General features: G+C 68.5%; 52 protein-coding genes and 1 pseudogene (2 of these 53 only partly in view). 18 read left to right on the forward strand and 35 right to left on the reverse strand.

All coding sequences use genetic code 11. The features are described from left to right. From WT24_RS28170 to WT24_RS28190, 5 genes are all read right to left on the reverse strand, one after another. Nucleotides 1–266, reverse strand: partial view of an Lrp/AsnC family transcriptional regulator gene (locus WT24_RS28170; RefSeq protein WP_257127574.1) — the 5' portion only. 223 nt of this gene lie to the left of the window's left edge; 266 of the gene's 489 nt are visible here — the first part of the coding sequence; its start codon is at nt 264–266; the stop codon falls past the left edge of the window. 27 nt (nt 267–293) lie between these two features. Next, nucleotides 294–3,095 (reverse strand): Hsp70 family protein, encoded by a 2,802-nt coding sequence (locus tag WT24_RS28175; RefSeq protein ID WP_060036478.1) that lies wholly within the window; start codon nt 3,093–3,095, stop codon nt 294–296. 5 nt (nt 3,096–3,100) lie between these two features. Beyond that, nucleotides 3,101–4,942: an Hsp70 family protein gene (locus WT24_RS28180; protein ID WP_059504282.1), complete on the reverse strand. Its 1,842-nt coding sequence runs from the start codon at nt 4,940–4,942 to the stop codon at nt 3,101–3,103. Then, complete coding sequence (locus WT24_RS28185) at nt 4,939–5,541, reverse strand: DUF2760 domain-containing protein (protein WP_059794747.1); 603 nt, start codon at nt 5,539–5,541, stop codon at nt 4,939–4,941. The genes WT24_RS28180 and WT24_RS28185 overlap by 4 nt, the downstream gene beginning before the upstream one ends. Nucleotides 5,542–5,791: 250 nt before the next feature. Further along, nucleotides 5,792–6,232 (reverse strand): Rrf2 family transcriptional regulator, encoded by a 441-nt coding sequence (locus tag WT24_RS28190; protein ID WP_059504286.1) that lies wholly within the window; start codon nt 6,230–6,232, stop codon nt 5,792–5,794. A 139-nt stretch (nt 6,233–6,371) separates the two neighbouring features. On the opposite strand from WT24_RS28190, the gene WT24_RS28195 reads away from it, so the two are divergent. The 5 genes from WT24_RS28195 (at nt 6,372) to WT24_RS28215 (ending at nt 11,549) form a co-directional block, all read left to right on the forward strand. Next, complete coding sequence (locus WT24_RS28195) at nt 6,372–7,286, forward strand: NAD(P)/FAD-dependent oxidoreductase (protein ID WP_059794750.1); 915 nt, start codon at nt 6,372–6,374, stop codon at nt 7,284–7,286. 205 nt (nt 7,287–7,491) lie between these two features. Then, nucleotides 7,492–8,451, forward strand: a complete 960-nt coding sequence (locus tag WT24_RS28200) for a LysR substrate-binding domain-containing protein (RefSeq protein ID WP_060036480.1) — start codon at nt 7,492–7,494, stop codon at nt 8,449–8,451. A 129-nt stretch (nt 8,452–8,580) separates the two neighbouring features. Then, nucleotides 8,581–9,717 (forward strand): DSD1 family PLP-dependent enzyme, encoded by a 1,137-nt coding sequence (locus tag WT24_RS28205; protein ID WP_060036482.1) that lies wholly within the window; start codon nt 8,581–8,583, stop codon nt 9,715–9,717. 107 nt (nt 9,718–9,824) lie between these two features. Then, nucleotides 9,825–10,796 (forward strand): ornithine cyclodeaminase family protein, encoded by a 972-nt coding sequence (locus WT24_RS28210; RefSeq protein WP_060036484.1) that lies wholly within the window; start codon nt 9,825–9,827, stop codon nt 10,794–10,796. Nucleotides 10,797–10,820: 24 nt separating this feature from the next. Continuing rightward, on the forward strand, nt 10,821–11,549 hold the full coding sequence (locus WT24_RS28215) for an HAD family hydrolase (protein WP_060036486.1): 729 nt from the start codon (nt 10,821–10,823) through the stop codon (nt 11,547–11,549). A 48-nt stretch (nt 11,550–11,597) separates the two neighbouring features. Here WT24_RS28215 and WT24_RS28220 read toward each other — a convergent pair whose 3' ends face one another. Both WT24_RS28220 and WT24_RS28225 read right to left on the reverse strand, forming a co-directional pair. Further along, nucleotides 11,598–12,215, reverse strand: a complete 618-nt coding sequence (locus WT24_RS28220; protein ID WP_059504298.1) for a glutathione S-transferase family protein — start codon at nt 12,213–12,215, stop codon at nt 11,598–11,600. 93 nt (nt 12,216–12,308) lie between these two features. Beyond that, entirely contained in the window at nt 12,309–12,677 is a 369-nt protein-coding gene (locus WT24_RS28225; RefSeq protein WP_059504300.1) for a YciI family protein, read from the reverse strand. An 81-nt stretch (nt 12,678–12,758) separates the two neighbouring features. Here WT24_RS28225 and WT24_RS28230 point away from each other — a divergent pair, with 81 nt between their 5' ends. The 3 genes and pseudogenes from WT24_RS28230 to WT24_RS28240 form a co-directional block, all read left to right on the forward strand. Then, nucleotides 12,759–13,226: a MarR family winged helix-turn-helix transcriptional regulator gene (locus WT24_RS28230; RefSeq protein ID WP_060036488.1), complete on the forward strand. Its 468-nt coding sequence runs from the start codon at nt 12,759–12,761 to the stop codon at nt 13,224–13,226. Between the two features lie 144 nt (nt 13,227–13,370). Further along, nucleotides 13,371–14,132 carry an isocitrate lyase/phosphoenolpyruvate mutase family protein gene (locus WT24_RS28235; RefSeq protein WP_060036490.1) on the forward strand — a complete coding sequence of 254 codons (762 nt, stop codon included), beginning with the start codon at nt 13,371–13,373 and terminating at the stop codon, nt 14,130–14,132. 126 nt (nt 14,133–14,258) lie between these two features. Further along, nucleotides 14,259–14,518, forward strand: a pseudogene (locus WT24_RS28240) (transcriptional regulator); the annotation flags it as partial. A 6-nt stretch (nt 14,519–14,524) separates the two neighbouring features. Here WT24_RS28240 and WT24_RS28245 read toward each other — a convergent pair. Beyond that, nucleotides 14,525–15,424: a LysR family transcriptional regulator gene (locus WT24_RS28245; protein ID WP_060036494.1), complete on the reverse strand. Its 900-nt coding sequence runs from the start codon at nt 15,422–15,424 to the stop codon at nt 14,525–14,527. 101 nt (nt 15,425–15,525) lie between these two features. On the opposite strand from WT24_RS28245, the gene WT24_RS28250 reads away from it, so the two are divergent. Further along, on the forward strand, nt 15,526–16,404 hold the full coding sequence (locus WT24_RS28250) for an aldo/keto reductase family oxidoreductase (protein ID WP_060036496.1): 879 nt from the start codon (nt 15,526–15,528) through the stop codon (nt 16,402–16,404). Nucleotides 16,405–16,483: 79 nt separating this feature from the next. Here the strand turns inward: WT24_RS28250 and WT24_RS28255 are convergent, their stop codons facing one another. Continuing rightward, a complete protein-coding gene (locus tag WT24_RS28255; protein WP_059504308.1) occupies nt 16,484–17,686 on the reverse strand; it encodes an MFS transporter in 1,203 nt (400 codons plus the stop codon). A 70-nt stretch (nt 17,687–17,756) separates the two neighbouring features. On the opposite strand from WT24_RS28255, the gene WT24_RS28260 reads away from it, so the two are divergent. Next, nucleotides 17,757–18,806 carry an AraC family transcriptional regulator gene (locus tag WT24_RS28260; RefSeq protein ID WP_059504310.1) on the forward strand — a complete coding sequence of 350 codons (1,050 nt, stop codon included), beginning with the start codon at nt 17,757–17,759 and terminating at the stop codon, nt 18,804–18,806. 43 nt (nt 18,807–18,849) lie between these two features. On the opposite strand, the gene WT24_RS35025 is transcribed toward WT24_RS28260, so the two are convergent. The 4 genes from WT24_RS35025 to WT24_RS28275 form a co-directional block, all read right to left on the reverse strand. Continuing rightward, on the reverse strand, nt 18,850–19,014 hold the full coding sequence (locus WT24_RS35025) for a hypothetical protein (RefSeq protein ID WP_179949402.1): 165 nt from the start codon (nt 19,012–19,014) through the stop codon (nt 18,850–18,852). Between the two features lie 68 nt (nt 19,015–19,082). Further along, nucleotides 19,083–20,990, reverse strand: coding sequence for a DUF3857 and transglutaminase domain-containing protein (locus WT24_RS28265; protein WP_060036498.1), 1,908 nt, complete (start codon nt 20,988–20,990; stop codon nt 19,083–19,085). Between the two features lie 182 nt (nt 20,991–21,172). Beyond that, the gene (locus tag WT24_RS28270; RefSeq protein WP_060036500.1) at nt 21,173–21,604 is read right to left on the reverse strand and encodes a DUF3617 family protein; all 432 of its coding nucleotides are present in this window, start codon (nt 21,602–21,604) and stop codon (nt 21,173–21,175) included. A gap of 63 nt (nt 21,605–21,667) precedes the next feature. After that, nucleotides 21,668–22,669 (reverse strand): OmpA family protein, encoded by a 1,002-nt coding sequence (locus tag WT24_RS28275; RefSeq protein WP_059504315.1) that lies wholly within the window; start codon nt 22,667–22,669, stop codon nt 21,668–21,670. Between the two features lie 422 nt (nt 22,670–23,091). On the opposite strand from WT24_RS28275, the gene WT24_RS28280 reads away from it, so the two are divergent. Then, complete coding sequence (locus WT24_RS28280; protein ID WP_059504317.1) at nt 23,092–23,955, forward strand: crotonase/enoyl-CoA hydratase family protein; 864 nt, start codon at nt 23,092–23,094, stop codon at nt 23,953–23,955. 49 nt (nt 23,956–24,004) lie between these two features. On the opposite strand, the gene pdeR is transcribed toward WT24_RS28280, so the two are convergent. From pdeR to WT24_RS28300, 4 genes are all read right to left on the reverse strand, one after another. After that, complete coding sequence (pdeR, locus tag WT24_RS28285; protein WP_059504319.1) at nt 24,005–26,008, reverse strand: cyclic di-GMP phosphodiesterase; 2,004 nt, start codon at nt 26,006–26,008, stop codon at nt 24,005–24,007. A 572-nt stretch (nt 26,009–26,580) separates the two neighbouring features. After that, nucleotides 26,581–30,219: a hydantoinase B/oxoprolinase family protein gene (locus WT24_RS28290; protein ID WP_060036502.1), complete on the reverse strand. Its 3,639-nt coding sequence runs from the start codon at nt 30,217–30,219 to the stop codon at nt 26,581–26,583. A gap of 126 nt (nt 30,220–30,345) precedes the next feature. Then, on the reverse strand, nt 30,346–31,644 hold the full coding sequence (locus WT24_RS28295; protein WP_059504322.1) for an MFS transporter: 1,299 nt from the start codon (nt 31,642–31,644) through the stop codon (nt 30,346–30,348). Nucleotides 31,645–31,723: 79 nt separating this feature from the next. Further along, the gene (locus WT24_RS28300) at nt 31,724–32,497 is read right to left on the reverse strand and encodes a putative hydro-lyase (protein ID WP_059828016.1); all 774 of its coding nucleotides are present in this window, start codon (nt 32,495–32,497) and stop codon (nt 31,724–31,726) included. Nucleotides 32,498–32,703: 206 nt separating this feature from the next. On the opposite strand from WT24_RS28300, the gene WT24_RS28305 reads away from it, so the two are divergent. Beyond that, nucleotides 32,704–33,636: a LysR family transcriptional regulator gene (locus tag WT24_RS28305; protein WP_034205491.1), complete on the forward strand. Its 933-nt coding sequence runs from the start codon at nt 32,704–32,706 to the stop codon at nt 33,634–33,636. 155 nt (nt 33,637–33,791) lie between these two features. Next, a complete protein-coding gene (locus WT24_RS28310) occupies nt 33,792–34,700 on the forward strand; it encodes a hypothetical protein (RefSeq protein WP_060036504.1) in 909 nt (302 codons plus the stop codon). 11 nt (nt 34,701–34,711) lie between these two features. On the opposite strand, the gene WT24_RS28315 is transcribed toward WT24_RS28310, so the two are convergent. The 8 genes from WT24_RS28315 to WT24_RS28350 all read right to left on the reverse strand — a co-directional run bounded on the left by WT24_RS28315 (nt 34,712) and on the right by WT24_RS28350 (nt 42,092). Then, a complete protein-coding gene (locus WT24_RS28315) occupies nt 34,712–35,038 on the reverse strand; it encodes an antibiotic biosynthesis monooxygenase (protein WP_059504328.1) in 327 nt (108 codons plus the stop codon). Between the two features lie 65 nt (nt 35,039–35,103). Then, the gene (locus tag WT24_RS28320; RefSeq protein WP_060036506.1) at nt 35,104–36,105 is read right to left on the reverse strand and encodes a YkgJ family cysteine cluster protein; all 1,002 of its coding nucleotides are present in this window, start codon (nt 36,103–36,105) and stop codon (nt 35,104–35,106) included. Then, entirely contained in the window at nt 36,099–36,899 is an 801-nt protein-coding gene (locus tag WT24_RS28325; protein ID WP_373557247.1) for a MetQ/NlpA family lipoprotein, read from the reverse strand. Before WT24_RS28325 ends, WT24_RS28320 begins: the two co-directional genes overlap by 7 nt. A gap of 8 nt (nt 36,900–36,907) precedes the next feature. Further along, nucleotides 36,908–37,957, reverse strand: coding sequence for a formylglycine-generating enzyme family protein (locus tag WT24_RS28330; protein WP_060036510.1), 1,050 nt, complete (start codon nt 37,955–37,957; stop codon nt 36,908–36,910). A 16-nt stretch (nt 37,958–37,973) separates the two neighbouring features. Continuing rightward, nucleotides 37,974–39,923 carry an arylsulfatase gene (locus WT24_RS28335; RefSeq protein ID WP_059504336.1) on the reverse strand — a complete coding sequence of 650 codons (1,950 nt, stop codon included), beginning with the start codon at nt 39,921–39,923 and terminating at the stop codon, nt 37,974–37,976. A gap of 137 nt (nt 39,924–40,060) precedes the next feature. Further along, nucleotides 40,061–40,780 (reverse strand): SDR family oxidoreductase, encoded by a 720-nt coding sequence (locus WT24_RS28340; RefSeq protein WP_060036659.1) that lies wholly within the window; start codon nt 40,778–40,780, stop codon nt 40,061–40,063. 84 nt (nt 40,781–40,864) lie between these two features. Further along, the gene (locus WT24_RS35510) at nt 40,865–41,074 is read right to left on the reverse strand and encodes a hypothetical protein (RefSeq protein ID WP_060036512.1); all 210 of its coding nucleotides are present in this window, start codon (nt 41,072–41,074) and stop codon (nt 40,865–40,867) included. A gap of 43 nt (nt 41,075–41,117) precedes the next feature. After that, on the reverse strand, nt 41,118–42,092 hold the full coding sequence (locus WT24_RS28350) for a LysR substrate-binding domain-containing protein (RefSeq protein ID WP_060036514.1): 975 nt from the start codon (nt 42,090–42,092) through the stop codon (nt 41,118–41,120). A 128-nt stretch (nt 42,093–42,220) separates the two neighbouring features. On the opposite strand from WT24_RS28350, the gene WT24_RS28355 reads away from it, so the two are divergent. Beyond that, nucleotides 42,221–43,240 carry an NAD(P)-dependent alcohol dehydrogenase gene (locus WT24_RS28355; RefSeq protein ID WP_060036516.1) on the forward strand — a complete coding sequence of 340 codons (1,020 nt, stop codon included), beginning with the start codon at nt 42,221–42,223 and terminating at the stop codon, nt 43,238–43,240. A gap of 97 nt (nt 43,241–43,337) precedes the next feature. On the opposite strand, the gene WT24_RS28360 is transcribed toward WT24_RS28355, so the two are convergent. From WT24_RS28360 to WT24_RS28370, 3 genes are all read right to left on the reverse strand, one after another. Further along, nucleotides 43,338–44,522 (reverse strand): porin, encoded by a 1,185-nt coding sequence (locus WT24_RS28360; protein WP_060036518.1) that lies wholly within the window; start codon nt 44,520–44,522, stop codon nt 43,338–43,340. Nucleotides 44,523–44,670: 148 nt separating this feature from the next. After that, nucleotides 44,671–45,453 (reverse strand): ABC transporter substrate-binding protein, encoded by a 783-nt coding sequence (locus WT24_RS28365; protein ID WP_059794808.1) that lies wholly within the window; start codon nt 45,451–45,453, stop codon nt 44,671–44,673. A 73-nt stretch (nt 45,454–45,526) separates the two neighbouring features. Continuing rightward, nucleotides 45,527–46,681, reverse strand: coding sequence for a M20 aminoacylase family protein (locus WT24_RS28370; protein ID WP_373557248.1), 1,155 nt, complete (start codon nt 46,679–46,681; stop codon nt 45,527–45,529). 163 nt (nt 46,682–46,844) lie between these two features. Between WT24_RS28370 and WT24_RS28375 the strand changes: the two genes are divergently transcribed. The 4 genes from WT24_RS28375 (at nt 46,845) to WT24_RS28390 (ending at nt 50,283) form a co-directional block, all read left to right on the forward strand. Next, entirely contained in the window at nt 46,845–47,795 is a 951-nt protein-coding gene (locus WT24_RS28375; protein WP_060036520.1) for a LysR substrate-binding domain-containing protein, read from the forward strand. A 191-nt stretch (nt 47,796–47,986) separates the two neighbouring features. Further along, nucleotides 47,987–48,277, forward strand: a complete 291-nt coding sequence (locus WT24_RS28380; protein ID WP_011356207.1) for a co-chaperone GroES — start codon at nt 47,987–47,989, stop codon at nt 48,275–48,277. 12 nt (nt 48,278–48,289) lie between these two features. Next, entirely contained in the window at nt 48,290–49,930 is a 1,641-nt protein-coding gene (groL, locus tag WT24_RS28385; protein ID WP_060036522.1) for a chaperonin GroEL, read from the forward strand. 98 nt (nt 49,931–50,028) lie between these two features. Next, nucleotides 50,029–50,283, forward strand: coding sequence for a hypothetical protein (locus WT24_RS28390; RefSeq protein WP_060036524.1), 255 nt, complete (start codon nt 50,029–50,031; stop codon nt 50,281–50,283). Nucleotides 50,284–50,390: 107 nt separating this feature from the next. Here WT24_RS28390 and WT24_RS28395 read toward each other — a convergent pair whose 3' ends face one another. From WT24_RS28395 to WT24_RS28425, 7 genes are all read right to left on the reverse strand, one after another. Continuing rightward, complete coding sequence (locus WT24_RS28395; RefSeq protein ID WP_060036526.1) at nt 50,391–52,391, reverse strand: family 2A encapsulin nanocompartment cargo protein cysteine desulfurase; 2,001 nt, start codon at nt 52,389–52,391, stop codon at nt 50,391–50,393. Then, entirely contained in the window at nt 52,366–53,298 is a 933-nt protein-coding gene (locus tag WT24_RS28400; protein WP_034205507.1) for a family 2A encapsulin nanocompartment shell protein, read from the reverse strand. The genes WT24_RS28395 and WT24_RS28400 overlap by 26 nt, the downstream gene beginning before the upstream one ends. A 137-nt stretch (nt 53,299–53,435) precedes the next feature. Continuing rightward, a complete protein-coding gene (locus tag WT24_RS28405; protein ID WP_034205508.1) occupies nt 53,436–53,657 on the reverse strand; it encodes a helix-turn-helix domain-containing protein in 222 nt (73 codons plus the stop codon). A gap of 8 nt (nt 53,658–53,665) precedes the next feature. Further along, nucleotides 53,666–54,607: a serine O-acetyltransferase EpsC gene (epsC, locus tag WT24_RS28410; protein ID WP_059830396.1), complete on the reverse strand. Its 942-nt coding sequence runs from the start codon at nt 54,605–54,607 to the stop codon at nt 53,666–53,668. A 28-nt stretch (nt 54,608–54,635) separates the two neighbouring features. Continuing rightward, a complete protein-coding gene (locus WT24_RS28415) occupies nt 54,636–55,106 on the reverse strand; it encodes a rhodanese-like domain-containing protein (RefSeq protein WP_060036528.1) in 471 nt (156 codons plus the stop codon). Nucleotides 55,107–55,573: 467 nt separating this feature from the next. Continuing rightward, complete coding sequence (locus tag WT24_RS28420; RefSeq protein WP_082742315.1) at nt 55,574–55,876, reverse strand: hypothetical protein; 303 nt, start codon at nt 55,874–55,876, stop codon at nt 55,574–55,576. Nucleotides 55,877–56,015: 139 nt separating this feature from the next. Further along, nucleotides 56,016–57,025 carry the 3' portion of a ShlB/FhaC/HecB family hemolysin secretion/activation protein gene (locus WT24_RS28425; protein WP_373557250.1) on the reverse strand. 745 nt of this gene lie beyond the right edge of the window, so 1,010 of the gene's 1,755 nt are visible here — the last part of the coding sequence; its start codon lies beyond the right edge, outside the window; the stop codon is at nt 56,016–56,018.

The following is a 57,025-nucleotide window of genomic DNA, read 5'->3' on the forward strand; positions in this document are numbered from 1 at the left end:
ATCAGCGCGCGGATCCGGTGCCGTTCGGCCGCCGGCTTGAGCCGCACCGTATAGCCGACGATCACGCCGTTCTTCTCCAGCCGCGTCAGCCGGCTCTGCACGGTCGCACGCGCCACGCGCAATGCCTTCGCCAACGCGACGACGGGCAGTCGCGCGTTGTCGCGCAGCAGCGCGATGAGCTCGCGGTCGACGCTCGACGCTCGACGCTCGACGCTCGACGCTCGACGCTCGACGCTCGACGCTCGGCAGGATACTTCGATCTCCAAACGAGATCGAAGCATCCTGTCCTGTTTTCAATCGGCCAGCAGCTTCAACCCCGCCGGCAGCGTCTCGCCGAACACGCGCACCGTATCGGCTTCGTCGAACGCGATCGCTTCACGAACCATGTCGATCCACGCCGCCGACGCATTCGCGGCCGACAGGCGCTTGATGACGGCTTCGCGCGTGTCGTCCGGCAGGTCGCGCGAGCGGTCGCCCGTCATCCGCGCAATCTGTGCCGCTGCGAACGCCGCGGGCTCGACCTGCTTCCAGTCGAGCGCGAACAGCGCATCGAGCCAGCCAATGACGATTTCCGGCGGCACGACGCCATGCGCGCTGCCGTAGAACGGCCGCCTTGCTCCGATCCGCCCGAGCGCCCACGCACACAACGCCCGTTCGGCCGGCTTCTGCAATTGCGCGATCAGGCGCTCGGCGAGCTCGACCTTGCGCTCGACGGGCAGCCGTTCGAGCGACGCGGACAGCCGCGTCATGTCGGCCGGCCCGACTTTGGCCGGATCGAACGGCAGCTTGCGCCGCTTGTCGTCGGACGGTTCGAGGAACGCGATCGCGTCGCGCACCTGCGCTTGCGCATCGTCGTCGAGGCCGCCGGCCACGCGCCGCCACAGCGTCCACCACTCGGACCACACCTGGGCGTCGGTCACGTATTGAATGCCGTCGTCGAACAGCGGCCATAGCTGCTCGATGCGCCACGCATCGAGCGGATGGCCGAAACCCGGACGCAGGCAATACCCGGCAAGATTCAGCCAGGCGCGCTCGTGATCGGCCGAGCGACGCCGCCGCCGCGCCCGCGCAAGCAAAGCGTCGAACAGTTCGCGTGCGAGCGCGACGTCCCAGTCTTCGCGCGCGCCGAGCACCTGTTCGAGTTGCGTGCGCAACCGGCGCGTGTCCTTCGGCGTCACGCCTGCGGCCTTGCTGCCGAACGAGCGCTCGATCAGCGCGATCGCCTGGTCGAGACGCGGATGCCGCGTGGCCGCGGCATCGTCGCCGTGAACCGGCGCATCGCCGCGCAACTGGAATTCGAGCCGCCAGCGGCGCGCCGCGTCGTCAGTCGCGATGCAATGCATTTCGAGCGTGCCGACCTCGGTCAGCGACGCGGTGAGCTTCACCGGCGTCTCGCGCGCGTCGCTGCCCGCCTTCGCATCGACGACCGTCGCGATCGGCGGTAGCCGCACGAAATCGCCGCCGTCGAGATCGACGAGATCGCCGGGTCGATATTGCATGTCGGCCACCGTCGACACGAGGTGAAAACGCACCGGCTGCCCGAGTTGCAGCGCGAACGTGCGATCGTCGAGCCGGATCTCGCGGCCCTCCTCCGCGCCGCGCGGCAACAGGCAGACGCCGCGTGCGGCCGAATCGTCCGCACCATCGTCGAGCACGAGGAAATAGCTGCGCGCGGAGCCGCCGCCGATACGCGGCGCATGGCCGGCACGCGCGAGTCCGTAGGCCACCGCGCCGCGCGCGACGGCCACATCGGGATGCGCGTTGTGCAGTACGTCGAGCGGCGCGCCGCGCCACGTGCCGAGTGTCTGCGCGAGACGGCCGGCGAGCGCGCGCGCACGGAACACGCCGCCGTTGAGCAGCAGCGTGTCCGGCAGCGGGCCTTGCGCATGACGCTTCAGGAACGCGGCGACGTGGCGCGTGACGGCCGCGTCGCTCGCATACGGCAAGCCGAATTCGACGATCGCCGCGCGCGCACGGCGCGGCAGTTCGCCGGCATCGACCTGCGGAAAGAACCCGTCGACGACGATCTGCTCGACTTCCTGCCGTGTCAGCTCGGCCGAGCGCGCGCCGCCGACGAGCTTGCTGCCCGCGCCGAGCAGCGTGACGGTGACGGACGCCGGCGCGTCGTCGCCGAGCAGCCGCTCCTTGGCCGCGCGGCAGCGCTCGACGAGTTGCGACAGGCTCGCGGCCGACAGCCGCGTACCGGGTTCGGTCAGCCGCGTCTCGACCAGGCGCGCGAGCGCGAGGTCCATGTTGTCGCCGCCGAGCATCAGGTGATTACCGACGCCGACGCGCGTGAAGGTCGGCTCTCCGTCGCCGCCCGGCGCGACGTCGACGAGCGTGAGGTCGGTCGTGCCGCCGCCGACGTCACAGATCAGCACGCGCCGCGCGGCGGCGAACGTCTCGCGCAACGTGTCGCGCTGACCGTACAGCCAGTCGTAGAACGCGGCCTGCGGCTCTTCCAGCAATCGCAGCGCCGGCAGCTTCGCGCGTCGCGCGGCCTCGACGGTCAACGCGCGCGCGCCGTCGTCGAACGACGCGGGCACCGTCAGGATCACGTCCTGCTCCGCGAGCGGCGCATCGGGAAAGTGCGCGTCCCACGCGTCGCGCACATGCGCGAGATAGCTCGCGCTCGCATCGACCGGCGACACCTTGTCGACGCCGTCGGCCGCGCCCCACGGCAGGATCGCCGCGAGCCGGTCGACCGCCGCGTGCGACAGCCAGCTCTTCGCGCTCGACACGAGCCGGCCCGGCACCTGCGCGCCGAGCGTGCGCGCGTAGCGGCCGATCACGGCCGGCGGCGCGTCGTCCGCCCCGCCGTCACGGCCAGCCGCCCCGCCGTCACGGCCGCCGCCCGAATGGGCGAGCGCGCCGCGCGCGCCAGCCGCGTGCCACGGCAAACGCAGCGCGTCCGGCGGCAACTCGCCCGCCGCCGGGTGATAGCGCACCGACGGCAACAGCGGCTGCGCGGCCACAGCGCCCGGCCCGACCAGTTGCTCGACGTCGAACACGCGGATCGCGTCGGAACCGGCCTCGACGTATGCGACGACGGTGTTGCTCGTGCCGAGGTCGATGCCGACCGTATAACGCTTCATCGCGCTCAGGCGGCGCCGCGCACGTCGAACTCGACCTTCCAGCGCTCGTTCGTGCCGCTCGGGATCGCCTCGAGTTCGAGCGTGCCGGCTTCGGTCACGCGCGCATGCAGCTTCACCGGCACGACTTCGCCAACCGTACGCCCTTCGGCGGGCAGCGTCGCCTGGATTTCTTCCAGTTCCTGCAGTTCTTCCGGCGACCAGTAGTCGAGCAGCGTGCCGACCTGATCCTGGCGGCGCACCGACGAACCGAAGAAGCGGAACTGCACCGGTTCGCCGACGACGAGGCCGAACTCCTGCGGCGGCAGCGCCGCGTCCGAGCCTTCCTCCATCCCGAACGGCGCGACGCACAGCGCCTGCACCGGCGGTTCGAGCCCCGGCACCGCGGGCATCGCCGATTCGATCGCGACGTAGTACGCGCGCGCCGTGCCGCCGCGAATGCGCACGCCGCGGCCGCGCTTCACGTAGCCGTAATACGCCGCGCCGCGCGCAACCGCGAGATCGAGATCGGCGCCTTCGAGCAGGCGCGCGGGCGGCGCGCCTTCGGCGGCGAGCCAGCCGTTGAGCGTGTCGAGCACGCGCTGCGTGAGCAGCGTCGACTTGAACACGCCGCCGTTGAACAGCACGGCGGTCGGATGCAGGAACGTCGCGCCGGGCGGCAGCGTGCGCTGCACGCCTTCGAGCGTGTCGAGCGCCGCGACCTGGCGGCCGAGGAACGCCGCGAGATGGCGCGTGATGCCGGCGTCCTGCGCATACGGCAGGCCGAGCTGCGTCAGGCCGACGCGCGCGCGGCTCACCGGGCGCGCCGCGGCATCGACTTGCGGGAAGAAGCCTTCGAGGATCGTCTGCGTGAGTTCCGCACGCGTCAGCTCGGTGCGGATCGAGCCGCCGATCAGCTTCGAGCCGCGGCTCGGCACGACGAGCGGCACCGCATCGGTGGTCGGGTCGGACAGCAGCGTTTCCTTGGCCGAGCGGCACGCGTAGGTCAGCGCGCGCAGTTGCCACGGATCGGCCTGCGTGCCCTGCTGCGCGAGCTTGCGCGCGACCACGTGCGCGAGCGCGAGGTCCATGTTGTCGCCGCCGAGCAGGATGTGCTCACCGACGGCCACGCGATGCAGTTCGAGGTTGCCGTCGCGCTCGACTACCGCGATCAGCGACAGGTCGGTCGTGCCGCCGCCGACGTCGACGCACAGGATCAGGTCGCCGACCTGCACCTGCTTGCGCCAGCCGCCCTCGCTCTTCTGGATCCAGCTGTAGAGCGCCGCTTGCGGCTCTTCCAGCAGCGTCATCCGCGAATAGCCGGCGGCCCGCGCGGCTTCCGCCGTCAGTTCGCGCGCGGCCGGATCGAACGATGCGGGGATCGTGACCGTCACGTCCTGGTCGGCGAACGGCGCGTCGGGGTGTGCGTGGTCCCACGCCTCGCGCAGGTGCGTCAGGTAGCGGATCGAGCTTTCCAGCGGCGACACGCGCGCGACTTCCGGCGGCGCATCGCTCGGCAGAATCGCCGCGCGGCGGTCGACGCCCGGGTGGCACAGCCAGCTCTTCGCGCTCGACACGAGGCGGATCGGCGTGCCGGCGCCGCGCGTGCGCGCCATTTCGCCGACCGCGAAGCCGCGCGAGGCCGTCCACGGCAGCGTCAGGTCGCCCTGCGTCAGTTCGCTTTCATGCGGCAGGTAGAGAAACGACGGCAGCAGGTCGCGCGATTCCAGCGCGCCGGGCGCGGTGAGCTGCGCGATCGGCAGCACCTGCTGCACGATCTTTTCGCCGTCGCTCGTGCTGCTGTCGACGTACGACAGCGCGCAATGGGTCGTCCCGAGGTCGATACCGATCGAATAGCGCGGATCGCTCACAGTTCCACCTCCGCCGGTGCGATCACCGATGCGTCGTGGCTGCCCGTCAGCTTCGGCAGGCGCACGTCGGACACGCGCCAGCCGCGATGGCTGACGGTGCCGGTGAACGGCGCGGAGCCGACCACGTTGCCGGTCACGCGTACGGCCGTCGCGTCGAAGCCGGCCGGCAGCGTCACACGGCTGCCTTCGGCTTCGTCGCGCACCGGCACGATCGTGAAGTGTTCGCGCAGCGCGGCGCGGCAGCCGTCGTGCACGAGGCGCGCGGCGGCGCCGATGTCGGCGTCCGCGTAGCCAGCGATGTCTTCCTCGACGAAATCGATGAAGCGTGCATCGCGTTGCAGCAGGCCGAGCAGTTGCAGGGCAGCCTGCGGGCTCGCTTCGCGCAGCTCGGGGGCCGGCGCCTTCACGGGCGCCGCGGCCGGTGCCGGCGCAGCAGCGGGTGCCGGTGCTGCCGGGGCCGGGGCAACCGGCGCCGCCGCCGGAACGCCGTCGCGCACGCGCAGCACTTCGGCCGCGAACTCGCGGTTGCCGAGCACGGAGAAGAACGTGCCGACGGCCAGCGACAGCCGGCCGAAGAAGGACAGGTTGGATTCGGGCATGGGGTCTGGACTCCTGTGGGCTCGCAGCACGGCGAGCGATCTTGCCTGGGCGCCCGGCCGCAGCGTGCGGAATGCGCACTGCCGCCGCCCGGCGCGTGATTCGAACGCGCCCTCGCGGGTGCGGAAAACCCGTATTTTGCCCTGTGGCGGGCGAACCGGGCAGAAGTCGGGGGACAGAACACCGCGGCGCGGCGGTTTCGGTCGCGCCGGATCGCCGGTCGGGTGCGCCCGAGCGCGATGCTGCGACGCGTCAGCGCGGCTTGCGCCGCCGGGCCGCCTTCGCTTCGAAATCGCGCGACAGCATGCCGAGCGTGACTTCGCCGAAGCGCGCGAGCAGCGAGGCTTCGGCCTCCTTCAGCGTCGCCGACAGATGCGCGTTGACGGCCTGTTCGACCAGGCACTCGGGCGCATCCTCGGACACCAGGTCGGAAAACAGCGGCGGTTCGCCCACCGCGCGATAGACGTCGAGCAGCGTGATGTCGTCGAGCGCGACGCTCAGCGCCCAGCCGCCGCCGTGCCCCTTCTCCGACTGCACGTACCCGCAATCGCGCAGCCCGCCGAGCAGCCGCCGCACGACGACCGGGTTCGTGCACAGCATCGTCGCGATCGTCTCCGACGTCAGCGGGCCGTCGGCCTGGTCCATGTGGATCAGCGCATGCAGCATGCGCGACAAACGGCTGTCGGTTCTCACGGGCGGGACTCCCTTTTCTCGAAACTTCTGAAGTTGCATGAATGATACCATCGCCCTATCATGCAACTTCTCGTGTTTCATGAGTTGTCCGCCAGCGAAGCACGTGGTCATTCAAGCAGGTTCAGAAAGGAGTCGATGCATGCATTCCCATCATGAAGTGATCGTGATCGGCGGCAGCTTTGCCGGGTTGTCGGCCGCGATGCAACTGGCGCGGGCACGCCGCCGCGTGCTCGTGATCGACGCCGGCCGGCCGCGCAACCGCTTTGCCGAACACGCGCATGGCTTCTTCGGGCAGGACGGCAAGCCGCCCGCGCAGATCGTCGCCGAAGCGAGCGCGCAACTCGCCGCGTATCCAACCGTGCAGCGTATCGACGGCGAGGTCCGCACCGCCGAACGCAACACGGACGGGCGCTTCGACGTGACGCTGGCCGACGGCCGCCACGCGAGCGCCGACCGGCTGATTCTCGCGACCGGCATCCGCGACGAATTGCCGGCGCTGCCCGGGCTCGCCGAACGCTGGGGCATCAGCGTGCTGCACTGTCCGTACTGCCACGGGTACGAGGTCGGCGGCCAGCGGCTCGGCGTGCTCGCCTCGCATCCGCTGTCGGTCCATCAGGCGATCCTGATTCCGGACTGGGGCCCGACGACATGGTTCACGCAGGGCGTGGTCGAAGCGAATGAAGCAGAAGCCGCGTTGCTCGCTGCGCGCGGCGTGCGCATCGAGCGCTCGCCGGTCGTCGAGATCCTCGGCGATGCGCCGCGTATCGACGCGCTGCGGCTCGCCGACGGTCAGGTCGTGCCGATCGACGCGCTGTTCATCGGCGCGCGCACAACCATGGCGAGCGACCTCGCACAGCAGCTCGGCTGCGCGTTCGACGAAGGGCCGCTCGGCCCCGCGATCCGCGTCGATACGTGGAAGCAGACGAGCGTCGCCGGCGTGTATGCGGCCGGCGACGCGTCGAGCCTGATGACCAATGCGACCTTCGCATCGGCATCCGGCGTGGCGGCCGGCGTGGGCGTACACCGGTCGCTGATTTTCGGGCTGGACGCGTAGATGGGTGGGCAGCAGGCGTCACGCCGCGCGCGGCGCGGCGTCCGCAGCCGGCTGCGCATCTCCCTCCACACTGCACTCCTCCAGCGAGATCCGCCGCGTCTCGCACCCGTTGAGCCACCACAGGCTGGCAGCGACGCGCTCCCGCCATCCTCGTAGGCTCCGCCCGGCGCCACGTCGATGGCTTCGCCGCGCGATGTGCGGTTTAATGCTCGCCATCATCCGCATCAAGAGCCATGAAATGCTCGACCTCGACGACCTTCGACTCGTCCGCGCGATCGGCATGTCGCGCTCCCTCGCCGCCGCCGCCCGGTTGCTCGATCTCACGCCGCCCGCGGTCACGATTCGCCTGCAGCGGATGGAGGCACGCCTGTCCGCCAGGCTCGCCGTGCGGCAGCCGAAAGGCATCGCACTGACCGACGAAGGGCAGCGGCTGTATCAGGAAGCCGTCGGCATTCTCGAGCGCGTGGAGGCGCTGCCGGTCAGTATCGCGGGCGACCACGGCGACGTGCAGGGCACGCTGCGCGTCGTCGCCCCGCTCGGCTTCGGCCGCAAGTACGTCGCCCGGATCGTGCGCGACCTGCACCGTGCGCATCCGAAACTCGACATCTCGCTCCACCTGTCGGAAAGCCCGTTGACCAGCGCGGCGGGGGCCGACGTGGTCGTTCATGTCGGCAGCCTCAAGTCGTCGTCGTGGATCGGCTATCCGCTCGCGCCCAACGAGCGCTTTCTGTGTGCGAGCCCCGCGTACGCGCGCCGCATCGAGGACCTGAACCATCCGTCCGACCTGGCACGATACGACTGCCTGTGCCTGCGCGAGAACGACGAAGACATCCCGCGCTGGCGCTTCTCGCCCGGCAGCAGCGTCAAGGGCGAATCGCGGCGGTCCGCCGTCATCCGCGTCACCGGCGCGCTGTCGTCGAACGACGGCACCGTCATCACCGAATGGGCGCTCGCCGGGCTCGGCATCGTCGAACGCTCCGAGTGGGACGTCGCCCCGCTGCTCGCGAACGGCAAGCTCGTCCGGTTGCTGCCCGGCTGGCGCTTGCCGCCCGCGCCGGTGACGGCGCTGTTGCCGTCGCGCACCGGCCGCTCCGCGCGGCAGCGCGTGTTTCTCGACGCCGCGCGGCGGTTTCTCGATCCGCCGCCGTGGCGCGGCAAGGCGTGAGCCGGGGGCGCGATCCGCGAGATTCGATCCATTAAATCCGGCTTAATGACGGATTAGTCCTGCATTAAGCACGATGCGAGCCAACTGCCCTACAGTGTCCGCTTCGGCAACCTCGCAATCGGACCCACCGTGGACCTTCACACGCTCAATACCCCGGCCGCATTGATCGATGTCGGCCGCATGCGTCGCAACATCGCGCGCATGCAGGCGCATCTGGACGCACTCGGCGTCCGGTTCCGACCGCACGTCAAGACCACCAAATGCCGGCACGTCGTCGACGCGCAGCTCGCGGCGGGCGCGCAAGGCATCACGGTGTCGACGCTCAAGGAAGCCGAGCAGTTCTTCGCCGACGGCATCCGCGACATCGTCTATGCGGTCGGCATGGTGCCCGCCAGGCTCGGCCAGGCGCTTGCGCTGCGCCGGCAGGGCTGCGACCTGAAGATCGTCGCCGACAGCCTGCCGGCCGCGCACGCAATCGCCGCCTTCGGGCGCGAGCACGGCGAACGTTTCGACGTGTGGATCGAGGTCGACGTCGACGGCCACCGCTCGGGCATCCCGCCCGAAGCCGACCTGCTGATCGACGTCGGCCGCGCGCTGACCGACGGCGGCATGCTGCTCGGCGGCGTGCTCGCGCACGCGGGCTCCAGCTACGAATACGACACGCACGAGGCGCTGGTCGCGATCGCCGAGCAGGAGCGCAGCCGCACCGTGCGGGCCGCGGAGCGCCTGAGGGCGGCCGGCTTGCCGTGCCCGGTCGTGAGTATCGGATCGACGCCCACCGCGCTGGCGGCGCAACGGCTCGACGGCGTGACCGAAGTGCGCGCCGGCGTGTACGTGATGTTCGACCTCGTGATGCACAACATCGGCGTGTGCGAACTGTCGGACATCGCGCTGTCGGTGCTGACCACCGTCATCGGCCACCAGGAAGAGAAAGGCTGGGCGATCGTCGACGCGGGCTGGATGGCGATGAGCCGCGACCGAGGCACGCAACGCCAGGCGCGCGATTTCGGCTACGGGCAGATCTGCACCGAAGCCGGCGAAGTGCTCGGCGACTACCTGATGAGCGCCGCCAACCAGGAACACGGGATCGTGTCGCGCGCGGGCGCGCCGGATACCGGTATCGCGCAGCGGTTTCCGATCGGCACGCGCCTGCGCATCCTGCCGAATCACGCGTGCGCCACCGGCGCGCAACATCCCGAATACCAGGCAATCGGCGACGACGGCGACGGCGAAGTGCAGACGTGGCCGCGCTTCTACGGCTGGTGAGCGAAGTCCGGCGTCCATGCCGCGTCATCCACGCATTGACTATTCGTCCAACTCTGGACAGAATTTAAACATTCTCGATTCGTCTCGTGCCGAACAGCTCCGCGACCATGCCGACCGACGCCCGCCTCCTTCTCCTCGACCGCGACGCCGTCGAGCCCGCCCTGCAGGCGGAGCAAGTGCTGGCGGCCGTCCGCGAAGCCTTCGTGCTGCACAGTCAAAGGGCCGGACGCGTATTCCCGGTGGTGCGCGAGAAGCTGCATACCGGCGGCGTGTTCGGCATCAAGTCGGGCGACGTCGCCGGTCAGGATCTGCTCGGCTTCAAGGCCGCCGGGTTCTGGCCGGGCAACCGGGCACGCGGGGGGGAGCCGCATCAGGCCACCGTCGCGCTGTTCGATCCCGCGACGGGCAGGCCGCTGTGCATCATGGACGGCAACGCGATCACCACCGCGCGGACCGGCGCCGCGGGCGGCCTCGGGCTGCAGTTGCTCGCGCGCCGCGACAGCACGCGGATCTGCGTGTTCGGCACCGGCGTGCAGGCGCGCGTGCAGCTCGACTACGCGCTCAGGCTGCTGCCGCAGCGGTGCACGGTGCAGTACGTGAACGTCAGTGGCGAGCCGGATCCGGCGTTCGAATCGCACTTCGTCGAACGGTGCGAGATCGGCGTCGCTGGCGACCGGAACGAGGCGGTCGCCAATAGCGACGTGGTGATCACGGCCACGCCCGGCGGCGGCGCGTTGTTCGACGCGGATGCGGTTCAGCCGGGCACCCACCTGACCTGCGTGGGCGCCGATACCGCGGGCAAGCGCGAACTTCCGGCAGGCGTGCTGGAGCGCGCACGCATCGTCGTGGACGATCACGACCAGGCGCGCAGCATCGGCGAGTGCCAGTGGGCGCCCGATTTGCCGCGTACGGAGATCGGTGACATCCTCGCGGGTGCGACATCGGTCGACCGTGCCGCGCACGAGATCACCGTCTTCGACATGACCGGGCTCGCGCTTCAGGACCTGACCGTCGCGCGCCTCCTGTACCGGCACGCCCTCGACAACGGCACCGGAACCTCCGTTCCGTGGCCCTGGTAAAACGACTTCCCGCTTTCCGCCGCCATGCGTCTCGCCAAAGTTTCCGCCCTCTCGTTCGACCTCGACGACACCCTGTGGCCGTTCGGGCCGTCCATCGTCCGGGCCGAGGCGACGCTTCGCGCATGGCTGATCGAGCACGCGCCCAATACCGCGAGCGTGCTGCCGACGCAACAGGCACTCAGTGCGCTACGTGAGGAATACGAACGTTCATGTCCGGAGCTCGCCAGCGACTATCGTGCGATGAGAATCGGGTCGATCCGGCTCGCGCTGGAACGCGCGAACGAAGACGTCTCGCTGACCGACCGTGCTTACGACGTCTTCTACGCAGCGCGCAACCGCGTCGAATTCTACGAAGACGCGCTGCCGGCGCTGGCATGGTTGAGCGCCCGCTTTCCGTTGATCGCGGTCACCAACGGCAACGCGGATCTCCGGCTGACCGGCGGCGGCGAGTTCTTCCGCACGACGCTCAGCGCGCGTGCCTTCGGCTTCGCCAAGCCGGCACCCGAGATCTTCCATGCGGCGGCGGACGCACTCGACGTACGTCCGGCCGAATTGCTGCATGTCGGCGACGACTTCCACCTCGATATCGTCGGCGCGTTGAATGCGGGGCTTCAGGCCGCATGGGTCGTGCGCGAGCCTCGGGCCGAAGGAGAACGGGCGCCTCGGCATCCGGCGACGCCGCATCTCACGCTGCGCGACCTGGCGATGCTGTGCCGTGCGCTTGGCGGGCCCGATACGGTGTCGCGATCGTAGGCGAACGCGGCAGGTCATGCCGATACGGCGCATGACCCGCCACCCGTTTCACGCCGCCTTCCTCGCCTCCGCGATCCGCTGCGGCGCCTTCGGCCGCGCATACAGCCGTTCGAGATACGCGCGCAATTGCGGAAACGGTTCGATCAGGTGGCATTCGTTCGCCCAGTCGATCAGGTAGGCCGTCACGCAATCGGCCACCGTCAGCGCATCGCCGACGATGAACTCGCGCCCTTCGAGATGCTTGTCGAGAATGACGGCCATCGTGGCGAAATCCTCGCGCGCCAGTTCGATATCGGCCGGCGAGCGCTTCTCCGGCGGATAGAGGAACGTATGCCGCGTGATCCGCCACAGCGGCTGCTCGAGCTCCGTCACCGCGAACATGATCCACCGATAGGCCTGCGCCCGCAGCACCGGATCGACGGGCAGCAGCGCCTTCTCCGGGTATTTGTCCGCGAGATACAGCACGATCGCGGCCGATTCGGGAATCACGAGGTCGCCGTCCACCAGCACGGGCACCTTGCCGGCCGGATTGAGGCGCAGGAATTCGGGCCGCTTGTGCTCGCCCTCGAGCAGGTTGACCGACACGAATTCGAAATCCGCATCCAGTTCCTTCAGCCCCCACAGCGCCCGTTGCGAGCGGGTGCCGGCAAATCCGTAAAGCTTCATCGCCAATCTCCATCCAGAACGTCGGAAAAAAGCCCGTATCCGGGCCACGCGCATCGAACCGGGCGACACGCAGCGCCCGGCATCACGCGTCGCTCACGCGCCGGGAATCGCCAGCACCGGCATCACGTCGACCGACACGCCCGGGAACAGCGTGAAATGCGGATGACCTTCGAACAGCGCGGCGGCCGCGTCGTGCGACGCGGCCCGCACGACGGTAAAGCCGGTCAGCGCATTGGCCGTGTCGCGGATGCCGCCTGCGTCGATGGTCTTGGTCTTGCCGAGCGGCCCGCCCAGCTCGACGATCGCGTCGCGATGGCGCTCGACCCACGCATGCCATGCGGCGATGCCGTCGCGCTCGCGCGTGCGCCGCTCTTCCTCGGGCAGCGCGAGCCATGCCTTCATCGCCGGGCTATCCTGGCTCCCGAGAAATACGGCGAGATACACCTGTTGTTGCGCACTCATGCCTTCTCCTCCGATGACGGACGCAGCGGGTTGCCGCGCCTCGACCTTGACAAGATAGGTTGATATCAACACAATTGCAACATGGCACGAAAAGAAAAGCTTCCCTTCGAAACGACGCTGATGGTGCGCGATTGCTGCCTGTGCCTGCACATGCAGCGCGCGGCGCGCAATCTGGCGCGCATCTTCGACGATGTGCTGCGCCCGCTGGATCTCACCAACGGCCAGTTTTCGCTGCTGATGTCGTTGAACCGGCCGCAACCGGCCCCGATGAAATCGGTCGCGTCGCTGCTCGCGATGGATCGCACCACGCTCACCGCGGCGCTCAAGCCGCTCGAGCGGCGCGGCCTCGTCGCGATCGCGCAGGATCCGGACGACCGGCGCAGCCGCCTGCTCGAACTGACCCCGGCCGGGCACGACCTGCTGGCCGAAGCGTTTCCGCTGTGGCAGCGCACGCATGCCGAGATCGAGCGGGCGTTCGCGCCGGGCGAAGTCGACCAGTTGCGCGGCCAGTTGCGCACGCTGTCGATCGATCCGGGTTCGCGCGACTGAGCCGGCACACGGAGCGGGCCGCGGCGGTCGCGCGCACTTCCTGCCACGCGCTGTCAGCAGACATTGCCGGCCCCCGTCGCACCGCCCGATTCGGTGGCAATATCGCTCGGCACGACAACCGATCCGTTATCCAAGGAGACGAGCATGAGCAACAACGAGAAAGGCGCGACTTTCCGGTCGCTTCACCGTGCGGGCCAACCGCTGGCGCTGTTCAACGTATGGGACGCCGGCAGTGCGCGCGCGGTGGCCGACGCCGGCGCCGCCGCGCTGGCCACCGGTAGCTGGTCCGTCGCAGCCGCCAACGGTTTCGGCGACGGCGAGCAGATGCCGCGCGCACTGATGATGGAGGTGCTGGAGCGGATCGTGCGCGCGACGGACCTGCCCGTCACCGTCGATCTCGAAAGTGGCTACGGCGAGCGGCTGGAGGAAGTCGGCGAGACGATCGCGCTGAGCATCCGGGCCGGCGCAATCGGCTGCAATCTCGAAGACAGCGTGCCGTCGACGGGCGAACTGCGCGACGTCGACGCCGCGGCGGCCCGTCTCGCGGCAGCGCGGCAGGCGGCCGATCGCGCGGGCGCCGACTACTTCATCAACGCGCGCACCGACGTGTTCTTCCTGGCGGCGGCCGATACGCACGACGAACGGTTGCTCGAGGCGACGCTGGCGCGCGCCCGCGCTTATGCGGCGGCCGGCGCCGACGGCCTGTTCGTGCCGGGCCTGCGCGCGCCGACGCTCATTCGTGCGCTGACGGCCGCGTCGCCGCTGCCGGTGAACGTGATGCGCGTCGCGGAAACGCCGACGCTCGCCGAACTCGCCGAGTACGGCGTGGCGCGCATCAGCCACGGGCCGTATCCGTATCTGCAGGCGATGAAGGCGCTGGCGGCGCTGGTCAGGCAGGGCGGCTGACGGATTCGCGAAACGGCGGGCGCCACCGCGCGTCGAACGATGACATCGCATGTCATTGGCGCACGACACGCCCGCTTCTACGCTTCGGGGAGCGCGCCGCCATTCCGGCAGCGCCCGTCGCCCGCAGACATCATGTGCGCCCATCCGCTTCCGCGCGACTGGAACACGCCGCCGGCGCCGGCCGCTGCGCCGTCGCTGCCGGTCATCCCGATCGGCTTCATCCACGAAGGCGTCGTGCTGCGTTACTTCTCGCTGATCACGACGGTCGGCACGCCGCAAAGCGCGGCCGCGCAGGAATTACGCATGGAATGCATGTTTCCCGCCGACGATGCGACCGACACGCGCGCCACCGGCAGTTGCTCGACGCGCACGCGCCGGCGCGCTGACGACGCTCAGGAGGCCTTGATGAAATCGATGAACGCACGTAGCGCCGGCGGCACGAGACGCCGCCCGGGATAATACAAGAAGGGGCCGGAGAACGGCCGCCACCACGGTTCGAGCACGGGTTCGAGCGCGCCGCTGTCGAAATGCGGGCGCACCCAGTCTTCGAACAGATACAGGATGCCGGTACCGGCGATCGCCGCATCGACCAGCAGGTCCGTCGCGCCGCCGATCTGCACCAGCAGCGGGCCGACGGCCGGCTCGACCCGCACGACCTCGCCGTCGCGCTCGTACTCCCACGGCGGCATCGCGCCGCTGGCGAAGCGCCCGCGCAGGCACCGATGGTCGAGCAGATCGCGCGGATGCCGCGGCCGGCCGTGCCGGGCGAGATAGCCGGGCGCCGCTGCGGTCGCGAAGCGCTGGATGCGCGGGCCGATCGGCACCGCGATCATGTCCTGTTCGAGCCGTTCGTCATAGCGGATACCCGCGTCGCATCCGGCCGCCAGCACGTCGACGAAATTTTCGTCGGCGATCACTTCCAGCCGGATATCCGGATACGCATCGAGAAAGCGCGGCACGATCGCAGGCAGCACGAGCCGCGATGCGCTGACCGGCACGTTGAGCTTCAGCGTGCCGGCCGGCCGGCTCCGGAATTCGCCGATATCGTCGAGCGCCGCCGCCACTTCGGTCAGTGCGGGCCCGAGGCGCGCGAGCAGGCGCTCGCCGGCTTCGGTAGGCACGACGCTGCGCGTCGTGCGGTGCAGCAGCCGCACGCCGAGTTGCGCTTCCAGCCGGCGCACGGCCTCGCTCAGCCCCGACGCGCTGAGGCCCGTCATGCGTGCGGCGTCGCGGAATCCGCTGGCGCGTGCCACGGCCATGAACGCGTTCAGATCGCCCAGATCGGTTTGCATTGTTCGCCTTTTCGTACAACCCGTGCGAATTATGACGGCTTATCGCGCAGACGACTCATCCCTATGCTGAACGCATTCATCCCATCGACAGGAGCACGGTCATGCCCGACATTCGTCCCACCGCCACCTTCAAGCTCGGCGATCGCCACGTCAAACGAATCGGCTACGGCGCGATGCAGCTTGCAGGCCCCGGCGTATTCGGCCCGCCGAAAGATCGCGATGCTGCATTGCGCGTCTTGCGCGAAGCCGTCGAATCCGGCGTTGACCATCTCGACACCAGCGACTTCTACGGCCCGCACGTCACGAACCAACTGATTCGCGACGCGTTGCATCCGTTTCGCGACGATCTCGTGATCGTCACCAAGATCGGCGCGCGACGCGGCGACGATGCGTCGTGGCTGCCCGCGTTCGCGCCCGACGAACTCGAACGGGCCGTGCACGACAACCTGCGCAACCTGCGGCTCGACGTGCTCGACGTCGTCAACCTGCGCATCATGTTCGACACGCACGGGCCGGCAGAAGGATCGATCGAAGCGCCACTGGCCACGCTCGCCGAACTGCAGCGGCGCGGGCTCGTCCGGCATATCGGCCTGAGCAACGTCACGCCAGCGCAGGTCGCGGAAGGCCGGCGGATCTGCGACATCGTCTGCGTGCAGAACCACTACAACATCGCGCATCGCGGCGACGATGCGCTGATCGACGCGCTTGCTCGCGACGGCATCGCATACGTGCCGTACTTTCCGCTCGGCGGCTTCTCGCCGCTGCAGTCGTCGACGCTGTCCAGCGTCGCCACCCGTACCGGCGCGACGCCGATGCAGGTCGCCCTTGCGTGGCTGCTGCACCGCGCGCCGAATGTCCTGCTGATTCCCGGCACGTCGTCGGTCGCGCACCTGCACGAGAATCTCGCGGCAGCCGACGTCGATCTGCCGGCAGACGCGCTCGCGGAACTCGACCGCATCGCAGGCGCCGACGCCGCCTGACGCGCGGACGATCGCCCGGCAGCCCGTGCAACACGGGCCGCCGGGCCACCGGCCGCCGGATCGCCGGATCGCCGGCCGGTCAGGACGCGGCCACGCCAACCCGCTTCGGCACGCCGGTCACGATCGTCGCGACCGCCACCGCCAGCACAATGGCCGCGCCGACGAACACGCCCGCCGCGCCGTTCGCGTCGAATACGACGCCGCCGGCGGCTGCGCCCGTCGCGATCGCGAGCTGGATCGCCGCGACGATCAGCCCGCCCGCGCTCTCGGCCTCGTCGGGCACGGTGCGAGTGACCCACGTCGACCACGCGACCGGCACGCCGCCGAATGCCATCCCCCACAACGCGACGAGCACCGCGTCGATCATCGGCGCGCGGCCGAGCACGACGAGCGCGATGCCGAGCACGACCATCAGCGCGGGCATGCCGATCAGCATCGGCCGCAGCCGGTGTTCGAGCACGCGGCCCGCGAGCGACGTGCCGACGAAGTTCGCGATGCCGTAGCCGAGCAGGATCGCCGACAGCCCGTTCACGCCGACGCCCGCCACCTGTTCGAGGAACGGCCGCAGATACGTGAAGAACGCGAAATGCCCGGTGAACACGAGGATCGTCGCGAACATCCCGAGGCCGACGGTCGGCCGGCGCAGCACGTCGATCAGCGTGCGCAGCCGCGTGGTGCCGCTCGGCGGCATCGATGGCAGCGTGACCATCTGCGACACGAACGCGATGCCGCCCAGCACGGCCGCGATCAGGAACACGTTGCGCCAGCCGATCAGGTGACCGAAATAGCTGCCCATCGGCGCGGACGCGATGGTCGCGACCGCCACGCCGCTGAAGATGATCGACAGCGCGCGCGGCACCATCGCCGTCGGGACGAGCCGCATCGCGGTGGCCGTCGCCATCGTCCAGAAACCGCCGAGCGCGACGCCGAGCACGACGCGGCCGAACAGCAGCATCGCAAGGTTCGGCGCGAACGCCACGGCGAGGTTCGATGCGACGAGCAGCACCGAAAACACGAGCAGCACGCGGCGCCGGTCGATCGTGCGCGTGAGCGCCGAGATCAGCAGGCTCGTGACGAGCGCGACCGTGGCAGTGGCCGTGACGGCCTGCCCGGCCACGCCTTCGGTCACACCGAGGCTCTCGGCCATCGGCGTGAGCAGGCTCGCCGGCAGGAATTCGGCCGTGACGAGCCCGAACACGCCGAGCGCCATCGCGAATACCGCGCCCCAGGCCGGTTCGCGGGGAGCCGCCGTCGAGGCGGCCGAGGAGATTCCGGGATTCATGCGTGGTTCCGTGTCGGTTAGGGAAAGTACTGATGAGGGCGTATCGTAAGGAACAGCAGCAGGACGGTCTATGACATACAATCCGTTCTTGTTGATCGAACGTCCGTATCTCGATATGCCCGAACCCCTTCTGCCCCCGATTCCCGATGTGCACGACCTCGTCAGCGAGCTGCTGCTGGGGATGCGCCTGAGCGGCGTCCAGTACCGCCGCATCCAGGTCGCACGGCCGTTCGGGCTGAACTTCGGCCATGCGCCGGGCCGCGCGCAGTTCCATTTCGTCGTGCGCGGGCCCGTGCTGCTGCGCGACGCGTCGGGCGACACGATGCGGCTCGAGGCCGGCGACGCGATCCTGTTGCCGCACGGCGGCATGCACGCGCTGGTGTCCGATCCGGATGTGCCGTGCCGCGAGATCAACGGCTTCGAGATCGCGAAGATCTGCGATACGGTCGCGTCGGTGGCGTCGGCCGGCGTCTCGCCGGCGACCTGCGCGACGACGGAACCCGGCGCCGGCGACGCGCTGATCTTCAGCGCGTGCATGGAGCTCGACCTCGGCGGCATGCAGCCGCTCGTCGGCACGATGCCGAAGTTCATGCACGTGGGCACGCTGCTCGCGCGCTACCCGGAGATCCGCCCGATGCTCGATGCGATGGAGCGCGAAGCGTGCACCGCGCGCGCGGGCTTCGCGGGCATCCTCGCGCGGCTCGCGGACGTGGTCGCGGCATTCATCGTGCGCGGCTGGGTCGAGTGCGGATGCGGCGACGCGACGGGCTGGGTGCAGGCGCTGCGCGAGCCGAAGCTCGGCCGCGCGATCGTCGCGCTGCATCGCGACCCGGGCCGCAACTGGAGCGTCGCGGAACTCGCGACCGAAGCGGGCGTGTCGCGCTCGGTGTTCGCCGAGCGCTTCCTCGCGGCCACCGGGATGACGCCCGTGCGTTACCTGACCGAGCTGCGGATGCGGCTCGCCGCGCAGTGGATCGCGCGCGACCGCGAGACGATCGAAGCCGTCGCGTACCGGCTCGGCTACGGTTCGCTCGCCGCGTTCAGCCGTGCGTTCAAGCGCGTGGTCGGCAAGCCGCCGGGCGCCGTGCGCGCGGACAGCGACGTGCACGCCGAAGCGTAACGCCCGCCGCGCGGCGCCGGCGCGGGCGGCGGCCCGCCGGGCGTCACTTCAGCGCGTCGAGCCGGTCGATCAGTGCCGTCGCGCATTGCACGGCGAGCGCCGCGCACTGCTGCGCATCGACTGCCGCACCGGTCGCGACCGTACCCTGCACGATCCGCCCCAGCAATTCCTTCGCGAGTTCGGCGATCTCGCGGTCCCGCTCCGTCATGATGTCCCTCCTGCGCGTCGGCGATTGCGTCATTCGCCCGTCCGGAGCGAACGCCGTGCCCGCGCCGCTCAACGCTGCTGCGCCCGCACGACGATCTGCGCCTGCGTGTCGCGCTCGATGCGCTCGAGCGACGCGCGCAGCGCGGCAAACTCGTCCGGCGAGCACACCTGCCGGCCGAAATCCGCCTTCATCCGCCGCGTGACCTGCACGACCCGCGCGACCGCATCGAACACGTAATGCGACGTGAAGTCGACGAAACGGTCGTGCACGGCCGCATCGGCCGGCAGGTCGGTCACGGCGACGCCCGCCGGCAACGCGATCTGGCCCGTCTCGTCGAACGTGCCGCCGAGGCAGCCCCACGGCTGCGTGCGCACGGGCTCGGCCAGCCAGGTCTCGACCTGCGTCGCGATGCCGCCCGTCAGACTGGACAGCGCGGGCAACGCGGTCGTGCCGTCCGGCCATACGAAATGATCGAGCGTGCCGGTAACGGTCACGTTGAACGGCCCGTCGGTCGCGCGCCGGTCGCCGGTCGACAGTTGCACGCGGCCGCGCAGGCCGCTTTGCCGCAGGCGCTCGTTCGCGAGTTGCGCGATGCGGTCGCGCGACGCGCGGCGAAACAGGTTGCGTTCGAGTTCGGCCGTCCAGCCGTCGTCCTCGACATACGCCTGGAAACGCGCGGCGCCGGGCCGCGCGGCATCGATCGCGATGCGCGCGGTGCGGGCGCGCGGCTGCGTGGCCGGCGTGCGCGACAGCACGCCCGTATCGACCAGCAGCGCGGGGCGATCCATCACGATCGGCGGCAGGTAGCCGAACGCGATGCCGGCCGTCGTCGTATCCGCGTAGCGCCCGAGATCGGGCAGCCACGTGATCGCATGATTGATCGCGCCGCCGCCGTAGCCGGGCACCGACGGCAGCGTGTACACGGCGCCGAGATTGATCAACACCGGTTCGCTGCGAATGCCGACCGCCGCCAGCAACGCGCCGAACAGCGCGACATGATCCTTGCAGTCGCCGTAGCGGTTGCGCAGGATGTCGGTCACGCGATGCGGCGCGGCGGCCGTTTCGCCGAGAAACAACCCGACGTAGCGCACGTTCGCCTGCACCCAGTCGTACAGCAGGCGCGCCTTGTCGCGCGGATCGGCGGCATCCGCCGTGAGCGCTCGCGCCAGTTGCACGACGGCCGGATCGTTCGCGCTCGGGTCGACGGCTGCGTCGCGGTATCGCGCGGCGAACGCCGCGTAGTCCGGCAGCGTCGACACGACGAGCCGGTCGCCGTAGGTCGGGTAACCGACCGCGCCGCGCTCGATGCGATCGTACGTGCCGTGCCGGTAGTCGAATTCGTAACGCGTGCGGCCGTTCGCCGTGACGGGCGGCAGCGCGACGTAGCCGCGCGCATCCGCATAGAGCGGCATGTCGGCCGGCACGTCGAAGATCAGCCGCTGGCGGTCGACCGGCTCGCGCGACGGCTCGACGTAGTAGCCGAAGTAGCCGCGATTGACCGGCTTCGTGCGGGTCTTGCGGAACGCGACGCGCGTGCTCGACCCGGCTTCGACGCCGGGGAACACGACGGTGCGCAGCAGCCCGTCCTGAAACGTCGGCGCGCCGGCCGAGCGCGGCTCCTGCACGTCGCGGATGCCGTCCGCGCCGACCGGATGCGCGACGCCGTCGCGGTCGATCGTCTCGGCCGCGAGCAGCTCGACCTTCTCGAGATTCTTGTCGAACCAGACGTAGCGCTGCGCGACCGCGTCGATGCCGTTCGCGTCGTTCGCGCGCAGCGTCGAGTCGTCGTGCTCGTCGAGCGAACCGTCGTGCTGGATCACGAATTCGTGGACGTCGCTGACGAGCGTGACGGGCGCCGTATCGCCCGCATCGGGCGAATCGCCGGTGCCGCGCGTCTCGGCGGCGGTCGTACCCGCGCCGAGCGCCACCGCGCATGCGAACAGGCAGCCGGTCCATCGGGAAGGAAAACGCACCACGTCGAAGCTCTCCGCGCGTTCGTTGCCGGTCGTCGGCGTCGCGCGCGAGGGCGGAAGTCGTACCGCGTGACGCGCGGATGACAAGCCACCCGCGTACCCGCCGCGGCGCCGTCGTGCGGCCCAGTGTGGGTGACGTACCGGCGAGCGTCAAGCCGCGGCGCGCAAGGCCGGCGCGCGGCGCGTTACTTGCAGTCGCCGACGCGCTTGCCGCGCCACGTCCACGCGAGCGTGTACGCACCGGCCTGCACGTGCTGCCCGCGCAATTGCCCCTTCAGGTCGTAGCTCGTCGGCGTGACGACCCCCGTCACGGTGCCGTTGCCACGCCCCTGCTCGTTCGCACAGGAAAGCGCAACCTTCAGTGTCGTGCCCGCGTAATCCCAGTTCGTGATCGTGCAGCGGATGTCGTCGCGCTGCAGGCGCGCCGTCATCGTCTTGCGCAGGTTCTTCGCATCCGCGTCGGTCAGGCACTGGTCCGGCATCGAATCCGTGCCCTGCGGCAGCGGCTTGCCGTTCAGCGTGTAGGCCGTGTCGTCATGCCAGAGCCCGGGCGATACGGTCTGCGCGAAAGAAGAGACGGCGAAGCCGGCGAGCACGGCGGCAGTCAGCAGTTTCATGATGTCTGTGTTCGATTGAGCGATGCCCGCGCGGCCGCACGGGCATCCGGCTGGCGTCGGGAATTACTGCTGCACGAGTTCGACGCGACGGTTCTGCGCGCGGCCCGCGTCGTCGGCGTTGGAGGCGACCGGCGACAGCGATGCGACACCCTTCGCGGCCAGCCGTGCCGGCGCGATCCGGTACGTCGTCGCGAGCGCCTGCGCAACGGCCTCCGCGCGCTTCTGCGACAAGTCGACGTTGTGCGCGAGCTGCCCCTGGTTGTCGGTATGCCCGACGATGTAGACCTTCAGCGCCGGATTCGCCGACAGCAGCTTCGCCATCTCGTCGAGCTGCGCCTTCGACTCGGGCTTGACCTGCGCCTTGTCGGTATCGAAGTAGATGCCGTACAGCGCGACCTTGCCGGTCGCGGCCAGCCCCTTTTGCAGCGCGCCGGAATCGATCACCTTCACTTGCCCCGTCTGCATCGGCTTCACCTCGACCACTTCCTCGTAGACGACCGTGCGCTTGTTCGACGCCGAATCGTCCATCACGTGCACGAACACGTATGCATCGCCGGCTGCGCGCGGCAGCTTCGCGAGGATCGTCCGGTGCTTGCCGCCGAAGTTCGCTTCGCCGCCGCCCGCCTTGCGCATCCGCCCGGAATTGATCACGACGCTCTGGAACTCGCCGCCGCCGCTCTTGCCGCACTGCTCCGCCGTGCAACGGAACAGGATCTGGAAGCCGCCCTTTTGCAGCGCATCGAGGTAGTTGCGCTCGACTTCGAGCGTCGACTTGTCCGCGCCGATCGTATAGCTGATACGCGTGACCTTGCCTTCCAGGTTCAACCCCTTCGCGGTCCTCTCGTCGTCGATCGGCTGGTTCGGCAGGAATGCCTCGTCGAACGCGGTCTGCGAATACGCGTTGATCGTCGCGCCGGCAAAGCGCGAAATCAGCGGATGGTCCTTCGAGCCGGGCACGTCGCCGGCGGCGCCGGCGAGCGTGGAAAGCGACAGCAGCGCGGCGGCCGGCAATGCGTAGCGGCCGGCTCGCGTGAACCGGGTGAACAGCGTGACTGCATTCGTCATGGGAGTCTCTCGGAAAAGATTTTTAGTTCGATTGATTGCGGCAATGCGCCGCGCATCTTAGCAAAACTTTTCCGGCCGTCCGGACGGCCGGATACGACCCGGTAGCCGGCCGCCGAACTGTCCGGCCTGCAGCCCCGGCGGCCGGGGCGACGCTTTCGGCATGCAAGCGAACGGCGCCGGCAACCGCGCGCCGGACCGGCTGCCGGCCCACGCCGGCAGCGCCTCGCCCCCGCCCGGCCCGCCGGCCGCCGCCTTCCGATCGACCTCACCCCGTCCGTCACCCGCCCCGCCCGAACGCGATTCGCATCGGCGTCCCGGTCGTGCGTTTTTCCCCGCAATTCGACATTTGTGCGCGCGCAACAATGGCGATGCCTCGCGCCTGGCGCGGCGGTCTTTAAAACCACATCTCACGAGGACATACCATGCAACTCCAATCCCATCCGGCATGCCGCCCGTTTTACGAAGCCGGTGAACTCTCGCAACTGACCGCCTTCTACGAAGAAGGCCGTAACGTCATGTGGATGATGCTCCGATCGGAGCCGCGGCCGTGCTTCAACCAACAACTCGTCACCGACATCATTCATCTCGCGCGCGTCGCCCGCGACTCGGGCCTCAAGTTCGACTTCTGGGTGACGGGCTCGCTCGTCCCCGAGCTGTTCAACGTCGGCGGCGACCTGAGCTTCTTCGTCGACGCGATCCGCAGCGGCCGGCGCGACCAGCTGATGGCCTACGCGCGCTCGTGCATCGACGGCGTGTACGAGATCTACACGGGCTTCGGCACCGGCGCGATCTCGATCGCGATGGTCGAGGGCAGCGCGCTCGGCGGCGGCTTCGAGGCCGCGCTCGCGCATCACTACGTGCTCGCGCAGAAGGGCGTGAAACTCGGGTTCCCGGAGATCGCGTTCAACCTGTTCCCGGGCATGGGCGGCTATTCGCTGGTCGCGCGCAAGGCGAACCGCGGTCTCGCGGAATCGTTGATCGCGACCGGCGAAGCGCACGCGGCCGAGTGGTACGAAGATCGCGGCCTGATCGACGAGACGTTCGACGCCGGTGACGCGTACCTCGCGACGCGCACCTTCATCGACGTGACGAAGCCCAAGCTGAACGGCATTCGTGCGATGCTGCGCGCCCGCGAACGCGTGTTCCAGTTGTCGCGCTCGGAGCTGATGGACATCACGGAAGCGTGGGTGCATGCGGCGTTCACGATCGAGCCGAAGGACCTCGCGTACATGGAACGCCTGGTGATGCTGCAGAACCGGCGCGTGTCGAAACTGCGCACGGTGTAATGCGACGGGCGCCGCCAACGGCCGGCGGCGCCCGTTTCCGGAACGACGCTCAGGCGATCAGCCTGAGCTTTCTCGTCTCCGCGAGCCACCCCTCGAACGCCTGCGCCGGCATCGGCCGCGCGTAGTAGTAGCCCTGCGCGTGATCGACGTCGAGCTGCTTGAGGAATTCGGCTTCCGCATGCGTTTCGACGCCTTCGGCGACCACCGCGAAATTCAGCGCCTTCGCGAGCGACACGACCGAGCGCACCAGCGCCTGCGAGCGCGGATTGCGGTCGATGGCCGTAATGAAGGTGCGGTCGAGCTTGATCACGTCGAGCGGCAGGCGCGACAACTGCGACAGCGACGAATAGCCGGTGCCGAAATCGTCGAGATGGATCTCCGCGCCCAGTTGGCGGAACTGCCGCATCAGCCCGATGGCCGCCTCCTCGTCCTCGATGAAGCAGCTTTCGGTCAGCTCGATGTCGAGCAGGCCCGGTTTCAGCCCCGCGGCGTCGAGAATCGACGCGAACTGGTGGACGATGTTCATGTCCTGCAACTGCCGCGCGGACACGTTCACCGCGATCCGGACGCCGAGCCCCTTCGCCTTCCATGCGGCGGCCTGCGCGGCCGCGGTACGCATCACCCAGCGCCCGAGCGGCGCGATCAGCCCCGACTCTTCCGCGAAACGGATGAACTCGACCGGCGCGACGAGCCCGCGATCGGGCGACTGCCAGCGGATCAGCGCCTCGACGCCGTGCACGTCGCCCGTCGCGATATCGACGACCGGCTGGTAATGGAGCACGAACTGCTCTTCCTCGAGCGCCTTGCGCAGGTTCGTGTCGAGCCACATGTACTTCGCGACCTTCTGGTTCATCTCCAGCGAGAACACGCGATACGTATGCTTGCCCGCTTCCTTCGCGACGTACATCGCGGTGTCGGCGCTGCGGATCAGCGTCTCGAGCGAATCGCCGTGCTGCGGATACATCGCGATACCGATCGAGCAGCTCGTGTAGACCTCCATCAGCCCGAGATGGATCGGCGTGCGCAGCCGCTCGAGAATGATCTGCGCGGTCGCTTCGAGCAGCGGGCGCGTGCCGTGTTCGAACAGTACGAGGAATTCGTCGCCGCCGAGCCGCGCGAGCGTCGCACCGGACGGCAGGCAACCGCTGATGATCGCCGATACGTCCTGCAACAGGCGGTCGCCGGTGATGTGGCCGTAGTGATCGTTGACGCGCTTGAAGTTGTCGAGATCGAGAAACAGGATGCCGACCTGGCCGCGCGTCAGCTCGCTCTCCTCGGCGATTGCCGTCCGGATGCGCTCGCTGATCGCATGGCGGTTCGGCAGCCCGGTGAGCACGTCGGTGTTCGCGAGCTCGGAGAGCCGCTGCTGCGCGTTGCGCTCCTCGGTGATGTCGATGCCCGAGCAGATCAGGAACTGTTCGTCCACGCCGCTGCCGCTCCGCACGAACTTGTTGCGGAACTGGAACAGGCGCGGCCCGTTGACCGTGTTGATGTAGCGCTCGACCGCGAACGACTGGTTGCTCGCGAAGAAGCCCGTGATGTTGCTGCGCGACTGCGCGCCCTGTTCGGGGCTCATGAACAGCTCGAACGCGCTGCGGCCGATCACGTCGACCTCGCGCTTGCCCGTCACTTCCTCGCACAAACGGTTGAAGCGCTGCACCATCCCGTTGCGGTCGAGGATCACGACGAGCGAATTCACTTCGGACACGACCTGCTCGGCGAACGCGAGCCCGTGCGACAGGTCGCCGGCGACGGATTCGGTATCGGAATAGGCGGACGCCGTGCCGGCCCAGTCGACCGTATTGACCTTCCTGCCGACGAGATGGAGGCTGACCGGGTTGCCGAACAGCACGATGTCCAGCACGAGGTGCGACGTGACGCCGGTCAGCGCGCGGATGCGCGCGGCCTGTTCGGCCGTCAGCGCGATCGCGACGTTGGTCAGGCCGCGGACCGCGGCCAGCTCGAGCGCGTTGCTGTCGCTGCCGAGACGCCAGCAGGGGCTGCGCGTACCGACATGCGCCTCGAGCACCGCGCTATCGTTTTCGTCATCCATGGACACGCCCCGATCCAAAAAAAACGCACAGTGTAGACGGAGGCGAGTGGGCCGACCGCCTTCCCGGGCACGCGCAGCGCGCATGCCCGGCAGGGCAGCCGTGATCGCCGTGACAGCGGGCCTCGTCCCGTACTTGTTTGCAGCTGATGCGGCCGGCGTTCGCGCGTGATGCGCGCAGGTTCTGCCTTACGAATGATGAGAGCCATCTTATCAAATGACGATGAAGATTGGCACTCACATTTAGAGAAAAGTGTCAAGGAACCGGGACTCGATTGGCAAGCCGGATTTTTCATGATCGGCCGCTTGAGAACGGGTGGGCGACGCGCCGCGCGTCGAGGGTGGATTGCCGGGCCGGAACCCGCGCCGGACGGGCGTTTGAGGTCGATCCGCGGTGACGGGGCCAGATCTTTGGGGAGACCGTGGCGGCAGGGGTCGAATCGCATGCCGCGATCCGTGTTTCCGCCATTTTGATTCCGCTCGCGCGTGAATGCGCCGCTTTATTCCACAGTTCTTTGCAATATTCTTCACCCGCCCGCGCACCCGGCGCGGAGTGCCCGCGCCGGGTGCGCCGCTCATTCCGGCGCGCCGTAGCCGCCGCCGCCCGGCGTTTCGACGACGAACACGTCGCCCGGCGCCATCTGCGCGCGGCCGATGTGGTCGAGCGCCTCGACCGTGCCGTCCGCCCGCTCGATCGTGTTGCGGCCGAGCGCACCGGCTTCGCCGCCCGCCGCGCCGAACGGCGCGTGGATCCGGTTGTTCGACAGGATCGACGCGGTCATCGGCTCGAGGAAGCGGATCCGCCGCACCGCGCCGTCGCCGCCGCGCCAGCGCCCGGCGCCGCCCGAGCCGGCGCGGATCCGGTGCGAATCGAGCCGCACCGGATAGCGCCATTCGAGCACCTCCGGATCGGTGAGCCGCGAGTTCGTCATGTGCGTCTGCACCGCGGCGACGCCCGCGAAGCCGTCGCCCGCGCCGCTGCCGCCCGCGATCGTCTCGTAGTACTGGTACCGATCGTTGCCGAATGTGAAGTTGTTCATCGTTCCCTGGCTCGACGCGACGCAGCCGAGCGCGCCGTACAGCGCGTTGGTGATCGCCGACGACGTCTCGACGTTGCCCGACACGACGGCCGCCGGGTATTCGGGGTTCAGCATCGAGCGGGCCGGCACGATCACGGTCAGCGGCTTCAGGCAGCCGGCGTTCAGCGGGATGTCGTCGCCGACCAGCGTGCGGAACACGTACAGCACCGCGGCCATGCAGACGGCCTTCGGCGCGTTGAAGTTGTTGTCGAGCTGCGCGGACGTGCCGGTGAAGTCGATCTCCGCGCACCGCGCCGCGCGGTCGACGCGAATCGCGACGCGAATCTCCGCACCGTTGTCGAGCGGGTACCGGTATGCGCCGTCCTGCAGCGCGCCGATCACGCGCCGCACCGCTTCTTCCGCGTTGTCCTGCACGTGCCCCATGAACGCGAGCACGACGTCGCGGCCGAACTGCGCGACCATCCGGCGCAATTCGTCGACGCCCTTCCGGTTCGCGGCGACCTGGGCCCGCAGGTCGGCCATGTTCTGCTCGACGTTGCGCGCCGGGTAGCGGCCCGACGCCAGCAACGCGCGCGTCTCGGCGTCGCGCAGCACGCCGGCCGACACGAGCTGCCAGTTGTCGATCAGCACGCCTTCCTCGTCGATATGGGTCGAATCGGGCGGCATCGAGCCCGGCGTCGTACCGCCGATGTCCGCGTGGTGGCCGCGCGAGCCGACGTAGAACAGCGGCGCGTCCGAGCCGTCCGCGAACACCGGCGTGATGACCGTCACGTCTGGCAGGTGCGTGCCGCCGTGGTACGGGTCGTTCAGCATGAACACGTCGCCGTCGCGCATGCGGCCGCGGTTGCGCTCGATCACCGTGCGGATGCTTTCGCCCATCGAGCCGAGGTGCACGGGCATGTGCGGCGCGTTCGCGATCAGGTTGCCGTCGCCGTCGAAGATCGCGCACGAGAAGTCGAGCCGCTCCTTGATGTTCACCGAGTACGCGGTGTTCTGCAGCCGCAGCCCCATCTGCTCGGCGATCGACATGAACAGGTTGTTGAAGATCTCGAGCCGCACCGGATCGGCATCGGTGCCGAGCGAGCGGCGCGTCGGCAGCGGCGTCGTGCGCGTCAGCACGAGGTTGCCCTGGGCGGTCATCGCGGCGCGCCAGCCGGGCTCGACGACGGTCGTGCCGTTCTGTTCCGCGACGATCGCCGGGCCGTCGATCGCATCGCCGGCGCGCAGCGTGTCGCGCACGACCAGCGCCGCGTCGTGCCACCGGCCGCCGGAATAAAAGCGCACGGCCGTGTGCGCTCGAGGCGCCGCGTCTTCCGCGCGCGGCGCGAGCGGCGCGAGGTCGACCGGCGCGTCCGAGCGGCCGATCGCCTCGACCGACGCGAGCTCGGCGACGAGCGGCGTGCCCGGCATCAGGAACGCGTAGCGCTGCCGGTACGCGGCCTCGAACGCCTGCTGCATCGCGGCGACGCTGCCGGCCGGTACGTCAAGCGCCGAATCGGTGCCCTGGTAGCGCAGATGCACGCGCCGCTCGGTCGCGATCCGCTGCGGCGGCACGCCCTGTTCGAGCAGCGCGCCGATGGCCTCGTCGGCCAGCCGGTCGAGCGCCGCGTTCAGCGCCGGCAGCGACGCGTCGGTCAGCACGGCCTCGACCGCACGCTCGCGCATCGCGGTCTGGTCGGCCAGCCCCATCCCGTACGCGGACAGCACGCCCGCGAGCGGATGCGCGAACACCTGCGTCATCCCGAGCGCATCGGCCACGCCGCACGCGTGCTGGCCGCCCGCGCCGCCGAACGTCGTCAGCACGTAGCGCGACACGTCGTGGCCGCGCTGCACGGAAATCTTCTTGATCGCGTTCGCCATGCTGCCGATCGCGATCTCCAGGAAACCTTCGGCAAGCGCCTCGGGCGTCTCGCGCCGCCCGGTTGCCGCGTGAATCTCGTCGGCGAGCGCCGCGAACTTCGCGACCACGCCGTCGCGGTCGAGCGGCTGGTCCGCATGCGGGCCGAACACCCGCGGAAAATGGTCGGGCTGGATCTTGCCGAGCATCACGTTGCAGTCGGTCACCGTCAGCGGGCCGCCGCGCCGGTACGCGGCCGGCCCCGGATTCGCGCCGGCCGATTCGGGCCCCACGCGCAGCCGCGCACCGTCGAAGCCGAGCACCGAGCCGCCGCCCGCGGCGACCGTATGGATGCTCATCATCGGTGCGCGCATCCGCACGCCGGCCACCTGCGTCTCGAACACGCGCTCGAATTCGCCGTTGTAGTGCGACACGTCGGTCGACGTGCCGCCCATGTCGAAGCCGATCACGCGCTCGAAGCCGGCCGCGCGCGCCGCGCGCACCATCCCGACGATGCCGCCGGCCGGGCCGGACAGGATCGCGTCCTTGCCCTGGAACGCATCGGCGCGTGTCAGCCCGCCGCTGCTCTGCATGAACTGCAGGTTCACGCCCGGCATCTCGTGCGCGACCTGTTCGACGTAGCGGCGCAGGATCGGCGACAGGTACGCGTCGACCACGGTCGTGTCGCCGCGCGACACCATCTTCATCAGCGGCGACACCTCGTGCGACACCGACACCTGCGTGAAGCCGATGCGGCGCGCGAGTTCGGCCAGCATCCGTTCGTGCGCGGTGTAGCGGTAGCCGTGGATCAGCACGATCGCGAGGGCGCGCACGCCGCCGTCGAACACGCGGCGCAACGACGCTTCGGCACCCTGAACATCGAGCGGCACGACCACGTCGCCATGCGCGCCGACGCGCTCGTCGATCTCGACGACCGTCTCGTACAGCGCGTCGGGCAGCACGATGTCGAGATCGAACAGGCGCGGCCGGTTCTGGTACGCGATGCGCAGCACGTCGCGAAAACCGCGCGTCGTCGCGAGCGCGGTGCGTTCGCCCTTGCGTTCGAGCAGCGCGTTGGTCGCGACCGTCGTCCCCATCTTCACCATGTCGACCCGCTCGGGCGTGATCGGCTCGCCAGCCGCGAGGCCGAGCAGGTGACGGATGCCGGCCACGGCCGCGTCGCGGTACTGCTCGGGGTTCTCCGACAGCAGCTTGTGCGTGACGAGCGTGCCGTCGGGCCGCCGCGCGACGATGTCGGTGAACGTGCCGCCGCGGTCGATCCAGAATTGCCAGCGCGCGGCGTCGGAGGAAACGGGAGAAAGGTGTCGGTCGGTCATGATGTCGGGTCGATGCGTCGTTGAATCGAGGGGCGAGCGCCGCCGCACGGCGCGCGTCGCGCGCCGCGTGGCGGTACCGGTAAAAAAGGGGGAAAAGGGAGAAAGCGGCGCGCGGGCCGCTGCCGCTTACGCGGCGTCGAGTTCGCGGCCGCGGGTCTCGGGCAGCGTCAGCGCGGCGACGATCACCACGCCGTACGCGGCGACCGCGAAGATGCCGATGCTCGTGCCGAGCCCGTATTGCTTCGACAGCGCGCCGATCAGGAACGGGAACAGTGCACCGATCGCACGGCCCACGTTGTAGCAGAAGCCCTGGCCGGACCCGCGCACGCGGGTCGGGAACAGCTCGGTGAGGAACGCGCCCATCCCCGAGAAAATGCCCGACGCGAAGAAGCCGAGCGGGAAGCCGAGCCACAGCATCGAAGCATTGGTCAGGTTCAGCGACGTGTACGAGAACGCGATCACCATCGAGCCGACCGCGAAAAGGATGAAGTTCGGCTTGCGGCCGAGGCGGTCGGTCAGGTACGCGCTCGTCAGGTAGCCGACCCACGAGCCGAGGATGATCATCGCGAGATAGCCGCCAGTGCCCATCACCGTGAGGTGCCGCTCGGTCTTCAGGAAGGTCGGCAGCCACGTCGTGATCGCGTAGTAACCGCCCTGCGCGCCGGTCGTCAGGAGCGCCGCGCGCAGCGTCGTCGTGATCAGCTTCGGCGCGAAGATCTCGGTGAGGCGCGGTGCGTCGGCCACTTTCGCCTGCGCGGCCTTCTCCTTCTCGTAGACGTCCGGCTCCTTCACGTAACGGCGGATCGCGACGACCAGCAGCGCGGGCGCGAGCCCGACGAGGAACAGCGCGCGCCACGCCTGCTCGGCCGGCAGCACCGAAAACAGCAGCGCATACAGCAGCGCGCACAGCCCCCAGCCGATCGCCCAGCCCGACTGCACGAGGCCGACCGCCCTGCCGCGGTCGCGCGCGCGAATCACCTCGCCGATCAGCACCGCGCCGGCCGTCCATTCGCCGCCGAAGCCGAAGCCCATCAGCGCGCGCGCCGCGACCAGTTGCGGGTAGTTCTGCGCGAGCCCGCACAGCGCGGTGAACACCGCGAACCACAGCACCGTGAGTTGCAGCGTGCGCACGCGGCCGATCCGGTCGGACAGGATGCCGGCGATCCAGCCGCCGAGCGCCGACGCGAGCAGCGTGATGGTGCCGATGAAGCCTGCGTCGGCGAGCGAGATGCCCCAGGTCGCGACGAGCGTCGGGATCACGAACGACAGCATCTGCGTGTCCATTCCGTCGAGCATGTAGCCGACCTTGCAGCTCCAGAACGCGCGGCGTTCGCGCGGCTGCGCATCCGCATACCACGAGAACAGGCCGCTGCGCGCGCGGCTCGCGGGCTCGGCGGCGGGCGCCGCGAGGGTCTTGCTTTCCATGGTGATGCTCCTGTCGTGATGCGCCGTCGAATGGCGTGTGGTGTGTCGCGGGTATGCGGCGTAAGGGGTGTGCGGCCGGTCAGAACACGGCCAGCGACGCGTTCGTGATGTCGGTCATCAGCATGTGGCCGGGCGTATGCGCGATCGCGATCGGCAGCTTCGCGTCCATCAGCGCGGTTTGCGGCGTCACGCCGCACGCCCAGAACACCGGCAGTTCGCCGTCGCGGATCGTCACCGCGTCGCCGAATTCGGGCGCGTTCAAATCCTCGATGCCCAGTTCCCGCGGATGACCGATATGGATCGGTGCGCCATGCACGCCCGGGAACCGGCTCGTGATCTGCACCGCGCGGATCGCGTCGGCGCCGCGCAGCGGCCGCATCGACACGACCAGTTGGCCGCCGAAGATTCCCGCGCGGCGGTTCGCGATCGACGTGCGGTACATCGGCACGTTGCGCCCTTCCTCGACGTGGCGCAGCCCGATCCCTTCGCGGGCGAGCATGTCCTCGAACGAAAACGAGCAGCCGATCGCAAATACGACGAAATCGTCGCGCCACAGCGCTTCCAGCGATTCGACCTGCTCGGTCAGGCGGCCGTCGCGGTAGACGTTGTAGCTCGGTACGTCGGTGCGGATGTCGAGATCCTCGCCGAGCGCGTCGAGCCGGAACGCGCCCGGTTCGCCAACGCCCAGCAGCGGGCAAGCCTTCGGGTTGGCCTGGCAGAAGCGCAGGAAATCGTGCGCGTACGCGTCGGGCAGGATCGCCAGGTTCGCCTGGGCAAACGGGCCGCAATGGCCGGCGGTCGGGCCGCGGAACGCGCCGCGGCGCACGGACTGGCGGAATTCGGAAGGCGTCATGATGGTCGGTCGCAGAATCGGGATGGCATGGCGATGACGGTGGCGTGTCATCGGATACGGCGAAGAATAGAAAAGAAAAAAATTTGTCGCCAACGAGTTTTTTTGCGTCCGTTGTATAGAATTTCTTAACGGATCCGCGGGTTTTCCCCGGTCCCGTTCATTTTTCGTCGCCGGCAAGCTGCGCATCCACTGCTCGCCCGACCGCCATGAACACGCGTTTTCTCGAAACCTTCGTCACGCTCGCGAAGCTGCGCAACTTCCGCACGACCGCGGCCGCGCTGCATGCGACGCCGGCCGCGATCTCGCAGCGCCTGAAAGCGCTCGAGGACGAACTGCATACGGTACTCGTCGATCGCGACAGCCGCGCGTTCCGGCTCACGCCGAACGGCGAATACCTGCTCGGCTATGCGAAAGCCGTGGTCGAGGCGACGCAGGAACTGCAGGCCGCCGCGTCCGGCGAGCGCGCGCTGCGCGGCAAGCTGCGGCTCGGCGTGATCGAGACGGTCGTGCACAGCTGGCTGCCGCACTATATGCGGCGGCTCGCGGCCGACTATCCGCAGCTCGAGATCGATCTGACCGTCGACGTCAGCGTCGTGCTGCAACGCCGGCTGATGGCCGGCGAGCTCGACCTGATCATTCGCGTGGAAGGCAGCGACGAGGCGTCGGTCGTATGCGACGCGCTCGCGAACTACCCGGTGCGCTGGATCGCGCGCGCGGGGCTGCTGCCGAACCTGCGCACAGGCCTCGCGCGGCAGGTGCTGCGCCAGCCGATCCTCACCTACGGGCGCGGCACCGCGCCCCATCGTGCGCTGGAAGACATCGTCCGCACGCTCGCGCATGCGCACGGCGTGCCGCTGTCGGAGACGCGCATCACCGGATCGCCGTCGATCTCGGTGATCGTGCAACTGGTGCGCGACGGCTTCGGCGTTGCCGCGATTCCGGTGCTGTTCGTCGATGCGCTGATCGCGAGCGGCGAAGTCGTCGAGCTGCCGCTGCAGCCGTCGCCGCCGTCGATCGTCGTGTCGATGTCGCGGCGGGCGGACGCGCCGCGGTTCGTGCATGGCGCGTCGATCGCTGCGCGCGCGGCCTGTCACGAGTATTGCGAGAAGAGCACGCGGTTGCTGGTCGAAGCGCTTTGACTTTGCAGCGGTGGACGACGCGCGTTCGACATCGCCGCGCGAATCGCCCACAATCGCGTTCGGCGCGCCGCCACGTCGGCGCCGCGCATCGTGAATGAGGGCCGGGCCGTCCGGCATTCGTCGCCTCGCATGACCGTGCACGACAGGAAGGCCACATGCAGATTCGCTCCGCCTCGCCCCGCCTGAACCTCGCGCGCGTCGTGATCGTCGCGCTGTATGCCGCGTCGCTGCTGCTGCCCGTCGCGGCCGAACCGCCGAATGCGGCCGGCGCGGTGAGCTGGTTGCATGGCTATACGGTGCTCGCGCTCGGCGGGCTCGCGATCCTCGACCTGCAATTCGCCTGGCTCGGCAACCCGCTGCTCGTCGTCGCGCTGCTCAGGCCGAGCCGTACCGTGTCGGCGCTGCTGGCCGTGGTCGTGGCCTTTGCGGCCGGGTGGCATACGATCCCGACCGACGCGAACTACGAAACGATCCGCACGTTCGGGGCCGGGTACTACTTATGGATTGCGGCGATGGCGGGCGCCGCCGCGTTGCCGTGGATCGACGGGCGCGCACGGCAGGATGGCAGTGCGCCAAGCGTTGCGGTCGGTGCCGCGGGCGGGGGCGTGCCGACCGGCACTGGCGCAGGCGCTGGGACAAACGCAGCCGCCGGCAGCCCGGCCGGACCGAATGCCGCGCCGTCCTCGCCCCGCCCGTCTACCCGGCAAAGCGGCTGGACCGTGACCGCCACCGATACGCGCATCGCGTCGACCGACCAGACCGGGACGACACGCGGCATCGCGCTGTCCGACCTCGGCGCGATCCTGATCGAAACCAGCGATCATGGGCCGTTCGTGTCGGACGTCTGGTGGATCCTGTTCGATACGAACAAGCAGTTCGCGTGCAGCTTTCCGCAGGACGCCCAGGGCGCGAAGGCGGCCGTCGACCGGCTGCTCGACCTGCCCGGCATCGACCACCGCAAGGTCATCGACGCGCAGACGTCGATCCAGAACGCGACCTTCCCGATCTGGGAGCGCGCGGCGGGCAAGCCGGGCGGCCCGGGAAAAGCCGGGGCGGCCGCCTGACCCGGCCCCCCTTACGCGGATGGCGCCGCATGCGGCGGCGTCAGCTTGCCGTCGCCATACTCGCGAAGCACCTGCGAAATCACGACACGATACCCGTCCAGCCAGCGCGCCTGCTTCGCCTTGGCTTCGAGATGCGCGGGATGCTGGATCAACTGTCGCAGCGCCGCCTCGGATTCCCAGTAGTAGACGTTCTGGATCAAGCCGGCTTGCGCGTTCTCCCACGTTTCCTCGCCGAGATAGCCGGGCGTCGCGCGCGCCATGTCGGCGATCTGCCGGTCGAGCCGGTGGAATTCGTCGTCGTACTGGCCGGCGCGAAAAATGAAAGTCGACGCGTACATGCCCGCTCGCTCTGCAACGATTGAAAGAGCGCCAAGTGTAAGGCACGCGCGGCGTGCCGCGATCGTCAGGCGGCGAGCGAAGCGGCGTCGACGCGATCGTCGAGCCACGCTTCGATGCGTGACGCATCGTCGCGCGTGGCGGCGGCGGATGCCGGCGTCGCCGCGAGCGCCCGTCGCGCCCGCTCCAGCGCCTGCGCGAAGCCACGCAATTCGCGCGTCGCGGGCCGGTCGGCCACCTGCCGGCGCGCGAGCGCCGCTTCGATGTTCGCGCCGATCAAGGTCAGTTGGGTATCGATGAAGTCGATGCACAACGCGCGGCAATGCGCGGAAACCTGACCGGCGGCCAGCAGGGCCGGCACGATCGACACGGTCAGGTAGCCGCCGGGCGCCAGCCGCGACAGCGCATCGCTCACGCCCGGCCCGCCGTCGGCCAGCGACGCGAACACGGCGTCGCGCCACACCGCGCGCTCGAACACGAGCGCATCGCGATGCGCGTCGAGCATCGCACGATCCTCGACCTGCCCGGCCGTCACCAGCGGAATCGGGAACACCGATACCTCGGCAGACTGCACGCTCGCGGCGTCGACGATGCAATTCGCGCCGAGCCACGCCGCATCGCCGAGCCACGCCGCATCGCCGCGCCGCGTCGCGAGCACGCGTGCCTGCAACCGGTCGGGCAGCATCGGATCGAGCGGCACCGCGCGGCAGATCGACGGCTTGTTCGCGTGCACGCCGCAGCGGCCGTCGTCGGCCAGCGCCGCGCAACGGCCCAGCGACGGATAGTCGTAGCCTTGCAGCGTCAGCGCGAGCCATTCGCCGTGCACGCGGCCGCGATGGAACAGCCGGTCCGCCAGCGCATCGGCCGCCGCGACGTCGTCCGCATCGAGCGCGTGCTCGCGGCCGCCCGCTTGCCAGCGTTCGCCGATCCGCCGCTTCGGCACGCGGCGGATCGTCAACGCGCCGACGAAGCGGTGCCGATACCGGAACAGTTCGCGCAACGACAGCGTCGGCGCGCTGTTGCAGCAGCGGCCGCACGCGTTGCACGCGAGCAGGTAACTGTCTACCACGGCCGCCGCACCGAATCCTGGTAGCGTGTGAGGATGAAGTGCGCGACGTCGTCCGAGTGGTACGCGGCGACGAGCTGCGCGACCCACGGCTTCGCGCGATCGGCGTCGCGCACGGTCAGCACGTTCGCGTACGGCGAGCGCGCATCCTCCAGGCTGATGCTGTCGCGCGCGGGCTGCAGCCCGGCGCGGGCCGCGTCGTCGCTGTCGATCGCGACGAACGCGGCCGTGTCGAGCGCCGCGTAAAGCCGGTCGCGGCGCAGCGCGACGAATTTCAGCCCGAGCCGGTTGCCCGTCACGTCGCGCAGCGTCGCATGCAGGCCGGCCTTCTCGCGCAGCGTCACCAGCGTGTCGTTCTGCAGCAGCACGAGCGCGCGCGCCATCCCGCGCGGATCGGCGGGAAGCGCGATCGTCGCGCCGGGTTGCAATGCGTTCAGGCTCGTCAGCTTGCGGGAATAGAACGCCATCGGCAACGTGACGGTCGGGGCGACGGCGGTCAATGCGTAGCCTTTTTCCGCGCGTGTCGCGCCGAGGCGCTGCGCGTCCTCGAAGCTCGCCGCGTCGATTCGGCCGTTCGCGAGCGCGGCATCGATGCGCGACGCGTCGTCGAACTGCACGACGTCGACATCGAGGCCACGCGCGGCGGCGACGCGCTTCACCTCGTCGAGGATCTCCGCATGCACGCCGCGCGTGACACCGACGCGTATCGCCTGCGTCACCGCTTCCGCGGCAAGAGCCGCACCCGAACATACGAAGCCGCACGCAACGACCAGCGACGCGGCAACGCAATGCGTCATCGCCCGCCTCATGAAGCATCCCTCAGGATCGTGCGAAACCCGATATGCGACGCGCCGAGATCGGCTTCCTGCTGCTCGCGCGACGATGCGCGGTAACGCACGCAGTAATCGCGCGAGCACAGGAACGAGCCGCCCTTGATCACCATCGGCGTATCGTGCCGGCGCGTCGGCGGGGCGACGGCCGCCGTGTCGCCGTTCGTGTGGGATTGATGCGGGCCCGTGTACGCGTCCTTCGTCCATTCCCATGCGTTGCCGATCATGTCGTAAAGACGAAAGCCGTTCGCCGCATAGCAGCCGACGGGGGCCAATCCCGCGTGGCCGTCCTCCGCCGAATCGAGCACCGGAAACGCGCCCTGCCAGTAGTTCGCGGCCGGCTTGCCCTGCGCGTCGCGCGGCGCCGCATCGAGCGATGCGTCGTCGCGGCCGGCCTTGCCCGCGTACTCCCATTCGGCCTCGGTCGGCAAGTCGCGGCCGAGCCAGTGCGCATACGCGAGCGCATCGCGCTGCGTGACGAGCGTCACAGGCAGGTTACCGAGCCCCGCCACGTCGCTGCCGGGCCCGCGCGGATGCCGCCACGACGCGCCCTTCACCCACGACCACCACGCGAGGTCGCGCGCGTTCATCTCGTCGCGCGTCGGCACATGGAACACCGCCGCGCCGCCCTGCTGCTCGGCCTCGGTCACGTAACCGGTCGCCTGCACGAATGCCGCGAACTGCGCGATCGTCACGTCGGTCTGGTCGATCCAGAAGCCGCCGACGCGCGTGCGGCCGTCGCCGGCCGGACGCTCGTCCGCATAGCCGCGCGTGCTGCCGAACACGAACGCGCCGCCGCGCAGATGCACCATTCCGGCCTTCGGATCGTCGCGCCACTTCGACGGCAAGCCCGAATAGCGTTCGCACTCGCGCTCCGAACCGAGCGGCGCGAGCGCGCGGCCGCGATTCAGGTCGTCGAACGCGCCGCCGGCCGACGCCGCCGGGTTCGCATAGCCTGCCGCGAACGCGGCGGCGAACAGCGTGGCGGCCAGCGTCGCGCCGATCGTCCAGAAGCGGAACCGCATCGTGTCGCCCCCGCGCTCAGTAGTAGCCGCGCGGCCGCAGCGGCTCGACGCCGCCGACGTTGCTCATGTAGGCCTTCCACTGGTCGACTAGCGCGCCGATCACGGACGGATTCTGCGCGGACACGTCGGTCGTCTCGCCACGGTCCGACGCGAGGTCGTACAGTTGCCAGTGACCGTCGAGCGGCCCGAGCGGCGGCTCGGTCCACAGCGCCTTCCAGCGGCCGTCGGCGCTGCGCAGGTACGCGCGGCCATACGCTTCGTCGCCGAACGGCGTCGTGTGCACTTCGCCCGTCGCCGAGCCCGTGAGCACCGGCAGCAGCGACTGGCCCGTGACCGGATACACGTAGCGGTTGTTGTAGACGACCTTGCCCTTGTTCTGGTCGACGCCCGTCAGCGTGTTCACGAGCGGCGGCGCCGGCTGCGACGGCGGCGTGACGCCCGCGACCGCGAGGAACGTCGCCGTGTTGTCGGTCACGTGCGTGAACGCGCGCAGCGTCGGCAACGGCTGCGACTGGCCCGGCAGGTGCACGATCGTCGGCGTCGATACGCCGCCTTCGCCCGAATAGCCTTTCGTGAGCCGGAACGGCGCCGCGCTCACTTCGGCCCAGCGCAACCCGTACTGCAGGCGCTGCGCATTCTGCTTGCCGTTGTCGGTGCCGAGCGCCGAATAGGTCGGCTCCTGCGCGTTCGCGGTATCGGTCGCGGTCGGGTCGGCGCCCGAATCGATCGGCCAGCCTTCCGCGCCGTTGTCCGACTGGAACATGATGAACGTGTTGTCGTATTCGCCGATGTCCTTCAGATGCTGGATCAGGAGTCCGATGTTGTAGTCGAGGTTCTCGACCATCCCCGCGTAGATTTCCATGTAGCGCGCCTGCGCCCGGCGCTCGGCCGGCGACAGGCTCGACCACAGCTTGTCGACCTTGCCGGGGCCGTAGTCGACGTAGCCGTCCGCGGCCGAATGCACGGCGCTGACGTACTTCGCGCCGGCCTTGCCGTCGTTCGCGGTCGCGGGCGATGCGGCCGTCGTTTCCGGCAGGCCGTCGAACGGTTTGAAATCGGCGGGAATCAGGCCGAGCGCCTTCTGTCGGGCAATCCGCGCGTTGCGGATCGCATCGTAGCCGGCGTCGTACACGCCCGCGTACTTGTGCAGCCACGGATCGGGCACCTGCAGCGGCCAGTGCGGCGACGTGTAGGCCGCGTATGCGAAGAACGGCTTGCCGTCCTGCTTGTTCGCATCGATGTACGAGATCAGTTTCTGCGTATAGAAATCGGTCGAATAGAACACGGCCGGGTTGCCGCCCGCACCGCCCGGCTGCCCGGGCTGGCCAGGCTGCACGTAGCGGCCGTCTTCCGCGTAGTTCGACGAGCCGGCCGGCTCGTGGGCGAAGTGGTTCGTCGCCGCGCCGCCGAGCAGCACGTAGCTGCGCTCGAAACCCCACTGGTCGGGCGTCTGCCCGCTGCCCGTCGTACTGCCGACGATCCCCGAGCCGATGTGCCACTTGCCCGCGATATACGTGTGATAGCCGGCGTCCTTCAGCAGTTGCGCGAACGACAGCGCGCGGTCGTTCAGGTAGCCCTCGTAGCCGGGCAGCCCGCGCCGCTCGTCGGTCGGCACGCCCATCGTGCCTTCGCCGACGAGATGGTGATCGGTGCCTGACACCAGCATCGCGCGCGTGATCGCGCAGACGGTGCCCGTGTGGTGGTTCGACAGGATGCGACCGGACGCGACGAGCGCGTCGAGGTTCGGCGTGTCGATTTCGCCGCCGAACGCATGGATGTCGGAATAGCCGAGATCGTCGGCCATGATGTACAGGATGTTCGGGCGCTTGGCCGACGGCGTCGCGCTGGCTTGCGGCGGCGGATCGCCGTCGACGCCGCCGCACGACGCGAGCGACACCGCGCCGGCAATCGCGGCGCAGACGACACGGAAACGAAAAGCATGCAACGGCGACGCGGACTTTTTCATTGTTGCGGAACGCTCGATCTACGGGATCGGCGATCTTAGCGTCGCGCGCGCGGTGCCCAAAGTCGGATTCGTCACATGCTAACGGGGTGCGGGAATATGCGATGCGCGCCGGCCGCCACGCACCGCGCCGCCGTGCGTCAGTTGCGCCCGCCGAGGCTGCCGCCGCCGTCCACGGCCAGCACCTGCCCCGTGACGAAACCGGCTTCGTCCGACAGGAAAAACGCGATTGCAGCCGCGACGTCGTCGGGCGTGCCGAGCCGGCGCGCGGGAATCGTCGCGAGCACCTTGCGCTCGGCTTCGCTGCCGACCGGCCGCGTCTGGCGGAACAGTTCGGTCTCGATCGGGCCGGGCGCCACCGCGTTGACGGTCACGCCGTGTTCGGCGAGTTCGAGTGCCCACGTGCGCGTGCAGCCGACGAGCGCGCTTTTCGCGGCCGAATATGCGGTGCGATCGAGACTGCCGAAGATCGCGCGGCTGCAGATGTTGACGATGCGTCCATGGCCGCGCGCCTTCATCACGTCGGCGAAATGCTGCGTGACCTGGATCGCCGCCCGCACGTTCAGATTGAACACGGTCTGCAGCGAGCCGAAGTCGATCTGCCCGAGCGGCTGCGGCAACGCGATGCCTGCGTTGTTCACGATGCCGTCGATATCGGCCGACGCACCGATACGCGCCAGCGTCGCGGCCGTCTGCCCGATATCGGCGAGATCGCATGCGTGCAATTCCCCGGGGAAATCGATGTCCTGCGCATGCCGCGCGACGCCGATGACGCGATGGCCGCGCCGCGCGAGCAGCGTGCTGACCGCGAAGCCGATGCCGCGCGACGCGCCGGTGACGAGATAAGTGCGGGATGACATGATTCGTGCCTCGTACGAAAGAATCGAAGACGGCGCGATGCGTACGCTGCCGCGCGTCGCATGCACGTTCCGCACGATTGTGCGTCAGGTGAGAAAAACGCGTACGGTCGCCGTCATCCGCTTCGCTCGAGCGGGGCGGCTTACCGCCATCGGCAGATCGCATCGCGACGCGATCTGCCATGCGAGCACCCTGCCTGCCGGCAACGCGAGCGCGAGCGCCACGAGCAGCAGCGCGAGCGCCCCGACGAGAATCGGCTGCTGCGATGCGACGAACGCGACGGCGCCGGCCGACATGCCGGGCGCCAGGATCAGGTACGTCGACGCGACCTACACCGCGTCAACCGACCATGCGCGAGGGGCGCGGATCGCGCTCGCGACGATGCGGCGTGCGCTGCCCGTCTCCGTCATCCGACGCCAGCACCCGCGGGATCTCGTCGACCAGCGCATCGACGGCGACGCGCACCTTCGACGGCACGTGCCGCGACTTCGGCCGCACCGCGAACACCTCCGCGCCCGACACGCTGTTGCTGTCCATCACCAGCGCGAGCCGGCCGTCGCGCAAGTACGGCGCCATCAGCCAGCACGGTAGCCATGCGAGGCCCGCGCCGGCGGCGGCGGCCTCGGCGATCGCCTGCAGGTCGTCGAACCGCAGGCGCCCAGCCACGCGGTGGTCGTGCGCCTGGCCGTCCGCGCCGATGATCCGCCACGGCACCGGCTGCCCGCCGCGCGAGTACGCGATGCCGACGTGCGACGCGAGTTCGTCGAGCCCCGACGGCCGGCCATGCTGTTCGAGATACGCGGGCGAAGCGCAGATGCCCATGCGCTGCACGCCCAGCCGCCGCCCGACGAGCGCACTCGTATCGGCCAGCTCGCCGATGCGCACCGCGATGTCGAAGCCGTCGTCGATCAGGTCGGCCACGCGGTCGCTGAACGACACGTCGATTTCGAGCCGCGGATGACGCTCGACGAGACGCCGCATGACCGGGGCCACGCATTGGCGCCCGAACAGCACGGGCACGCTGATGCGCAGCCGTCCGGACGGCTCGCGCCGGCCCGCGTCGAGCGCGGCCTCCGTTTCGCCGAGTTCGGCCAGCAACCGCCGGCATTGCTCGTAATAGACGTTCCCTTCGTCGGTCAGGTTGAGCTGGCGGGTCGTGCGCTGCAGCAGCCGCACGCCGAGACGGTGCTCGAGCCGCGCGACGACCTTCGCGACCGCCGAACGCGTGACGCCGACGCGCAACGCCGCCGCCGCGAAGCTGCCCGACTCCACGACCTCGACGAATTCCGCGACGCCTCTCAGCCGCTCGTCCATGTGATTCCGCTCCGGTTCGTTCGCAGGTTTGTGTCCCGCATGGAAACAGTGCGTGGCCAAACTCTAGCCAATGCGTCCCCATACGCAACACTATGATAGTCCCGTCCCCCTCGAACCAGGAGTCGAACATGCATGCATGGCAACTGAAACCGGGCGACGGCGTCGCCGGGCTTCGGCGCATCGACGCGGCCAGCCCGCCGGTCGGGCCGACCGATGTCGTCGTGAAGATCCACTCGGCCGGGCTGAACTATCGCGACCTGATGTTCGCGCGCGGCGATTATCTCGGCATCGGCGACGCGCCGCTGATTCCCGTGGCCGACGGCGCGGGCGAAGTCGTCGAAACCGGCCGCGACGTCACGCGCTTCAAGCCCGGCGATCGCGTGATCAACACGTATTTCCCGCGCTGGATCGACGGGCCGCCCACGCCGGCGAAAGTCTCCGGTTCGCCCGGCGCGCAATTCGACGGCGTGCTGGCCGAACACTTCGTGTCCGACGAAACCGCGCTGGTCGCGATTCCCGCGCATCTCGACTACGACGAGGCGGCGACGCTGTCGTGCGCGGGTGTGACCGCTTGGAATGCGCTGTTCGCCGACGGCGGCGCAGGCCCCGGCTCGACCGTCGTGCTGCTCGGCACCGGCGGCGTATCGATCGTCGCACTGCAGCTCGCGCATGCGGCGGGGCTGCGGACGATCGTCACATCGTCGAGCGACGCGAAGCTCGAACGCGCGCGTGCACTCGGTGCGGATGCAACGATCAACTATCGCGCGACGCCCGAATGGCAGCATGAAGTGCTGCGGCTCACCGACGGCGCGGGTGCGGATCTCGTCGTCGAGGTCGGCGGACGCGACACGCTGCCGCGCTCGGTCGCCGCGACGAAGCTGGGCGGCATCGTGTCGGTGATCGGCGGCCTCAGCAGTTTCGGCGGCCCCGAACTCGGGCTGCTGTCGCTGATCGGCGGCATCCGGCGGCTTCACGGGATCATGGTCGGCAGTCGCGCGATGCTCGATGACGTCGTCCGTCTCGTCGACGCGAAGCGGATCCGGCCCGTCGTCGATCGCGTGTTCGGCTTCGACGAAGCGCCGGAAGCTTATACGTACCTGCAGTCGGGCCAGCATTTCGGCAAGGTCGTGATTCGCGTCGCGGCGTGACGGGAGAAAGCGTCGCGTTGCGCGATCGCGCACGCACGTCGGCGGCGACGGGCGACGAGTCTTCCGCTGTCCGTTGCCGCCGCTTGACCGCACGCCGTCAGAACCGGTGACGAATCCCCGCATGCACCATCAGTTGCTTGGACGTCGACGACAGGTCCGCCGCGCCGGGGATGAGCGCCCGATCGAGCGACGAACCCGTCGCGTCGCCTGCAACCCGCTGATACGCGCCCATCAGGTACACGTCCGTTCGCTTCGACAGGTCGTAGTCGGCCATCAGCCCGATCGAATGGATCTTCGGCTTCGCGCTGCCCGTCGTCGCGTCGTAGCGCACCGTCGTGTACACGTACTGCGCGCCGACGAAGCACGCGGGCGTGAACTGGTATTTGCCGTTCAGCTCGAAGTTCTGGTACTTGATCGCCGTCACCGTGCCGCCGGCGAGCAGCCCCGTCATGGGCGCGATCGTCTCGTCGCCGAACAGGTAGCCGACGTTCGCGGTCGGACGCGTGACGTTGCTGTTCGTGTACGCGAAGCCGACCGTCGCGAGCCCGGCCGTGTAGTTGATCCCCGCCCCGAAGATTCGCAGCCGCGCCGACGCAAAGTTCGCATCGGCGCCGACCGAACCCGAACCCGCGACCGCGCCGCCGGACGTCGCGCCGGGGTCGTTCGCGTTCAGGAACGCAGCGCCGACCAGCAGCCCGCCGTGCTCGTACCGCGCGCCGACGCTCCACACCCGGTTGTTCGCGAAGCCCGTGTCGTTGCTGAAGCTGTAGGTGCCGCCGAACGAGAAACCCGAGAAATCCGGGCTCGCGTACTTGACCGTGTTGTCGACGCGGAACGTGTTGCCCGTGTTGTCGTTATCGAGCGGATGCGAGAACGGATAGACGCCCCAGCTCCCGTTCGCGGTCGTCGGCGCGAGATAGTCGACCACAGAATCGTATTGCCGGCCGAGCGTCAGCGTGCCGTAGCGCGTGCTGCCGAGCCCGACATAAGCCTGCCGCCCGAACATGCGCCCGCCCTGCGCGAGCGTGCCGGCGTTCACGTTGAAGCCGCTCTCGATCTGAAACAGCGCGCTATAGCCGCCGCCGAGATCCTCGGCGCCCTTCAGCCCCCAGCGGCTGCCCTGCGCGAAGCCGCTCGCCATCTGCCACGCACCGTGGCCGCCGACGTCGTTCGTATAGTCGATACCCGCGTCGACCAGACCGTAGAGCGTGATGCTACCCTGCGCGAACGCAGGTGCTGCGCACAGCGCCGGAATCGCGACGAAAAAAAATCTCCAGTTCATTCGTTATCCTTATTCGTTTTTCCGGGCCTGCACGTGAATGCCCGCGCGATTCGCAGGCCGTGCAGGCGGTCATTTCCGGTATCCGGCGCGCGGTCGATCGCGCGCGGGGTCTCCTCACGTGCGACGCGCCGACAGCACGCCGCGCGGCTCACTTCGCGCCGTAGATGTCGAAATCGAAATACTTCCGGTTGATCCGCCGATACGTGCCGTTTGCGAGAATCGTCGCGAGCGCGCGATTGAACGCGTCGCGCAAGTCGGTGTCCTGCTTGCGCAGACCGAGCCCGTCGCCCTGCCCGAAGTACTTCGTGTCGTCGATCGCTTCACCGGCGAATGCAAAGTCCTTGCCCTGCGGCTTCTTCAGGAAACCGTCGCTGGCCGCGATCGACGCCTGGAATGCCGCGTCGAGCCGCCCCGTCACGAGATCCGCGTAGACCTGGTCCTGGTTCGGGTAGGACACGATCTGCACGCCGGCCCGCTGCCAGTTCGCGATCGCATAGTCTGCCTGCGCGGAGCCCTGCTCGACACCGATCCGCTTGCCCTTCAGCGATTCGGCCGTCGGCAGCAACGGCGAACCCTTGCGCGCGATCAGCCGCGCAGGCGCGTTCGAGATCCGGTTCGTGAACGCGATCTGCTGCATCCGCTTCGGCGTGATCGTCATCGACGACGCGATCACGTCGAACTTGCGCGCGAGCAGCCCCGGGATCATCCCGTCGAAACTCGACTCGACCCACACGCAGCGCGCCTTCAGTTCCGCGCACAGCGCATTCGTGATGTCGATCCCGAACCCGGTCAGCGTGCCGTCCGGCAGCTTGTACTCGAGCGGCGGGTAGGTCGGATCGACCGCGAGCCGGATATCCTTGCCCGCCCAGTCGCCTGCATGTGCGGCCCCTGCCGCCAGCGCCATCGAGAGCGCCGCCATCCACTGCTTCATTGCAGTCTCCTTGTGTAGATCGTGAATCGAATTCGTCCGGCGCATCGGGCGCCGGTTCGCCGCGTGCGCCGCGTCACGCGAGATATCGCTCCGCCAGCGCGACCCAATAGCTCGCGCCCGTCGCGAGACATGCATCGTTGAAGTCGTAGCCGGGGTGGTGCAGCCCGCATCCGGTCGCGCCATCACCGTTGCCGTCGCCGTTGCCGATCGACAGGTAGCTGCCCGGGCACGCGTTCAGCATGAACGCGAAGTCCTCGCTCGCCGCGATCGGCCGCAGCTGCGGAATCAGCGCGCCGTCGCCACCCCATTCGCGCGCGACTTCGCGGGCGAATGCCGTTTCCGCCGTGTGATTGACGAGCACCGGATAGGTGTGCCGGTAGTCGATCTCGGCCGTCGCGCCATAACTCGCGGCCTGCCCGTGCACGACCTCGCGGATGCGCCGCTCGAGCAGCGTGCGCACGTCCGGCGACAGCGCGCGCACGCTCAGTTCGAGCTCCGCGTGCGGCGGAATCACGTTCGACGCGGCGCCCGCATGGATCGCGCCCGCCGTGACGATCGCCAGCTCCTGCGGATTCACGTTGCGCGACACGATCGTCTGCAGCGCCATCACGATCGATGCGCAGACCACCACCGGATCGACCGTCGTGTGCGGCGCGGCGCCGTGCCCGCCGCGGCCCGCCACGCGCACGCGCACCTCGTCGGCCGACGCCATCGCCGGGCCGTCGCAGAAGCCGAGCACGCCGGCCGGCAACCCCGGCACGTTGTGCATCGCGAACACCGCGTCGCACGGGAACCGCGTGAACAGCCCGTCGTCGAGCATGCGCTTCGCGCCGCCGAGCCCTTCCTCCGCCGGCTGGAAGATCAGGTTCAGCGTGCCCGTGAAACGCGCGCGCACCGCGATGCAGCACGCGGCGGCGAGCAGCATCGCCGTATGGCCATCGTGGCCGCACGCGTGCATCACGCCGTCGTGCCGGCTCGCATGCGGCAGCCCGGTCGTCTCGCGGATCGGCAACGCGTCCATGTCCGCGCGCAACCCGAGCCGCTTGCCGGCGCCGCGCGCCAGCGTGCCGACCACGCCGGTGCCGCCGAGGCCGCGCTCCACCCGATAACCCCATGTTGTCAGGTGCTCGGCGACGAGATCGCCGGTCGCGCGTTCCTCGAAGCCGAGCTCGGGATGCGCGTGCAGCCGGCGGCGCAGCGCGATCATCTCGGCTTCGATCGCTGCCATTTCGGGAAAAATTCGTGTCTGGCCCAACCCCGATACTCCTTCGCTACGTTCCGGTTGCCGATCGCCGGAGGGCGGATCGTGACGGGATCGTATGCAGCGAAAATCCGGGCGAACAGCCGCGGTTTCGTTATGATGACAACCTTTCGTTGTCGGGTATCGCACCATGAAACTGCATCAGTTGCAGGCGCTCGTCGCGAGCGCGGAGGCCGGCAGCATCCGGGGCGCGGCGCGCATGCTCGGGCTGTCGCAGGCGGCCGTCACGCGCGCGTTGCGCGAGCTGGAGGCAAGCGAGCGCCTGCCGCTGCTCGTGCGCGCGCCGGAGGGCATCGGTTTCACCGAATACGGGAAAACCTTGCTCACGCACGCGAAGCTCGTGCTGAAACAACTGGAGCACGCGCAGAGCGATCTCGAACGGATGCGCGGGCGCGTCGAGGGGCGGCTGAGCGTCGGCGTCACGCCATGGCTCACCATGACGTTCCTCGCGGAAACGGTGCTGCGTTTTCGAGAACGGATGCCCGACGTGCGTCTCGAACTCTACGAAGCGTTGATCGCCGTCGCGCAGCCGCTGCTGCGCGACGGCACCATGGATTTCGCGCTCGGGCACGTGCAGCCGGGCAGCGCACAGGAATTCGCGTTCGAGCCGATGCTGCGTTACGAGACCTCGGTGATGGTGCGCGCCGGCCACCCGCGCGAACGCGCGCGATCGATCCACGATCTGCTCGACAACGATTGGGTGCTGAATTTCGCGGCGGACGGCCAGGCGGCGCTCGTCGACTACCTGTTCACGCGCCACGGCGCGCAGATCGACGAGCGGCGCATCGTGCGCGCGCAATCGGTCGCGATGCTGCAGACGATGCTCGAGCAGGCTGACATGTGCACGTGGTGCCCGACGATTCTTGCCGCCGTGCCGCCGTTCGGCGAGCGGATGCGCGCGCTGTCGCTGAAGGAGACCTTCGAGCCGCGCGAGCTCGGCATCGTCACGCGCCGCAGCAGCACGCTGAGCGAGGCCGCGCGCTGCTTCATCGACTGCCTGCTGCAGGTCGTCCGGCGGCACGCGCGCTCCGCGCGCAAGGACGATCTCGCGCTGTTCAGGACGGTGTCGCTGCTGATCTGACGCACCCGCGTTGCGCGTTGCGTCCGGCGACGGTCTCCATGCGGCGGAGCCGGCGCTGCTCCCAAAGCGCATTCGCGCAAATGCTTTTCCGAATCCGTTATTGGATCGCGTCGTCGCGCATTTCTATACTCGTCAGCACTCTTTGTTAAAGAGTGCCAGCCAATTTCGACAGAACAGCACAGGACGAAAAAATGAGCCTACGCCCCTTGCACGATCGCGTGATCGTGAAGCGACTCGATCAGGAAACCACCACCGCATCGGGCATCGTGATTCCCGACAGCGCGGCCGAAAAGCCCGACCAGGGCGAAGTGATCGCCGTCGGCCCCGGCCGCAAGGACGCGGACGGCCAGCGCATCGTGCCAGACCTGCAGGTCGGCGAGCGCGTCCTGTTCGGTAAGTACGCGGGGCAAGCCGTCAAGGTGGACGGCAACGAGTTTCTCGTGCTGCGCGAGGAAGACATCGTCGCGGTCGTCAATCAATAACGGAGCACAATCATGGCAGCCAAGGAAATCATTTTCAGCGACGTCGCACGTGCGAAGCTGACCGAAGGCGTCAACATTCTCGCGAACGCGGTGAAGGTCACGCTCGGGCCGAAAGGTCGCAACGTCGTGCTCGAGCGCAGCTTCGGCGCACCCGTCGTCACGAAGGACGGCGTGTCGGTCGCGAAGGAAATCGAACTCGCGGACAAACTGCAGAACATCGGCGCGCAGCTCGTGAAGGAAGTCGCGTCGCGCACCAGCGACGCGGCCGGCGACGGCACGACGACGGCCACCGTGCTCGCGCAGGCGATCGTCCGCGAGGGCCAGAAATACGTCGCGGCCGGGCTCAATCCGCTCGACCTGAAGCGCGGCATCGACAAGGCCGTCGCATCGGCCGTCGACGAATTGAAGAAGATCAGCAAGCCGACCACCACCAGCAAGGAAATCGCGCAGGTGGCGACGATTTCCGCGAACGGCGAGGAGTCGATCGGCCAGCGCATTGCCGAAGCGATCGACCGCGTCGGCAAGGAAGGCGTGATCACCGTCGAGGACGGCAAGTCGCTCGCCGACGAGCTCGACGTCGTCGAGGGGCTGCAATTCGACCGCGGTTACCTGTCGCCGTATTTCATCAACAATCCGGACAAGCAGATCGCCGAGATCGAGAGCCCGTACATCCTCCTGCACGACAAGAAGATCTCGAACATCCGCGACCTGCTGCCGGTGCTCGAACAGGTCGCCAAGTCGGGTCGGCCGCTGCTGATCATCGCGGAAGACGTCGAAGGCGAAGCGCTCGCGACGCTCGTCGTGAACAACATCCGCGGCATCCTGAAGACGGTCGCGGTCAAGGCGCCGGGCTTCGGCGATCGCCGCAAGGCGCTGCTCGAGGACATCGCGATTCTCACCGGCGGCCAGGTGATCGCCGAGGAAACCGGCTTGACGCTCGAGAAGGCCACGCTCGCTGACCTGGGCCAGGCGAAACGCATCGAGGTCGGCAAGGAAAACACCACCGTGATCGACGGCGCGGGCGATGCGAAGAACATCGAAGCGCGCGTGAAGCAGATCCGCGTGCAGATCGACGAGGCGACGTCCGACTACGACCGCGAGAAGCTGCAGGAACGCGTCGCGAAGCTCGCGGGCGGCGTGGCGGTGATCAAGGTCGGCGGCGCGACCGAAATCGAGGTGAAGGAGAAGAAGGATCGCGTCGACGACGCGCTGCACGCGACGCGCGCGGCAGTGGAAGAAGGCATCGTGCCGGGCGGCGGCGTCGCACTGATCCGCGTGCGGCAGGCGATCCGCGAGTTGAAAGGCGCGAACGCCGATCAGGACGCGGGCATCAAGATCGTGCTGCGCGCGCTGGAAGAACCGCTGCGCCAGATCGTCACGAATGCGGGCGAGGAAGCGAGCGTCGTCGTCGCGAAAGTCGCCGAAGGCACGGGCAACTTCGGGTACAACGCGCAGACGGGCGAGTACGGCGACCTCGTCGAATCGGGCGTGCTCGATCCGACCAAGGTCACGCGCACCGCGCTGCAGAACGCGGCGTCGGTGGCCGGACTGCTGCTGACGACCGATGCGACCGTGTTCGAAGCGCCGAAGGATGCGGCGCCGGCTGCCGCACCGGGCGGCCCGGGCGCGGGCGGGCCGGGATTCGATTTCTGACGACGCGGCAGCGTGCGCGCCGGTTCGCCGGCGTGCGCGGCCTGGCTGGATCCTGCGATGCGCGGCGACAGCGGTCGTTGCGCATTGTTCGCTGACACGTGGCCGGCCTGACCGGCTCGCTGCCCTTCATGCAGGTACTGCACGGGCAGACCGTCGCCACCGTCGACGGATGTGTCGCAAGCGACGCCCGCGCGCGCCGCACCTTCGCGCAGGAGGTCGCGCTGCTCGGGCTCACCGGCAATCATCCTGTCGTTGTCCAAAGCATTCCGACCGTGTCCACCACGCAATCGTTTCACGTCGTGCACGCCGCCACGGCCTCTTCATGCAACGCACGGGCATCGTCACGCAGGTGATGGCGTCCGAAATCCGTCGCCACGTTTCTGACCGGTTGACATGAAAACGCTTGCGGCAGCCCGCGAAGGCCGCCGCAAGCGGGTCAACATCGATGTCGACACCAACGTCAGCGTCGCGCCGCCAGTCTCCTGACGACGCTCACCAGCGCATCGACTTCATCGCACGTGTTGTAGAACGCGAGCGACGGCCGCACCGTGGCCTCGAGCCCGAAGCGCCGCAGAATCGGTTGCGCGCAGTGATGCCCCGAGCGCACGGCGATTCCCTCGTCGTTCAGCGCCTGCCCGACTTCCTCGGTTTCGTAGCCCTTCAGCACGAACGACAGCACACTCGCCTTGTCGCGCGCGGTGCCGACGAGCCGCACGCCCGGCACCGGCGCCAGCACACTCGTTGCGTATGCAAGCAAATCGTGCTCGTAGCGCGCGATGTTCTCGATGCCGACGCGGTTCACGTAGTCGAGCGCCGCGCCGAGCCCCACCGCGTCCGCGATGTTGCCGGTGCCGGCTTCGAAGCGGTTCGGTGGCGGCTGGAACACCGTGCGCTCGAACGTCACGTCCGCGATCATGTTGCCGCCTCCCTGCCACGGCGGCATGTCGTCGAGGATCGCACGCTTGCCGTACACGACCCCGATCCCGGTCGGCCCGTAGATCTTGTGCCCGGAGAACACGAAGAAATCCGCGTCGAGCGCCTGCACGTCCACACGCATGTGCGAGATCGACTGCGCGCCGTCGACCAGCGCCTTCGCACCGGCGCGACGCGCGAGCTCGACGATCTCCTTCACCGGCACGACCGTGCCGAGCGCGTTCGATACCTGCGTGACTGACACGATCTTCGTGCGATCGTTGAGCAGCTTCCGATATTCGTCGAGCACTACCTGCCCCGAATCGTCGACCGGAATCACGCGCAGCGTCGCGCCCTTCTGCGCGGCAAGCTGCTGCCACGGCACGATGTTCGCGTGATGCTCGAGATGCGACACGACGATCTCGTCGCCTTCGCCGACGTTCTGCACGCCCCACGTCTTCGCGATCAAATTGATCGCCTCGGTCGTACCCCGCACGAACACGATCTCGTCGGGCGACGATGCGCCGATGAAGCGCTGCACCGTTTCCCGTGCATGCTCGTACGCATCCGTCGCTCGGCCAGCCAATGCGTGCGCCGCGCGGTGGATGTTCGAGTTCTCGTGTGCGTAGAAGTACGCGAGGCGGTCGATCACGGCCTGCGGCTTGTGCGTCGTCGCAGCGTTGTCGAACCAGACGAGTTGCTTGCCGTTCACGCGCTCCTGCAGGATCGGGAAATCGCGGCGGATCGCGTTCACGTCGAACGGCGGATGGGCACCGCGATGCAGCTGGCCTTGCGGCGCGGCTGCCTGCGCATCGTCGATGAAGTAGCGCGGCACGTCGGTGCCCGACGCATGCGACACCGGCACGTCGCGCTGCACGGCGAACAGCGCGCGCAGCGCGTCGTCGCCCGGCAACCCGAATGCTTCCGGCGACGCGAGCCCGTTCGACGGCACGACGATGTCCCGCGGCGTCGCCTGCCAGCCCTGCAGCGAACCGTCGGTGAAGTAGTACGGCGACGCCTTCCCCGCGCCTTCCGGTGCGGCGGCGCTCACTTGCGGTACGCCGAGCGCCGCCCCGCCAATCCGCGGTTCGAGCGCGGGCGCGATCGACACGACGTTGTCTGGCAACCCGTTCTGCGCGGCCGCATGCGGCGCGAGCGCCGGTGCGCGATTGCCGAGCGACAACACGTGCGTCGGCGCAGATGGCGCGAGATTCGTGCCGGGCGCCTTGCCCTGCGGCAGCGCGAGCCCCGGCACACCGGTGCCCGCCCCGCCCGGGCCTGCGAGCGGCGAGCCGCCCGGCACCGGGTTGCTGACGGACGCGAGGATCGGTGCCGCCGCCGGCAATGCCGACGGCACGCCGCCGACCGCGCCGCTGCCTGCCGACAGCCCTGGCGCGGTGGCCTGCCCGGGCGGCGTCGCGAAGAATTCGGACGCGAGCCGCGCGAGCGTCGCCGGATCGGGCAGCCCGGCCGGCAGCGACGCATGCGGCAACCCGTGCACGTCCACGCCGGCCAGGCCGGGATTAACGGTAGGTGTCGGGATAGTCATGGTACTTGGCGATTTCGACGTCATCGAGGACAGCCAGCGCATCCGGCGAATGGACCGCGAGCGAGCAATACAGCGAGATCAGGTACGACGCGATCGCCTGATTGTTGATCCCCATGAAGCGCACCGACAGGCCCGGCCCCTGTTCGCCCGCGACGCCCGGCTGATACAGGCCGACGACGCCCTGGCGCTTGTCGCCGACGCGCAGCAGCAGGATCTTGGTCTTGCCGTCCGCGACCGGCACCTTGTCCGACGGAATCAGCGGAATGCCGCGCCACGTGAGGAACTGCGAGCCGAACAGGCTGACCGTCGGCGGCGGCACGCCGCGCCGCGTGCATTCGCGGCCGAATGCGGCGATCGCGAGCGGGTGCGTGAGGAAGAAGGCCGGCTCCTTCCATACCTTCGTCAGCAGTTCGTCGAGATCGTCCGGCGTCGGCGCACCCGTCAGCGGGAAGATTCGCTGTTCGTCGGTCACGTTCGCGAGCAGCCCGTAGTCGGGATTGTTGATCAGCTGGCTTTCCTGCAGCTCCTTGATCGTCTCGATCGTCAGGCGCAGCTGCTCCTTGATCTGGTCGTGAGGACTACTGTAAAGATCGGAAATCCGCGTATGCACGTCGAGCACCGTGCTCACCGCGTTCAGGAAGTATTCGCGCGGCTGTTCCTCGTACGGCACGAAGGTCTGCGGCAACACGCTTTCGTCCTCGAGCTGCGTGCACGCGGCGCGCACGGCTTCCGGGTTCTTCACCTGGTTCAGGCGGTAGATGCCGGCCTCGACCGGCACCCATTGCAGCAGATGGGTCAGCCAGCGCGGCGTGATCGTGGAAAGCTGGGGGACGGTCTTGGTAGCGTTCGCTAGTTGGCGGGCGGCGTGATCGCTCAGCGCGGCCGTGCCGCTTGCAACGGTCGACATGTGTGGCTCCGGGTTCTTAAGATGAAAAACAGGATTGCTTATGACGCTCGGTGATTATCGGAAGCACACCCCTGCCGGCTCAACATGCTATAGCCGTCAGGTCGTGCAACCGAAGGGGGAAACGATGCGCGGCGACCTCAGGTGACGTATGCGGCCGGCAGCAGCGTCGAGATCGACACGTCGAACGCGCGGGCGATCTTGTCGGCCGTGACGATCGACGCGATCGCCTCGCCGCGCTCGATCTCGCCGACGTACGAGCGGTTCAGCCCCGCATGCTCGGCCAGTTGCTCCTGCGACCACGTGCGCGCTTCGCGCAGCTTGCGCACGTTGGCGCCGAAGTGATGGATGAGGTCGCTCATCGCCCCTCCTAAGCGACGCGCGCCGCCGTGCGCGGCGCGGCGTTCGCTTCGCTGCGCAGCACGGCCTGCGTGACGTTTTCGCCGGCCGGCACGTCTTGCGTGAGCCACACGTTGCCGCCGATCACCGCGCCCCGCCCGATCGTCACGCGGCCAAGGATCGTTGCGCCCGCATAGATCACGACGTCGTCCTCGACGATCGGATGGCGCGCGAGCCCTTTCTCCAGATGGCCGGCCGCATCGCGCGGGAAGCGCTTCGCGCCGAGCGTGACGGCCTGATACACGCGCACGCGCTCGCCGATGATCGCCGTCTCGCCGATCACGACGCCCGTGCCGTGGTCGATGAAGAAGCCCGCGCCGATGCGCGCGCCCGGATGAATGTCGATGCCCGTCTCCGCATGCGCCTGCTCGGCGATGATCCGCGCGAGCAGCGGCAGGCCGAGCCCGTACAGCTCGTGCGCGAGCCGGTGGTGAATCATCGCGAGGATGCCCGGATAGCACAGCAGCACCTCGTCGACGCTGCCGGCCGCGGGATCGCCGTGGAAGGCCGCCAGCACGTCGCTGTCGAGCAGCCGGCGAATCTCCGGCAAGCGCGCGGCGAACGCCTGCACGGCCGTCGACGCGACTTCATCGATGCGGTCGGGCGGTGGCCCGTCGGCATTGCGCTGACGCGCTGCGTAGCGCAATTCGAGCGTCACCTGCGCGAGCAGCGCATTCAGCGCCGAATCGAGCGCATGGGCCACGTGGAAGTTCTCGCTTTCCTGCCGCAGATCGGGCGGCCCGAGCCGCATCGGGAACAGCACGCCCTTCAGCGCGCCGACGATCTGCGCGAGCGCTTCTCGCGCCGGCAAATCGCGCCCACCCGGTTCGAGCGAGCGCCGCTGCTTTTCGCGCCATGCGCGGCGCACCGTCTGCAGCGATTGAACGATGTCGTCGATGTCGAATGCGGCCATCCTGCCTTCTCCCCGTCACGGCCGTGAATCAATCCTGCGCCCACGGCAGGCCGCGAAAGCGCCAGCCGTTGCGGCCGCCGCGATGCTGCCGTTCGTCGAGATCGCCCTCGAAGCCTTCGAGCACATTGAAAACCTGCGTGAAACCACCCTTCGCCGCGGCCTCGGCCGCCTGCGCCGAACGGTTGCCGCTACGGCACAACAACAGCACGACCGCGTCCTTGCCGGTCTTCGCTTCCAGTTCGCGCACGAAGCGCGGGTTGCGCGTCAGGCTCGTGCCGGTCGCCCACGGCACGTGCAGCGACTCCGGCACGTGGCCGACGAATTTCCGTTCCTCGGCCGTGCGTACGTCCACCAGCAATGCGTCGCCCGCCGAGAACAGCGCCCACGCGGCTTCCGGCGCGATGCCGCCCGCATAGGGCGTGCCGGCCGCCGCGGCTGCCGCGCGCGCGTCTTCGAGCGCCTGCTGCGCAGCGGTTCGTTCTTGCAGTTCAACCGTCATGACACTTCCTTGTTCTCGCAAATTCGTATGAACAAAACACCGGGAATGCGGCTGTTGCAGCTTGCATGCTGTCTATAGCCGTCAGCACCACTATGCGAGTGCGGTCGGGGAAGCAGAACCAATAAAAATTCATTTCCTAATCAGCGCCGTGGGGAATGCAATGACGGACGCGCGCTATCGATGCGCGGTCGCGGGCGGGCTGGAAATGAAAGGCGATGACCGTTCGATGTCGTGCATCGAAGCGTTTTAAAAGGCCGGATGGACCATTCCGTCATCTCGTGTTCGAGGCAATGGAATGGACAGCTCACGCTCCGTGAGTTGCGGCGGTGGCAGGGGTGAGGACGGGTTCGATAGCGAAGGCGAACGTTCACGGGCTGACGCCGTCAAGATGCCCGGCAGCAATATCGATTCCGGATAAATCAAGCCGGGCTGACCGGCTCTGTCACACCACGCAGAACCGCGGGTGCTCACCCGTGCTGCAACGTTTGCTGAACCAGCGAAAGCAGCCAGAGTACAAGCCAGATTCGCGCAAGATACATCCACAGACGATGCCTCACATTCGGAGCACAAATCCAGGCAGTGCGTATCCACGCGGCGATCAATACGAGTTGCGCACAGAGCAGCGGTACCAAGTAGATCTTCGGCGTCGACAGATCAACCATGTGCCGGACACAGACGTTGATCAGAAACACGGCCACTCTGGTGGGAATACCGAGTCCCCACCAGACTTTCCAGAGAGGCTCATTTCCGGCCCATGCATTTTTCAGCATTGATATCTCCACGATCGGCAACGGATGGCCCACCCCGCGGCTGCCTCTTGCATCGCACCGGCTAACGAATTGCGACCCACTGCGCCAGATGCCCGACAGGGGGCTTCCGCAAATGGCTCTTTGCTTTTACATGTCTTGCTCAGAATTGCGCCGTAAGCTGAAACCCAAGTGTTACGCGTGCGGTCTCGAATCCGGAAGGCTTGTACACCGGGGTGCCTGCAAAGAGATCGTAGGCATATGCGCCGTAGCGCGTCGCGACGCTGCCCTTCACGCCGATCACTGCTCCGGCGAGTTGCGTGCCGACCAAGGCGACCGGTTCCGGTCCCCATACGCGGCCGTAGTCGAGACCGGCATAGGCCGCGAGCCCGGTCTGTGCGATCGGGACCTGCAACTCATTGCGCCAGTAGAACCCGCGTGATGCTGCCAGCAGCGTTTCGCCGTCGAAGCCTCGCACGGTGTAGCGGCTGCCGATCGTTACACTATCTAGGTACGACACCGTGTTGCCTGTGTACTGACCATGAAAGGTCGTCACGTATTTGAACGGCTGCGTACCGATGACGAACGGTGTCGACAGATTCGCATCGAGCACGACCATCTTGAATCTGTAAGTCTGTCCACCCTCCGCCGCAAACATGCTGTCGGTTGAGCCAAGCCATCCGAGCCCTTGGCGATAGGCGAGCGAACCGTCGAACTGCGACGAGCCGAAATAGTGCCGGTCGTTCAGCCCGAATTCGAGAAAGGTCGCGTTCTGGTGCGACGACGGTATCGTCGTGCCTTCGATGTAGCTGTCGCCGAAACGGCGAATCAGCCGAACCTGTGCACCGAACACATCGTTCCGGCTGCGCGTCAACACGCGATTGAGCCTGAAGTCGACCGTCTTCATGTTCCCGCTGGCAACGAACATCTGATTCACGGCCGCGAGCGGTTGAAAGTACGTGCTGGTATAGGCCGATAGCGTACCGGTCCAGTAACCCCAAGGAACCGAGTAGAACGCGTTCCAGCCGTGCGAACCGAAGCGCTTGTCGCCAAATTCCAGGTCCTGGTTGAAACCGACGTTGAAGATGTCGTTCAGGCCCAGCGGGTTATCGATGCCAAGCGATACGTTGCCTTGCAGTTTGCCGGTCGCGCGCGTGCCGGAGTTGTCGATGG

Origin of the sequence: Burkholderia sp. MSMB1078WGS (assembly GCF_001528895.1) — a bacterium.
In the GTDB taxonomy this organism is placed as follows: Bacteria; Pseudomonadota; Gammaproteobacteria; order Burkholderiales; family Burkholderiaceae; genus Burkholderia.

Bases quoted from the DNA above. Each gene is read 5' to 3' on its own strand.
- WT24_RS28200 (WP_060036480.1), top strand. From the start codon at position 7,492: ATGCTCGCCATCATCCGCATCAAGAGCCATGAAATGCTCGACCTCGAC.
- WT24_RS28255 (WP_059504308.1), bottom strand. From the start codon at position 17,686: ATGAATCCCGGAATCTCCTCGGCCGCCTCGACGGCGGCTCCCCGCGAA.
- WT24_RS28400 (WP_034205507.1), bottom strand. From the start codon at position 53,298: ATGTCGACCGTTGCAAGCGGCACGGCCGCGCTGAGCGATCACGCCGCC.
- WT24_RS28210 (WP_060036484.1), top strand. From the start codon at position 9,825: ATGCCGACCGACGCCCGCCTCCTTCTCCTCGACCGCGACGCCGTCGAG.
- WT24_RS28185 (WP_059794747.1), bottom strand. From the start codon at position 5,541: ATGCCCGAATCCAACCTGTCCTTCTTCGGCCGGCTGTCGCTGGCCGTC.
- WT24_RS28245 (WP_060036494.1), bottom strand. From the start codon at position 15,424: ATGCAAACCGATCTGGGCGATCTGAACGCGTTCATGGCCGTGGCACGC.
- WT24_RS35025 (WP_179949402.1), bottom strand. From the start codon at position 19,014: ATGACGGAGCGGGACCGCGAGATCGCCGAACTCGCGAAGGAATTGCTG.
- WT24_RS28230 (WP_060036488.1), top strand. From the start codon at position 12,759: ATGGCACGAAAAGAAAAGCTTCCCTTCGAAACGACGCTGATGGTGCGC.
- WT24_RS28350 (WP_060036514.1), bottom strand. From the start codon at position 42,092: ATGGACGAGCGGCTGAGAGGCGTCGCGGAATTCGTCGAGGTCGTGGAG.
- WT24_RS28330 (WP_060036510.1), bottom strand. From the start codon at position 37,957: ATGCGGTTCCGCTTCTGGACGATCGGCGCGACGCTGGCCGCCACGCTG.
- WT24_RS28420 (WP_082742315.1), bottom strand. From the start codon at position 55,876: ATGCTGAAAAATGCATGGGCCGGAAATGAGCCTCTCTGGAAAGTCTGG.
- WT24_RS28225 (WP_059504300.1), bottom strand. From the start codon at position 12,677: ATGAGTGCGCAACAACAGGTGTATCTCGCCGTATTTCTCGGGAGCCAG.
- WT24_RS28415 (WP_060036528.1), bottom strand. From the start codon at position 55,106: ATGACGGTTGAACTGCAAGAACGAACCGCTGCGCAGCAGGCGCTCGAA.
- WT24_RS28295 (WP_059504322.1), bottom strand. From the start codon at position 31,644: ATGGAAAGCAAGACCCTCGCGGCGCCCGCCGCCGAGCCCGCGAGCCGC.
- WT24_RS28315 (WP_059504328.1), bottom strand. From the start codon at position 35,038: ATGTACGCGTCGACTTTCATTTTTCGCGCCGGCCAGTACGACGACGAA.
- WT24_RS28300 (WP_059828016.1), bottom strand. From the start codon at position 32,497: ATGACGCCTTCCGAATTCCGCCAGTCCGTGCGCCGCGGCGCGTTCCGC.
- WT24_RS28355 (WP_060036516.1), top strand. From the start codon at position 42,221: ATGCATGCATGGCAACTGAAACCGGGCGACGGCGTCGCCGGGCTTCGG.
- WT24_RS28310 (WP_060036504.1), top strand. From the start codon at position 33,792: ATGCAGATTCGCTCCGCCTCGCCCCGCCTGAACCTCGCGCGCGTCGTG.
- WT24_RS28280 (WP_059504317.1), top strand. From the start codon at position 23,092: ATGCAACTCCAATCCCATCCGGCATGCCGCCCGTTTTACGAAGCCGGT.
- WT24_RS28375 (WP_060036520.1), top strand. From the start codon at position 46,845: ATGAAACTGCATCAGTTGCAGGCGCTCGTCGCGAGCGCGGAGGCCGGC.
- groL (WP_060036522.1), top strand. From the start codon at position 48,290: ATGGCAGCCAAGGAAATCATTTTCAGCGACGTCGCACGTGCGAAGCTG.
- WT24_RS28270 (WP_060036500.1), bottom strand. From the start codon at position 21,604: ATGAAACTGCTGACTGCCGCCGTGCTCGCCGGCTTCGCCGTCTCTTCT.
- WT24_RS28395 (WP_060036526.1), bottom strand. From the start codon at position 52,391: ATGACTATCCCGACACCTACCGTTAATCCCGGCCTGGCCGGCGTGGAC.
- WT24_RS28405 (WP_034205508.1), bottom strand. From the start codon at position 53,657: ATGAGCGACCTCATCCATCACTTCGGCGCCAACGTGCGCAAGCTGCGC.
- pdeR (WP_059504319.1), bottom strand. From the start codon at position 26,008: ATGGATGACGAAAACGATAGCGCGGTGCTCGAGGCGCATGTCGGTACG.
- WT24_RS28335 (WP_059504336.1), bottom strand. From the start codon at position 39,923: ATGAAAAAGTCCGCGTCGCCGTTGCATGCTTTTCGTTTCCGTGTCGTC.
- WT24_RS28290 (WP_060036502.1), bottom strand. From the start codon at position 30,219: ATGACCGACCGACACCTTTCTCCCGTTTCCTCCGACGCCGCGCGCTGG.
- WT24_RS28365 (WP_059794808.1), bottom strand. From the start codon at position 45,453: ATGAAGCAGTGGATGGCGGCGCTCTCGATGGCGCTGGCGGCAGGGGCC.
- WT24_RS28340 (WP_060036659.1), bottom strand. From the start codon at position 40,780: ATGTCATCCCGCACTTATCTCGTCACCGGCGCGTCGCGCGGCATCGGC.
- WT24_RS28195 (WP_059794750.1), top strand. From the start codon at position 6,372: ATGCATTCCCATCATGAAGTGATCGTGATCGGCGGCAGCTTTGCCGGG.
- WT24_RS28250 (WP_060036496.1), top strand. From the start codon at position 15,526: ATGCCCGACATTCGTCCCACCGCCACCTTCAAGCTCGGCGATCGCCAC.
- WT24_RS28325 (WP_373557247.1), bottom strand. From the start codon at position 36,899: ATGACGCATTGCGTTGCCGCGTCGCTGGTCGTTGCGTGCGGCTTCGTA.
- WT24_RS28215 (WP_060036486.1), top strand. From the start codon at position 10,821: ATGCGTCTCGCCAAAGTTTCCGCCCTCTCGTTCGACCTCGACGACACC.
- WT24_RS28220 (WP_059504298.1), bottom strand. From the start codon at position 12,215: ATGAAGCTTTACGGATTTGCCGGCACCCGCTCGCAACGGGCGCTGTGG.
- epsC (WP_059830396.1), bottom strand. From the start codon at position 54,607: ATGGCCGCATTCGACATCGACGACATCGTTCAATCGCTGCAGACGGTG.
- WT24_RS28235 (WP_060036490.1), top strand. From the start codon at position 13,371: ATGAGCAACAACGAGAAAGGCGCGACTTTCCGGTCGCTTCACCGTGCG.
- WT24_RS28275 (WP_059504315.1), bottom strand. From the start codon at position 22,669: ATGACGAATGCAGTCACGCTGTTCACCCGGTTCACGCGAGCCGGCCGC.
- WT24_RS28175 (WP_060036478.1), bottom strand. From the start codon at position 3,095: ATGAAGCGTTATACGGTCGGCATCGACCTCGGCACGAGCAACACCGTC.
- WT24_RS28260 (WP_059504310.1), top strand. From the start codon at position 17,757: ATGACATACAATCCGTTCTTGTTGATCGAACGTCCGTATCTCGATATG.
- WT24_RS28370 (WP_373557248.1), bottom strand. From the start codon at position 46,681: ATGGCAGCGATCGAAGCCGAGATGATCGCGCTGCGCCGCCGGCTGCAC.
- WT24_RS35510 (WP_060036512.1), bottom strand. From the start codon at position 41,074: ATGTCGGCCGGCGCCGTCGCGTTCGTCGCATCGCAGCAGCCGATTCTC.
- WT24_RS28380 (WP_011356207.1), top strand. From the start codon at position 47,987: ATGAGCCTACGCCCCTTGCACGATCGCGTGATCGTGAAGCGACTCGAT.
- WT24_RS28360 (WP_060036518.1), bottom strand. From the start codon at position 44,522: ATGAACTGGAGATTTTTTTTCGTCGCGATTCCGGCGCTGTGCGCAGCA.
- WT24_RS28305 (WP_034205491.1), top strand. From the start codon at position 32,704: ATGAACACGCGTTTTCTCGAAACCTTCGTCACGCTCGCGAAGCTGCGC.